This window comes from uncultured Mobiluncus sp., assembly GCF_947254095.1.
GTDB lineage: Bacteria > Actinomycetota > Actinomycetes > Actinomycetales > Actinomycetaceae > Mobiluncus.
In genome coordinates this window covers 1-57671 of sequence record NZ_CAMYBV010000012.1, presented here as the reverse complement: position 1 = coordinate 57671, position 57671 = coordinate 1, and the positions used below count along the sequence as shown (strand labels likewise).

The 57671-nt window shown below is 56.7% G+C and carries 52 protein-coding genes, 1 tRNA gene and 1 pseudogene (1 of these 54 running past the window's edge); 24 read left to right on the top strand and 30 right to left on the bottom strand.

The window, feature by feature from the left end; all coding sequences use genetic code 11:
- The 6 genes from Q0X47_RS05750 to Q0X47_RS05725 form a co-directional block, all read right to left on the bottom strand.
- Window positions 1–1646 carry the 5' portion of a hypothetical protein gene (locus tag Q0X47_RS05750; RefSeq protein WP_297723796.1) on the bottom strand. Its footprint begins 211 nt before the window's first position, so the window shows 1646 of its 1857 coding nt (coding positions 1–1646); the start codon lies at window positions 1644–1646; the stop codon falls past the left edge of the window.
- The gene (locus tag Q0X47_RS05745) at window positions 1643–1855 is read right to left on the bottom strand and encodes a hypothetical protein (protein WP_297723794.1); all 213 of its coding nucleotides are present in this window, start codon (window positions 1853–1855) and stop codon (window positions 1643–1645) included. The genes Q0X47_RS05750 and Q0X47_RS05745 overlap by 4 nt, the downstream gene beginning before the upstream one ends.
- 223 nt (window positions 1856–2078) lie before the next feature.
- A complete protein-coding gene (locus tag Q0X47_RS05740; protein WP_297723792.1) occupies window positions 2079–3728 on the bottom strand; it encodes an NAD(P)-binding protein in 1650 nt (549 codons plus the stop codon).
- Between the two features lie 42 nt (window positions 3729–3770).
- Window positions 3771–4922: a thiamine pyrophosphate-dependent enzyme gene (locus tag Q0X47_RS05735; protein WP_297723790.1), complete on the bottom strand. Its 1152-nt coding sequence runs from the start codon at window positions 4920–4922 to the stop codon at window positions 3771–3773.
- A 20-nt stretch (window positions 4923–4942) separates the two neighbouring features.
- Window positions 4943–6301, bottom strand: a complete 1359-nt coding sequence (locus Q0X47_RS05730; protein ID WP_297723788.1) for a transketolase C-terminal domain-containing protein — start codon at window positions 6299–6301, stop codon at window positions 4943–4945.
- A gap of 66 nt (window positions 6302–6367) precedes the next feature.
- Entirely contained in the window at window positions 6368–6934 is a 567-nt protein-coding gene (locus Q0X47_RS05725; RefSeq protein WP_297723786.1) for a 2-oxoacid:acceptor oxidoreductase family protein, read from the bottom strand.
- Between the two features lie 208 nt (window positions 6935–7142).
- Between Q0X47_RS05725 and Q0X47_RS05720 the strand changes: the two genes are divergently transcribed.
- Window positions 7143–8426, top strand: a complete 1284-nt coding sequence (locus Q0X47_RS05720) for a diaminopimelate dehydrogenase (RefSeq protein WP_297723784.1) — start codon at window positions 7143–7145, stop codon at window positions 8424–8426.
- Between the two features lie 153 nt (window positions 8427–8579).
- On the opposite strand, the gene Q0X47_RS05715 is transcribed toward Q0X47_RS05720, so the two are convergent.
- Window positions 8580–9218 (bottom strand): antitoxin, encoded by a 639-nt coding sequence (locus Q0X47_RS05715; protein WP_297723782.1) that lies wholly within the window; start codon window positions 9216–9218, stop codon window positions 8580–8582.
- Window positions 9219–9540: 322 nt separating this feature from the next.
- Here Q0X47_RS05715 and Q0X47_RS05710 point away from each other — a divergent pair, with 322 nt between their 5' ends.
- From Q0X47_RS05710 to Q0X47_RS05700, 3 genes are all read left to right on the top strand, one after another.
- A complete protein-coding gene (locus Q0X47_RS05710; protein ID WP_297723780.1) occupies window positions 9541–10689 on the top strand; it encodes a sensor histidine kinase in 1149 nt (382 codons plus the stop codon).
- Window positions 10686–11363, top strand: coding sequence for a response regulator transcription factor (locus Q0X47_RS05705; protein ID WP_297723778.1), 678 nt, complete (start codon window positions 10686–10688; stop codon window positions 11361–11363). The genes Q0X47_RS05710 and Q0X47_RS05705 overlap by 4 nt, the downstream gene beginning before the upstream one ends.
- Window positions 11364–11468: 105 nt before the next feature.
- Window positions 11469–12614 (top strand): DUF418 domain-containing protein, encoded by a 1146-nt coding sequence (locus tag Q0X47_RS05700; RefSeq protein ID WP_297723776.1) that lies wholly within the window; start codon window positions 11469–11471, stop codon window positions 12612–12614.
- A gap of 54 nt (window positions 12615–12668) precedes the next feature.
- On the opposite strand, the gene Q0X47_RS05695 is transcribed toward Q0X47_RS05700, so the two are convergent.
- Window positions 12669–14372 (bottom strand): DASS family sodium-coupled anion symporter, encoded by a 1704-nt coding sequence (locus tag Q0X47_RS05695; protein WP_297723774.1) that lies wholly within the window; start codon window positions 14370–14372, stop codon window positions 12669–12671.
- Window positions 14373–15049: 677 nt separating this feature from the next.
- Here Q0X47_RS05695 and dnaB point away from each other — a divergent pair.
- Window positions 15050–16426, top strand: a complete 1377-nt coding sequence (gene dnaB / locus Q0X47_RS05690; RefSeq protein ID WP_297723772.1) for a replicative DNA helicase — start codon at window positions 15050–15052, stop codon at window positions 16424–16426.
- A 54-nt stretch (window positions 16427–16480) separates the two neighbouring features.
- On the opposite strand, the gene rplI is transcribed toward dnaB, so the two are convergent.
- The 6 genes from rplI to Q0X47_RS05660 all read right to left on the bottom strand — a co-directional run bounded on the left by rplI (window position 16481) and on the right by Q0X47_RS05660 (window position 22446).
- Complete coding sequence (gene rplI, locus Q0X47_RS05685) at window positions 16481–16945, bottom strand: 50S ribosomal protein L9 (RefSeq protein WP_297723770.1); 465 nt, start codon at window positions 16943–16945, stop codon at window positions 16481–16483.
- A gap of 21 nt (window positions 16946–16966) precedes the next feature.
- A complete protein-coding gene (gene rpsR / locus Q0X47_RS05680) occupies window positions 16967–17212 on the bottom strand; it encodes a 30S ribosomal protein S18 (protein WP_296181282.1) in 246 nt (81 codons plus the stop codon).
- A gap of 78 nt (window positions 17213–17290) precedes the next feature.
- On the bottom strand, window positions 17291–17848 hold the full coding sequence (locus tag Q0X47_RS05675) for a single-stranded DNA-binding protein (protein ID WP_297723769.1): 558 nt from the start codon (window positions 17846–17848) through the stop codon (window positions 17291–17293).
- 132 nt (window positions 17849–17980) lie between these two features.
- A complete protein-coding gene (rpsF, locus tag Q0X47_RS05670; RefSeq protein ID WP_297723768.1) occupies window positions 17981–18268 on the bottom strand; it encodes a 30S ribosomal protein S6 in 288 nt (95 codons plus the stop codon).
- Window positions 18269–18628: 360 nt separating this feature from the next.
- The gene (locus Q0X47_RS05665; RefSeq protein ID WP_297723767.1) at window positions 18629–20869 is read right to left on the bottom strand and encodes a transglycosylase domain-containing protein; all 2241 of its coding nucleotides are present in this window, start codon (window positions 20867–20869) and stop codon (window positions 18629–18631) included.
- 53 nt (window positions 20870–20922) lie between these two features.
- Window positions 20923–22446, bottom strand: a complete 1524-nt coding sequence (locus Q0X47_RS05660; protein WP_297723766.1) for a CCA tRNA nucleotidyltransferase — start codon at window positions 22444–22446, stop codon at window positions 20923–20925.
- Between the two features lie 114 nt (window positions 22447–22560).
- Between Q0X47_RS05660 and Q0X47_RS05655 the strand changes: the two genes are divergently transcribed.
- From Q0X47_RS05655 to Q0X47_RS05620, 8 genes are all read left to right on the top strand, one after another.
- The gene (locus Q0X47_RS05655; RefSeq protein WP_297723765.1) at window positions 22561–23073 is read left to right on the top strand and encodes an NUDIX hydrolase; all 513 of its coding nucleotides are present in this window, start codon (window positions 22561–22563) and stop codon (window positions 23071–23073) included.
- A 2-nt stretch (window positions 23074–23075) separates the two neighbouring features.
- Window positions 23076–25604, top strand: coding sequence for a DUF6049 family protein (locus Q0X47_RS05650; RefSeq protein WP_297723816.1), 2529 nt, complete (start codon window positions 23076–23078; stop codon window positions 25602–25604).
- On the top strand, window positions 25597–27327 hold the full coding sequence (gene murJ / locus Q0X47_RS05645) for a murein biosynthesis integral membrane protein MurJ (protein ID WP_297723764.1): 1731 nt from the start codon (window positions 25597–25599) through the stop codon (window positions 27325–27327). Before Q0X47_RS05650 ends, murJ begins: the two co-directional genes overlap by 8 nt.
- A 150-nt stretch (window positions 27328–27477) precedes the next feature.
- Window positions 27478–28398, top strand: a complete 921-nt coding sequence (locus Q0X47_RS05640) for a hypothetical protein (RefSeq protein ID WP_297723763.1) — start codon at window positions 27478–27480, stop codon at window positions 28396–28398.
- Window positions 28399–28537: 139 nt separating this feature from the next.
- Window positions 28538–29473, top strand: coding sequence for a thioredoxin-disulfide reductase (trxB, locus tag Q0X47_RS05635; protein WP_297723762.1), 936 nt, complete (start codon window positions 28538–28540; stop codon window positions 29471–29473).
- A 42-nt stretch (window positions 29474–29515) separates the two neighbouring features.
- Window positions 29516–29869 carry a thioredoxin gene (gene trxA, locus Q0X47_RS05630; protein ID WP_367178285.1) on the top strand — a complete coding sequence of 118 codons (354 nt, stop codon included), beginning with the start codon at window positions 29516–29518 and terminating at the stop codon, window positions 29867–29869.
- A 260-nt stretch (window positions 29870–30129) separates the two neighbouring features.
- Window positions 30130–31404 carry a PLP-dependent aminotransferase family protein gene (locus Q0X47_RS05625; RefSeq protein ID WP_297723760.1) on the top strand — a complete coding sequence of 425 codons (1275 nt, stop codon included), beginning with the start codon at window positions 30130–30132 and terminating at the stop codon, window positions 31402–31404.
- A gap of 156 nt (window positions 31405–31560) precedes the next feature.
- Window positions 31561–31779, top strand: coding sequence for a hypothetical protein (locus Q0X47_RS05620; protein ID WP_297723759.1), 219 nt, complete (start codon window positions 31561–31563; stop codon window positions 31777–31779).
- Here the strand turns inward: Q0X47_RS05620 and Q0X47_RS05615 are convergent.
- The 8 genes from Q0X47_RS05615 to rpmH form a co-directional block, all read right to left on the bottom strand.
- Window positions 31776–32783, bottom strand: coding sequence for a ParB/RepB/Spo0J family partition protein (locus Q0X47_RS05615; protein ID WP_297723758.1), 1008 nt, complete (start codon window positions 32781–32783; stop codon window positions 31776–31778). The genes Q0X47_RS05620 and Q0X47_RS05615 overlap by 4 nt on opposite strands.
- A 3-nt stretch (window positions 32784–32786) precedes the next feature.
- A complete protein-coding gene (locus Q0X47_RS05610; RefSeq protein WP_297723757.1) occupies window positions 32787–33758 on the bottom strand; it encodes a ParA family protein in 972 nt (323 codons plus the stop codon).
- A gap of 273 nt (window positions 33759–34031) precedes the next feature.
- Window positions 34032–34712 carry a 16S rRNA (guanine(527)-N(7))-methyltransferase RsmG gene (rsmG, locus tag Q0X47_RS05605; protein WP_297723756.1) on the bottom strand — a complete coding sequence of 227 codons (681 nt, stop codon included), beginning with the start codon at window positions 34710–34712 and terminating at the stop codon, window positions 34032–34034.
- A 28-nt stretch (window positions 34713–34740) separates the two neighbouring features.
- Window positions 34741–35421: a R3H domain-containing nucleic acid-binding protein gene (locus Q0X47_RS05600; protein WP_297723814.1), complete on the bottom strand. Its 681-nt coding sequence runs from the start codon at window positions 35419–35421 to the stop codon at window positions 34741–34743.
- 75 nt (window positions 35422–35496) lie between these two features.
- Window positions 35497–36822, bottom strand: a complete 1326-nt coding sequence (gene yidC, locus Q0X47_RS05595) for a membrane protein insertase YidC (RefSeq protein ID WP_297723755.1) — start codon at window positions 36820–36822, stop codon at window positions 35497–35499.
- Window positions 36813–37211, bottom strand: a complete 399-nt coding sequence (gene yidD, locus Q0X47_RS05590) for a membrane protein insertion efficiency factor YidD (RefSeq protein ID WP_297723754.1) — start codon at window positions 37209–37211, stop codon at window positions 36813–36815. Before yidD ends, yidC begins: the two co-directional genes overlap by 10 nt.
- 25 nt (window positions 37212–37236) lie before the next feature.
- Window positions 37237–37635 (bottom strand): ribonuclease P protein component, encoded by a 399-nt coding sequence (rnpA, locus tag Q0X47_RS05585; protein WP_297723752.1) that lies wholly within the window; start codon window positions 37633–37635, stop codon window positions 37237–37239.
- A gap of 10 nt (window positions 37636–37645) precedes the next feature.
- Window positions 37646–37783, bottom strand: coding sequence for a 50S ribosomal protein L34 (gene rpmH / locus Q0X47_RS05580; RefSeq protein ID WP_004007802.1), 138 nt, complete (start codon window positions 37781–37783; stop codon window positions 37646–37648).
- A gap of 289 nt (window positions 37784–38072) precedes the next feature.
- Here rpmH and dnaA point away from each other — a divergent pair, with 289 nt between their 5' ends.
- The 8 genes from dnaA (at window position 38073) to Q0X47_RS05540 (ending at window position 50383) form a co-directional block, all read left to right on the top strand.
- Window positions 38073–39527, top strand: coding sequence for a chromosomal replication initiator protein DnaA (gene dnaA, locus Q0X47_RS05575; RefSeq protein ID WP_297723749.1), 1455 nt, complete (start codon window positions 38073–38075; stop codon window positions 39525–39527).
- Between the two features lie 824 nt (window positions 39528–40351).
- The gene (gene dnaN / locus Q0X47_RS05570; protein ID WP_297723747.1) at window positions 40352–41494 is read left to right on the top strand and encodes a DNA polymerase III subunit beta; all 1143 of its coding nucleotides are present in this window, start codon (window positions 40352–40354) and stop codon (window positions 41492–41494) included.
- A gap of 49 nt (window positions 41495–41543) precedes the next feature.
- The gene (gene recF / locus Q0X47_RS05565) at window positions 41544–42785 is read left to right on the top strand and encodes a DNA replication/repair protein RecF (protein WP_297723745.1); all 1242 of its coding nucleotides are present in this window, start codon (window positions 41544–41546) and stop codon (window positions 42783–42785) included.
- A 51-nt stretch (window positions 42786–42836) separates the two neighbouring features.
- Window positions 42837–43505 (top strand): DUF721 domain-containing protein, encoded by a 669-nt coding sequence (locus tag Q0X47_RS05560; RefSeq protein ID WP_297723743.1) that lies wholly within the window; start codon window positions 42837–42839, stop codon window positions 43503–43505.
- A gap of 200 nt (window positions 43506–43705) precedes the next feature.
- Complete coding sequence (gene gyrB / locus Q0X47_RS05555; protein WP_297723741.1) at window positions 43706–45730, top strand: DNA topoisomerase (ATP-hydrolyzing) subunit B; 2025 nt, start codon at window positions 43706–43708, stop codon at window positions 45728–45730.
- 59 nt (window positions 45731–45789) lie between these two features.
- On the top strand, window positions 45790–48342 hold the full coding sequence (gene gyrA, locus Q0X47_RS05550) for a DNA gyrase subunit A (RefSeq protein WP_297723738.1): 2553 nt from the start codon (window positions 45790–45792) through the stop codon (window positions 48340–48342).
- 134 nt (window positions 48343–48476) lie between these two features.
- On the top strand, window positions 48477–49241 hold the full coding sequence (locus Q0X47_RS05545; protein WP_297723736.1) for a DUF3566 domain-containing protein: 765 nt from the start codon (window positions 48477–48479) through the stop codon (window positions 49239–49241).
- Between the two features lie 62 nt (window positions 49242–49303).
- The gene (locus Q0X47_RS05540) at window positions 49304–50383 is read left to right on the top strand and encodes a glycosyltransferase family A protein (RefSeq protein ID WP_297723734.1); all 1080 of its coding nucleotides are present in this window, start codon (window positions 49304–49306) and stop codon (window positions 50381–50383) included.
- On the opposite strand, the gene Q0X47_RS05535 is transcribed toward Q0X47_RS05540, so the two are convergent.
- The 5 genes from Q0X47_RS05535 to Q0X47_RS05515 all read right to left on the bottom strand — a co-directional run bounded on the left by Q0X47_RS05535 (window position 50376) and on the right by Q0X47_RS05515 (window position 53867).
- Window positions 50376–51380: a DMT family transporter gene (locus tag Q0X47_RS05535; RefSeq protein ID WP_297723732.1), complete on the bottom strand. Its 1005-nt coding sequence runs from the start codon at window positions 51378–51380 to the stop codon at window positions 50376–50378. The genes Q0X47_RS05540 and Q0X47_RS05535 overlap by 8 nt on opposite strands.
- 178 nt (window positions 51381–51558) lie before the next feature.
- Window positions 51559–52779, bottom strand: a complete 1221-nt coding sequence (glf, locus tag Q0X47_RS05530) for a UDP-galactopyranose mutase (RefSeq protein WP_297723730.1) — start codon at window positions 52777–52779, stop codon at window positions 51559–51561.
- Between the two features lie 94 nt (window positions 52780–52873).
- A complete protein-coding gene (locus Q0X47_RS05525) occupies window positions 52874–53170 on the bottom strand; it encodes a type II toxin-antitoxin system YafQ family toxin (RefSeq protein ID WP_297723728.1) in 297 nt (98 codons plus the stop codon).
- A 3-nt stretch (window positions 53171–53173) separates the two neighbouring features.
- Window positions 53174–53440 (bottom strand): type II toxin-antitoxin system RelB/DinJ family antitoxin, encoded by a 267-nt coding sequence (locus tag Q0X47_RS05520; RefSeq protein ID WP_297723726.1) that lies wholly within the window; start codon window positions 53438–53440, stop codon window positions 53174–53176.
- A gap of 351 nt (window positions 53441–53791) precedes the next feature.
- Window positions 53792–53867 (bottom strand) — tRNA-Ala (locus Q0X47_RS05515).
- 136 nt (window positions 53868–54003) lie between these two features.
- On the opposite strand from Q0X47_RS05515, the gene Q0X47_RS05510 reads away from it, so the two are divergent.
- Together Q0X47_RS05510 and Q0X47_RS05505 are read left to right on the top strand one after the other, a co-directional pair.
- Window positions 54004–54657 carry a hypothetical protein gene (locus Q0X47_RS05510; protein WP_297723724.1) on the top strand — a complete coding sequence of 218 codons (654 nt, stop codon included), beginning with the start codon at window positions 54004–54006 and terminating at the stop codon, window positions 54655–54657.
- A complete protein-coding gene (locus tag Q0X47_RS05505) occupies window positions 54635–55777 on the top strand; it encodes an XRE family transcriptional regulator (RefSeq protein ID WP_297723722.1) in 1143 nt (380 codons plus the stop codon). Before Q0X47_RS05510 ends, Q0X47_RS05505 begins: the two co-directional genes overlap by 23 nt.
- Before the next feature lie 214 nt (window positions 55778–55991).
- Here the strand turns inward: Q0X47_RS05505 and Q0X47_RS05500 are convergent, their stop codons facing one another.
- The 3 genes and pseudogenes from Q0X47_RS05500 to Q0X47_RS05490 form a co-directional block, all read right to left on the bottom strand.
- Window positions 55992–56399 (bottom strand): hypothetical protein, encoded by a 408-nt coding sequence (locus Q0X47_RS05500; RefSeq protein WP_297723720.1) that lies wholly within the window; start codon window positions 56397–56399, stop codon window positions 55992–55994.
- A 289-nt stretch (window positions 56400–56688) separates the two neighbouring features.
- Window positions 56689–56874, bottom strand: coding sequence for a hypothetical protein (locus Q0X47_RS05495; protein ID WP_297723718.1), 186 nt, complete (start codon window positions 56872–56874; stop codon window positions 56689–56691).
- A 14-nt stretch (window positions 56875–56888) separates the two neighbouring features.
- Window positions 56889–57191, bottom strand: a pseudogene (locus tag Q0X47_RS05490) (DUF2815 family protein); the annotation flags it as partial.
- Between the two features lie 120 nt (window positions 57192–57311).
- Here Q0X47_RS05490 and Q0X47_RS05485 point away from each other — a divergent pair.
- Window positions 57312–57497 carry a hypothetical protein gene (locus Q0X47_RS05485; RefSeq protein WP_297723716.1) on the top strand — a complete coding sequence of 62 codons (186 nt, stop codon included), beginning with the start codon at window positions 57312–57314 and terminating at the stop codon, window positions 57495–57497.
- Window positions 57498–57671 lie beyond the last annotated feature (174 nt).

Sequence of the window (57671 nt, the reverse complement as noted above, 5' to 3'; positions counted from 1 at the left end):
TCCGCCGAACCCGGGTTCAGCTCCGCCTCCAGCTTGGGCACCAGGTCGTTGCTGTTTTCAAACGAAATCATGTGGACGCTTTCGGGAACCCGACCCATCGCTCCCGCCACCGGCGAACCGGCTGTAATCACCGAACGCACGTTATAGTGGCTGGTGAAGGACGGGTCCGCCGCCAGGTTCGCCGCCACAATCCCCGCTTGGGAATGCCCCACCAGTTCCACCGGGGTCGCGCTATCCACTCCCATACTTTCCAGAGCCACCGCGACCGCCCGCGCCGGACCGGTTTCCAGTCCCGCCACCGCTTCCGTGTTCGTCAACATATCCTGGGGCATTCCCGAACCGGCGTCCCAACTCTCGGTACCGCGCAAAATGACCCGCACCCCTTTCTGACCTGTGGCGTTGCGCCACCTTTGGATTTCAAACGCCCCGTTGTTCCCGTAAGGGTCGATTGTGTTGGAATAGCGGAACACGTCACCAGGGTTCTTTGGAAACGTTCGGGTGGCCCCGGCACGATTGCCTTGTGCCGTCCACCCCAGTCCGGCGCCCCCGCCTTGAACGCGGGGGTTGTAGTCTTGGGTCGCCAACAGTTTGCGTTCCAAGCGTTGGGTCCGGTCTGTCCCGATGAATTTGCCCGTAGGGGTTTGGGAAAAGTTCGCCCGGCGTATGTCACGAGTCTCTTGCTGGCTGGCGGCAAACTTGGCATACGCTTCCTGGTCGTAGGTCCGCAGCCACAGTGCGGGTAGCTGTTTGCCAAAAGGCATAGTTTTTCGCGGCACGACACCGGTTTTTTCCAAGATGCCCCGATAGGTAAAGAACTGTATCGGTCCAAAGAGCAATACCCCGGCCACGACGAGGGGGTCGTCCCACTCGTAGGCATGAATCACCTCCTGGGGGGTGACGTGGTCAAACCAGCCATCAAAAGCGGCGTTCAGTTCCGGAGAATCCTCAAAGCCGGGGGTGTGCAGGATGGTGTTGCTGCCGTTGCCGCTGACCTGCAGCGAGTTCGATGCCCCGTAGTACTGGGCGCCGAGCTTTTCCTGCAGCCACGACAGGAACACCGCGGCCAGTTCAGTATCGCTCATCTGTTTCGTACGGTACACCCGGCCATCGACGGTGAAACTGGCGGGGAAGTATTGTCGTAAAGCCAGATGTTGAGCCACTAGGTGCATCGTAATCGTTTCGAAATCAAAGGCTCCAAACAGGTTTCTGAGGTCGTCCTCGGTCAGTTTATACAGACCCGTGGCCCGTTCGAGCTGCTGGAACAGCGACTCGATTTTTTGGCTCAGAGCCACGGTACCGCAGCTACCTTGACACGCCAGCGTGGCCGCGTTCTCAAACCGGACCCACGCCGATTCCAGGGCCGCCAGTTGCGGGCCATACTCGGCGGCACCTTCCGGGGTTTCACACAACCTCACCAGCCGGGCGTGCACCACATAGTATCGGTGTGCCAGGCGGGATTGTTCGGCCGGTATCCAGTGACTCAACACGTCCAGGGCTTGGGCGCTGTGCTGCAGGCTCGCCCCTATGCGTTCCATCTCTTCGGTGTCCACGCACAGACCGGGCCCCCCGCCTACCAAAAAATCTTGGGGGTGGCCCACCATCGGACTGCGGTCGTCACCGATGGACACATCGTCGAGCCAGCTCACAGCAGTGCCTCCAAGCTGGCTTTCGCGTCCTCCAACTCGTTTATATAGTCGCCCAAGATTTCTAAGTCTCGTAGCCGGTCTCGCCACTGATCGTTATAGGCTTGTGCCGCCAGTCCCAGCCACGTCCGGTTTTCAGACTTGCAAAAATACGCTAACGCCTGAGCATGTTGCCGACTGAACAGTCCCCAGTAACACATCTGCGCCATCATCTTCCCCCTTTTTTCACCGTCACACGGGAGGCTCCGCACACCCAACGTAACCGGAAAAACGGCCCCACCGTACTTGTGAACGTTGTAAAAGTGGATAACCCCACCTCACCGAGCCTGTGGAAAACCCTGAACACCCGGACTTTTGAGCAAAAAACTACCTAAAAACCCGCCGGCTCGGCCAAGTTTTTACAAAACCTTGACCGAGCCGGCACCCTAACCGGGTCTAAATATTTTCGGGAACCATCGAAATCGCCCCGCACGGGCATTCTTCGGCGCAGATGCCGCAGCCCTTGCAGTAGTCGTATTTGAATACGTACTCGGTGGGTCGAATCTTGGTGATGGCGTTGTCCGGGCAGACTCCGAAACAGTTGTCGCACCCGAAACAGTTTCCGCAGCTCATGCAGCGGCGAGCCTCGAATACGGCCGATTCTTCGTCCAGGCCCTGCACGACTTCGTCAAAGGTCGAGGCGCGGCGCGGCCCCTCAATTTTGTCGCGAATCCGGCGGGGAGCGTCTGCATAATACCAGGTGTTCATGCGTTTGATGGAGGCGTCGGGGGCTTTGTCCCCCGCCCGGTATTCCTCACCGTGAAGGTAGGCGTCGATGCAGCGGGCAGCTTTCTTGCCGTGGCCAATCGCGATGGTGACGGTACGTTCGGAGGGCACCATGTCGCCCCCGGCGAACACGCCTTTCATTCCGGTCATCATGCGGGAATCGACCTTGACCACGCCTTTTTCAATCTCGATGCCGGGGGCGTTCTCGACGATACCCAAATCGGTTTCCTGACCCAGCGCCATAATGACGGAGTCGGCACCCAACTCCTCATATTCGCCGGTGCCGACCGGGAAACCGTCCTCGTTCAACACCATTTTCTCAATCTTGATGGCCCCGCCGTCCACGTGCTTAATCGTGGACAGCCACTTCATCATGACGCCTTCTTCCTCGGCCTCCATAATTTCCGAATCGTGGGCGGGGGCGCGGTCGCGGGTCCGGCGATACACAATGATGGCCTCCTCAGCGCCCAGGCGTTTCGCGGTACGGGCCGCGTCCACGGCCGTATTCCCGCCACCATAAATGACAACCCGGCGTCCCAGCATCGGTTTCTCGTCGTTTTCCATGTCCGCCAACATATCCACCGCGTCCATAACTTTCGCGGAATCTCCGGCGGGAATGTCGGCGTGACGCCCCATCTGGGCTCCGATAGCCAGGAACACGGCATCAAAATCGCCGGCGACTTCGGCCACGTTCTCTACTTTCGAGTTGAACTCAAAAGTGACCCCCATATCGGCGATACGTTTCACTTCCTGATCCAGAATGCCGCGCGGCAGCCGGTAGGAGGGAATCCCGAACCGCATCATGCCTCCCGCCATCGGACCGGCGTCGCGCACCGTGACGGTGTGGCCCATCCGACGCAGATGGTAGGCGGCCGACAGCCCGGAGGGACCCGCCCCCACCACCAGCACTTTCTTGCCACTTTCCGGGGCGAGCAAGCCGACCGTCCACCCCTCCAGCAGGGCCTTGTCCCCCACGAAACGTTCAATCGCGTTGATACCCACCGCTTCGTCCACCATGCCGCGGTTGCAGGCGGTCTGACAAGGGTGGTAGCACACGCGTCCCATCACCGCCGGTAGCGGGTTATCGGCCATCATCTGTTCCCAGGCCTGGCGATACCTGCCTTCTTCGGCGTAAAACAGCCATCGTTGGCAGTTTTCGCCGGCCGGGCAAGCCTTGTTGCATGGCGGCAAGTTGCTCACATAGACGGGCCGTTCGGTGCGCCACGAGCCGGTTTCGTTCTCAAGGGAAGAACCAACCTCGAGGGTAATCGCAAAAGGAATGGTCTCGTCTTTCTTTAGTTCAGCTTTGGCTTGTGTCATCTTCGTTTTCCTCTAACTTCTTCAATAGGTTCCGGGCGCCCGTTAGTCGTTATCGGGTTCGTTGCTCACGTCCATTGCCTGCCGTCCGGGCAGCGCCGCAGCGAAACGACCGGCCGGATCGTCGGGGGCGCTCAAGATGCGTTCCCGCACGTCCTCGTCCAGCGAATCCATCTCAATCAAGCCGTACCGTTTAATATTGCGGTCCGCGATGGCTTGAATCCGTGCCAACACTTCGCGCGAATCCGGCCCTTTGAACACGTGAGCAAAACGGCGCTGCGGCTTTAAATACGCCTCGACCGGGGCGGGACGGCGAATCTTAGTGACGGAAGTAATCTCTCCGTTCTCTGCTTCATACACCGGAAACAGCCCGGTCTGAATGGCCAGACGAGCCAAGGTGACAGTCAGGTTCGAGTTCGAACCCCACCCCAACGGACAGGGCACCAAAACATGCAGGTAGCGCGCCCCACGGTAGGTCATGGCCTTTTGCACCTTGTATTCCAGGTCACGCAAATCCGCGACGGTCGCGGTGGCGACATAAGGAATCTCGTGGGCCATCGCAATCCGCGGCATGTCTTTACCCTGGGTGAATACGTTCCCGGGATGTTCACCGACCGGCTGAGTCGTCGCGGTACGTGCCGCCGGGGGGGTCGCGCCGGAACGCTGTACCCCGGTGTTCATATAGGCTTCGTTGTCGTAACAGATAAACAGGACATCGTCATTGCGCTCAAACATCCCGGACAGGCAAGCCATGCCAATATCAACAGTACCGCCGTCCCCGCCCTGGGCGACGACGCGAATATCGTCCTTACCCATCGCTTTCAAACCCGCGGCCGCTCCGGCCGCCACCGCGGCAGCGTTGCCGAACAGGGAGTGCATCCAGGGAATCGTCCACGCGGTTTCCGGGTACGGGGTGGAAAACACTTCCAAGCACCCGGTCGCGTTGATAGCCACCATTTTGCCGTTGGCCACAGTCGTAGCGGTATCGATAGCGTAACGGGCACCCAGTGCCTCGCCGCAGCCCTGGCAGGCGCGGTGTCCCGAAGTCAGGGAGTTTTTCCGGTTCGGGTCGGATTGCAAGGAACGCCACTGCAGGTCCGCCAAACGGTTACCCACCGCGAACGAGCCGACTTGATAGAACTTGACCTGTTCGCGAGCCGGAATTTCGGTCTGTGCAGATTGAGTGATTTCAGTCATTTTTTCTCCTCTGTTCCGGATTATTCAGCCTGATCGGGCACTACCGACACGGCGTCTTGCTTGATGGAAGGGGAAGCCACGCGCGGGTTGCCGACCTTATCCGCCTTGGGTTTCGGCCCGGACTCGGCAATCTTTGCGTTGGTGCGCAGCACCCGTTCGCGTTGCACGTTGGTGGCAAAAGCGCCGGAGCGTCGGGTCGCAGCCTCCCGCTCCAGTTCCCCTCGCACCAGTTCCATATCCAGGTCCATAAAGGTCAGGGGCTCGAGGGTGTCCGCCACGGCCTGATCCAGCATGGCGTGCAGGGAATTCTTGGTGATGTTGCGCCCGCCCAGCCCGGCGATGACTTCATAACAGGTAAACGGCAGGCCGCGCATCGCCGCGCGCAGCTCGGAGGAAACAATCCCGCCAATCCCCAGCTGGAAGGCTTTTTCGAGGCAGACGACGCGCTTTGCGCCCTGCAGGACCTCGCGGATAGCGGCGAACGGGAAAGGCCGGAAGGACACGAGGGACATAATGCCGATTTTTTCGCCGTTCTCACGCCGCTGGTCCACCACGTCCTTTAGCGTGCCGACCACGGAGCCCAGCGCCACGATAATGGTTTCGGCGTCCTCGCAACGGTACGTGTGCAGCAAGCCACCGGAGTCTCGGCCAAAAATACTCTTAAATTCGGACTGCACCTGAGGGATAAGGTCGATAGCCTGCAGCATCTTGTGGTGGGCGATGTAGCGCACCTCGGTGAAGGCTTCGGGGCCGACCATCGCGCCGATAGACAGCGGGTCGTCGGGGTCCAGTACCTGACGCGGTTCGTAGGGCGGCAGGAACTGTTTGACCTGTTCGGGTTCCGGCAGGTCGACCTGTTCGACCGCGTGGGTCAAAATAAAGCCGTCCATGCACACCATCACCGGAACGCTGAGTTCCTCCGCGATGCGGAACGCTTGCACGTGCAGGTCCGCGGCCTCCTGATTGTTTTCGGCGAACAGTTGTATCCACCCGGAATCGCGCTGGCTCATCGAGTCGCTGTGGTCATTCCAAATGTTGATGGGCGCGCCGATGGCCCGGTTCGCCACGGTCATCACGATGGGAAAACCCAGACCGGCAGCGTTATACACGGCCTCAACCATATAGAGCAAACCTTGTGAAGCGGTGGCGGTGTAGGAACGCGCCCCCACTGCCGAAGAGCCGATACAGGCGCTCATGGCCGCAAACTCGCTCTCGACGTTGACGTATTCGCAATGTTCCAACTGCCCGGACTTCACCAGGGCGGACAGGGCCTCAACAATGTGGGTTTGGGGACTGATGGGGTAGGCGGCGACCACGTTGGGCTGGCAAGCCGCGACGGCTCGAGCAATCGCCTGGGAGCCTTCGATTTGTTTCAGCATTGTTTCTTCTTCCTTTTACTCTCAAGTCCGGGGCGCACCACACCGTCCCGGTACCGTTGGCGTCTCTCAGGCCATATTGTTTTTCACGTATTCATAAGCGGCTGCGGCCGCTGCTACGTTGGAATCGCCAACTTTGCCTTTGAACTTGCCGCGGATGGCGTCCTCCACCGATTCCAGTTTGATAATCCCGGTCAGCGCCGCCAACCCTCCCAGCAAAACCGCGTTCGGCAGGGGACGTCCCAGCTTTTCCAGGGCGATTTCAGAAGCGGGCATCGCCATAAAGTGACCCCGTGGCAGCCTCGCCTCCAACTCAGACACGCCCAATTCAGCGGCAGTCTTTTGGGAGTTAACCAGCGCGTATCCGTCGTCTTTCAGCCCCGAAAACGGATCCATAATGGCCAGCAAGGTCGGGTCTTGGACGATGACGATATCGGGATCCAAGATGGGTTCCCGGGAGCGAATTTCTCTATCTTCAATCCGGCAATAGCTCACGACGGGAGCGCCGGTCCGTTCCGACCCGAAAGACGGGAAGGCTTGGGCGTGGTGGCCGTCAGCAAAAGCCGCGTAAGCCATTAGATCAGAAGCGGTAACCACACCCTGACCACCGCGACCGTGTACTCGAATTTCAACCATGTTTCGAGCTTATGTTGCCAACCCGATTTTGTCCTCAGAACTGGACAAATCTGGGGGTTTTTCAATGAACACCCCGAAAAAATTCTCGAGTTAGGTTTACCTTTAAAGGCAGTATTGACTTGCTAAAAACGTGACTACTTCTCGATTTCCTCATTTTTTAGTCAATTAACGCTAAAATTATGACACGCACGAGCCAATGGGGGCAGCGATGACACAGCAAGAAGACACGCGTATTCGCGTCGGAGTGGTCGGATTCGGCAACTATGGCAAGGCAGCCGCCAAAGCGGTCAGCAAGTGTCGTGACCTGGAGCTGGTGGCGATTTTTTCCAAACGCGACCCGCAAAAACTCCAAAACGCCTACGCCAAGGTTTACCCCACCGCTACCGTAGCCCAGTTCGCCGACCGTATCGACGTCGTCATTATCTGCGACACCCTAGGGACAAAACTGCAGCAAGAAACCCCCCAGCTGGCCCAGTATTTCCACACGGTCGACGCCCACCCCTTGCGCGGCAAACCACCCACCGCCGAGGAAGTCGAAGCGAAACGTCAGTTCCGCCTGGAGGAACTCGAACGGATGGCGAAAGACATCGCCGAACGCCAGGCGGCTCGTGACGCTGCGGCGGGCGTAGAACAAGAGGCTGATGCGTCTGCGGCAACCCCAGACGCACCGCCGGACACAAACGCGGCACCCGACACGACTGAGGAGAAAAACCCTGATGAAGCCATCCACGAAGTCTCGGGCATGATGCTGCCGGCGTTCATCAAAGAACCCGTTTTCCAGCCCGTCTATCAGCCCTTCCCCGACTATTTCGCGGCGGTAGACCAGGCGGGGCAATCCACCAAACACGTGTCTTTGTGTGCGGTGGGGTGGGAACCCGGCCTGATGTCAATGTTCCGAGTCATCTCTGACTCCCTGTTCCCGAAAACGAAAACCTACACATTTTGGGGGCGCGGGATTTCCATGCAGTGGTCCAACGCGATTCGCGCTTTCGAGGGCGTGTTGGATGCGGTGGCTTACCAGGTGCCCAAAGAGGAGCCCCTCACGGCGGTACTAAACGGGGAACCAATCTATGATGATTCCCGCAAAGCCCTGCACTACATGGAATGCTATGTAGTGGCTGACCCGGCCTATGACAAGGAACAGCTGCGTGAGGAAATCATCGCCATGCCGGGCTGGTTCGCCGACTACGACACCCAGGTCACGTTCTTAAGCCCCGACGAAATGCGCGAGTTTCACTCGCGGCTGACCCACGCAGGGCTAATTTTGTCGCGTGCCTCGACCTCCCAAGGCATCAACGAACAGATTAAGTTGGAAATCGACATGGATGATAACCCCGAGTTCACCGCCTACGTCATGGTGGCAGCAGCCCGGGCGGCTTACCGTGCCGGGCAAGCTGGCTGGTCAGGGGCCCACACGATGATGGAGATTCCCCCCATCTGGCTGCACCCCGACCCGCCGGAAAAGCTCCGTTTCCAGATTTCCGGGTCATAGGTATTCCTTGGTGTCTTGGTGACACCACCCGGCAATACAACGCCGGCGTTCACAGACTAACAGTTCAAGCAGTTTCTGATGCCTCTATAATTGCTGATGAACACCAATTTGAACTGGAATCGAAGCCTAGACAGATGTGTATAAGTGTGTGACCTAATGCTTGTCTTTGCTGGCTAGAAGGTCATAAAGCTTACTGAGCATTTCCTGGGTTTCGATGAACTCGCTGCTTCCAGGTTTACCGTTTTCTTTAAACCAGTTTTTCAGCATATTAAAATCTTTCAAGCCCAGCTCGCCGCTGATGATGCCTTTTTCCTTTGACAATGCAACAGTTGTTGCTAACATCCCGATTTGACCGATGCCCATATCTGACCCCTGCGCGGCCTCAATGGTTTGAACTTCGTAACGCGTCAACTGCGCCAAACGCTGCACCGTCCTTCGGTCATCTGCCAAAGTTAAAACACCGTTAGGCAGCAAAACACCTTCCTGCATTTTGTATGCTGCATTGGCCGCCAGACCAGGCCCCTTCAAATCAGAGACCGCCTTATAAATTTGGCTGCGTTCAGTAACTTTCTGTGTCAAATAGGCTCGCTCATCCGCACTGATAAACCCGTGCTTTTCAAGCTTGTCAAACATATAGCTCAAATCGACCTTAGTTCCCCAGGCTTCCACCCCACCTTGGGAAACAGTCACTGATGAGGTCGTTTCCATCGATTTCTGAAAGCCCTGCGCGGTCGAAACGTGAGGACTGACATTAGGCATCGACGTCCCTTGGAACGAACCAACATTAATCATTGCAAAGCCCCTCTTTTCACACGAATTTATGGCCGGTTTGACCGTCACCTCCCACACTAGGGCAAAACTGCAGTCATGAAAATATCCCAAAATTGGGGTATTCCACCTCAGAGACGATTCCGATAGAGTGCGTTTAAACATCTTTACGAGGAAGCTTTGATGCGTATTATTGCTGTTCAAATTGTTTTTCTAGGCACCGTGGGTCTGACTCTCGGAGCCTGTGGGCCGCACAGCGACTTAATAGCCGAGGAACACTCTGAAATCACAATCTGCGACATCATTCCCCAGCTATGCTGAGTCTAAGCATCATGGGGAGGGAAGTTTGCACCTTACAAAACCTTGTTTACCCTGGATTTCCAGGAATAAGATTCTTTTAGCTGTGCTGCTCCTTGGTGTTGTTCTTGACTTCAGCATTATCCGAATTCGTGACAACCCCTGGAGTGTTTTAGGTGAACTAATCGGATTCGTAGTTTTCCTTGGCTACATATTTTTCCCTCGCGTAGGTGGATGGGTTTTTATTGCTGCTGTCGTTGCTATGAATGTGGTACCCACGGTTGAATTTGGTCTGGTGGTGTACTTGACGATTCCGGTGATTTTTGACTGGTCTTGGCGCGGCTGGTGGAAGCAGAGCTTGATTGCAACGCTCGTCAGTTCACTCGCGATATTGATTGGTTTTGCTGGTAAATACAATACGATTGCCAGCGTTTTTTACGCCTTGCTCCTGCTTTTTGCTTTCGGGGCAGGTTTTGTGCTGCGCCAGTACATTGAAGAAAATTTGCGACTGAACATACATTCGGTGATGGAACAACACCGTTACGAATTAGCTCAATTACAGACCAAGCAGGAATTGTCAGCAGAGTTGCACAACTATACAGCAGGAACGCTCTCCCGATTGACAACCCTGTCGGCCAAACTATTGGAAGATGCTAAGGGTTCCCCCGAAACAAGTGAGGAAACCAGACTACGCTTGGAGTTGCTGCATGGAGAGTCTGTGCGAGCCCTCAGCGAACTGCGAAGAACATTAAGTGTGCTGGGACAAAACCCTACACTGAAAGCAACCCCCACACCCCTCGCCACCTCGCTAGATACGGCTAGAGACATCGCGACGGGATTTGGCTTCAACGTAGAAATCGACACCGACCCTGAGAACCTGCGCACACTGAGTACCACCGTCACCAGCTTGTTGCGTGAATGTGTCCGTGAAGCCCTGACGAACTTGATAAAGTACGGCAACCCTGAAAAGCCGTGTCGTGTGTCTATTGAGGTTGACAATACGGAAGGAATAGTAGATTTCACGATGATGAATTCAATTAGTTCTTTCTCTGTCAATCCGGTGTTGAGCAGCGGCAGGGGTTTGAAACTTTTGGGGGAGCAAGTTCATATTTCAGGTGGTGTCCTCGAGGCGGGACGGACTGGGGAGCATTGGGTGTTACACATCACCATCCCTCTCGAGATGGAAGTGACAAAGTGAGCGGACAGGAAGTTATTAAGGTCATTTTTGCAGACGATGATGACCTTTATATGCACGAGATGAGCATCCTCCTGAACAGTTTGGATTACATAACAATCGTCGGCAAGGCAGGGAACGGTCTTGAGGTGATGAATCTCATTGAGAACACAAATCACGATGTGGTGCTATTAGATGTGGCCATGCCGGGGATGAGTGGTATTGAAACGGTTACATCCGCGCTGACACACAATCCGGACGAACGGATTATTATGCTGACCGCTTTTGAACGTCCCGATATGCTACGTGCGGCCTTAACAGCCGGAGCAAAAGGATTTCTGACCAAAGAGACTGAGTTCCGCGAGATTGGTGAGGCCATTAAACGGGTGTACAGAGGCGGGAACGCCCTGGATAACAAGCCGTTATCTATGGTTATGGATTATTTCGTGTCAACCAATCCTCAACCTGCTAACCTGCAGCTGCAATCCCAAATCGATGCTTTACCCCAGCATTTACGCCAAGTCGTTCAACTCATAGGCAAGGCTTACTCCAACAAAGAAATCGCGGCCGAAACCGGACTGTCCATAAATACCGTGAGTACGTACGTGAAATGTGCCCTCGCAAAACTTGGTATGCGCCGCGGAGAATTGACCATGCAGATAATCCGTCTGGGTCTGGACCAGGCACCACCGGTTTAACCAAACGTGTTACAATTTCCCACCATACTTTGACAAAATTGTTTTGAATGAAACGTGATTTCCGGCAATATCAGTTCCACTCCCCAAGTCAGCTAGACTGCCTCTGTGACGGATTTTGCGCAGCGGCTGCTGGGGCGCCCGGCTCTGACCGGTCGGGTCGTCGGCTTGGATATGGCTCGCGGCCTGGCCATTTTGGGGATGTTCACCGCGCATATGTGGGTTTCGGTGCAAGGTCCCGTCTCTAGCGTGATGGCCTTGTCTCACGGACGTTCCGCCCCGCTCTTCGCACTTCTCGCGGGGGTTTCGATGGGCATCATGCAAGACCGGATGGCGCGGCGTTTTGCCGACTCCCCCGCACTGTCGCGTCGCTATTACAGTGAAAAAATCCTGGTGCGTGCCGCTGTCTTAATCCTCATCGCTGCCCTGCTCAGCCTTTTCAACACCCGTATCCTGCTGATTCTCGATAACTACGGGGTGTGGATGATTTGCGCCCTGTTCCTTTCTGGCCTCTCCGTTCGGAGCCTGCTGTGGGTCATCGGACTGTTGCTGGTGGTGGGTATTCCGCTGTGGCACTACCTCAATCTGCTGTTTTTACCGTCCGAAATCGGGGTCGTCCTGGGACTCAATGACTATCAGATGCCCACGTTCCTCATCTATGTATTGACCGGACTGATTCTGTGGCGTTTTGGTTGGGCGGGGACGAGCCCGCGGTCGCGTCGACTGCAGAAGGTCGGGGCGGGCCTCGGGCTGGGTGTGGCTTTCGTGGTTTTCGGGGTCGGCACCGCCATTGATTCGCTACGTCTGGGACGCATTTCCGGGGTCATTCTCAATCAAGACACCCTGTCTATCGCCAACCCCACCCCGGCCCAGTTTTGGTATCAAACCCTGGTCTATATCGCTCCACATACGGATTCCGTAGCGGAAACCGTGGCCAATACCGCTTGGTGCATCGGACTGACTTCCCTGTTGCTGCTGGCAGGGCCGACCTTCAACCGGTTTTTGTCCCCGGTGGCAGCGTTGGGTTCGATGGCGCTGACCACCTATACCCTCCACGTCATCTGGCACGCGATTACGTTCCGTCTGTTCGGGTATCCCGGGCTCATCCCCTCCCTCATCATTATGATTGCGGTTTTCCTGCTGGCCGCGAGCCTGTGGCGGTTACGGTTTGGCAAGGGTCCGCTGGAGGCTCTCCTGGCTCGCCTCAGCGATCCTCCCCCACGCCCCCGCACTGCACCGGGCTTGCACGATTAAAAACCTGTCGGCCGGCGAAACCCGCCGACCGACACGTTTGTAACTAGCCATCGTTTATGGCAGAGCCAAACCGAAGATGGGGATAGCCAAGGCAAATACGGTGATGGTAATCAACACCAAGCCCACCAGGGCGATGATGAAACCGCCCTTGATCATATCCGCAATCTTGAGGTACCCAGAACCGTAAGCGATAGCGTTTGGCGGGGTCGCGACCGGTAGCATAAACGCGCAGGTCGCAGCCAGAGCGGCCGGAATCGTCATAATCATCACGTTCGGGCCTTGCAGACCGATACCCATAGCCACGCCACCGATAATCGGCAGGAACGCGGCCGCGGTAGCGGTGTTCGAGGTCAACTCGGTCAGCGCCAGCACCAGGGCAGCCACGGCCAGGACGATAATCACAATGGGCGCACCCGCCAGTCCCTTCACCATCTCACCGATGTAGTTGGACAAGCCGGTGTGCTGGAACTGCTTGGACAGTGACAGACCGCCACCGAACAGCAGCAAGATGTCCCACGGAATCGTCTTGGCTTCGTTCCACGTCACCAGACGTTCCCCGTTGGTCTTGCCGGGAATAATGAACAGCAGCACCGCTACGCTCATCGCCACGATAGCGTCGAGCTTCTTCGGGCCTTCGATACCGGTGGCCTTCAAAATCAGCGGCACGAAAATCCAGCAGAACACGGCCAAGAGGAACAGCAACATAACCAGCAGTTCGCCGCCGCGTAGTTTCCCGAGCTTGGCGTATTCCTCGTTGATGAGTTCCTTGCCACCGGGGATTTCCTCGATTTCCGGCTTGAACATGACGAAGGTCAAAATCCACCAGGCGAACAGCGTAAAGACAATAACCATCGGCAGACCCATCAGGAACCACTTGCCGAAGTTGATGTCGTAGTGCAGGGTATCGCTCATGTATGCCTTCAAAAGGGTGTTCGGCGGAGTCCCGATGGGGGTCGCCAGCGAGCCGATAGAGGCCGAGTAGGCGATGGCCAACATCAAACCGACAGCGAAGTTGGACCGCTTGATACCGTGCTTTTCCGCCGTGGTTGAGGCCACGTCGTCGCCTTCGTTCAACAGACCGGACATGACACCACCGTGGATAGCTCCGCCGTAGGCGGCTTCCACATCCAGACCTTTACTAACGGCGGCGTTTTTGTCCTGAGCGGATTCAAACAGCTGAATCACGGACAGGCCGATGGGCAGCATCATCACAGCGGTTGCGGTGTTGGACACCCACATCGAGATGAACCCGGTAGCAATCATAAAGCCCAGCACCAGGCGGCGGGGTTTGACCCCGACGATGCGGACGATACCCAGCGCCACACGCCGGTCAAAGTGCCAGCGCTGCATGGCGATAGCCAGGATGAACCCGCCCATGAACAGGTAAATCGTGTCCGAAGCATAGGATCCGGCGGTGCCCGCATAGTCGTTAACTCCCAGCAGCGGGAATAACACCAGCGGAACCATTGCCGTAGCCGCCAGGGAGATAGCTTCGGTCATCCACCAGATAGCCATCATGACCGCGATACCGGCGACCAGGTACACCGCGCCCACATTCATTTCTTCTTCTTCGATGACGTCGGCGCCAACGGACTGCGTAATAATGTCCACCGCGTCACGAGGAATTAAAAAGTAAACGATGGCACCCAGGATGACGCCACCGAAAAGCCCAATCAAACGGACCTTTGAGATTTTCTTTTCGCCCTCAGATTGCTCCACATCGTGTTTGTCGACCGGAGGGACTTCCTTCACACTCATACTTTCGCGTGCCTTTCGTGTTTAATCGGCTCAGCTTTGAGCTGACTTTGCACATTCTACATGAGAATTAGAAGGGCAAATACCAGGTCGAGGGCTTTTCTTGGGGTTTTCTTGGTAAACGTCCAGGTTATCCCTGTGTCACAGATTGGGATTTTATTTTTTCAAACCTTGGTTATTCACGAGTTCGGCGCCACGGTTTTTCGGGTTTTCCCGCGATTTTTCGGGGGTGTGGATAACCTGTGGATAAAATTGCGTTTTTTTGAAACACATTTCCTCCTCGTTTCTTGCATAAACGCCCTCAAGTGTGCTAAAGAGGCATTTTGCTATGCCAAATACCCAGCTCATGCCCTGTTTGAGCGGTGGAACCTTATTTCTGTAGTGAAAGGTTTGGAGAATTTTATGTGGCGATTTTTAATTCACAGCGACTGTGGATAACATGTGGGTTCCCAACCCACAACATCTCACATAACTTTGACAGACGAGCCTAGGTGATAAAAAACTTAAAAAAACAATTCACCGCCTTACCCACCGGTTATCCACAGACTTGTTCGGGGTTATCCACCTATTTTCCACCAAAATGGTTTGCTAAGTCAGAACCGAAAGCGTAGGTTTGAGCCCGGATATCTATCTTTCAACCCCTTTCAGGCGGGGGTGAAGTGTCGGTGAAAGGAGGCCGCGTGGAGGAACAAAATAATCTGGCTGTCGACCGGATTCCCCCCCACAACATCTTGGCTGAGCAATGTGTGCTCGGCGCCATGATTCTGTCCAAGAACGCCATCGCCGACACCTATAAGCTGCTGCTGCCCAGCGATTTCTATGACTCACGTCACGAGATTATTTTCAACACGATCCTGGACCTCTACGCGGCGGGAGCGGCTTCCGATCCGGTGACGGTTCCTGCCGAACTGGAAAAACGGGGTCAGCTCTCCCGCGTCGGTGGCTTGGATTACATTCACACCGTTATCCACTCGGTACCTACGGCCGCTAACGCCGCCTACTATGCTCAGATTGTGCGCGACCAGGCGACCTTGCGCGGCTTGGTCGAAGCAGGCACCCGCATCACCCAACTCGGTTATGCCATCGACACTACTGACGCGGACGAACTCATCAACACCGCCCACGCCGAACTGGACCGGGTCAGCGAGAAACGCACTTCTGAAGACTATCGACCACTGTCCGAACTGCTGACCCCGGTCTTGGACGAAATCCAACAGACCGACGACGACCCGCACACGGTTCACACGGGGTTCCTCGATTTTGACCGGGTAACCAACGGCCTGCACGCCGGTCAGCTCATCATTGTGGCGGCGCGTCCGGCGATGGGTAAATCGACTTTTGCCCTGGATATTTTGCGTCACGTGACTTTGAAAGAGAAACGGGCGGCGGCGATTTTTTCTCTTGAGATGTCAGCCGCGGATATTATCAAGAGGATGCTGTCAGCGGAGGCTAGCGTGCCGCTGTCCCTCCTGTTTGCGGGGATGCCCAACGACGGCCCTCAGAACCAAGCTAACTGGGACAATATCGCTTCGGCATATAACCGAATGAAGTCCGCGCCTTTCTTCATTGACGATTCCCCGAACCTGACCATGCCCGATATTCGAGCCAAGTGCCGGCGTCTGAAGCATTCCACAGATTTGTCCCTCGTTGTCGTGGACTACATTCAGTTGATGAGTTCACATAAACGCATCGAGTCGCGTCAACAGGAAGTTTCCGAGATTTCGCGGTCCTTGAAACTCTTGGCCAAAGAGCTGGAAGTGCCGGTCATTGGGGTCGCTCAGCTAAACCGTGGGCCGGAGTCCCGTACCGATAAGAAACCGATGATGAGTGACTTGCGCGAATCGGGTTCGTTGGAGCAGGACGCTGACCTGGTGCTGTTGCTGCACCGCCCCGAATATTACAACTCGGACGACCGTCCCGGCGAAGCTGACCTCAATATCGCCAAACACCGCAATGGACGCACCGATATTATAAACCTGCAGTTCCAAGGCAAGTTTTCGCGTTTCGTTTCGGGGATTCACCGCAATCAAGAGGAACCCCCGCCCCCGGATTACTAAAAACGCCCGGTGCCGGAAACCCGCAGGTTCCCGGCACCGTTCTCTATTTAGGTTCTACTTTTCGGCTCGCACCGTGACTTCCAGCGGTGAGGTCAGTTCTTCGAACAGACGCACCGTCAGCTGGTAGGTACCGACTGCCTTGATGGGCTTCTCGATGACAATTTTGCGCTTGTCGATTTCAGCGCCCTTTTGCTCCTTAACCGCCGCGGCGATCTGAGCGGTGGTGATAGCCCCAAACAGACGCCCGTTCGCGCCGGCCTTGGCATCAATCAACACCGGGTCGCCCTCGGCAAGCTTGGCTTGCACCGCCTGAGCGATTTCCATCGAGGCAATCTGTTTCTTTGCCAAGGCGGCCTTCATCCGGTCGATTTCCACCTGGGATCCCTTGGTCCACGGCATCGCCAAACGGCGCGGCAACAGATAGTTGCGAGCGTAACCGGGGCGTACTTCCACCACGTCGCCAGCGTTACCGAGCTTGGCGACTTCGTGGGTCAAAACAACTTTCGTATTCTGAGTCATTGTTTACTTCCTCCCTCAAATTTAGCGGCCGGAACCGGAGTAGGGCAGCAAAGCCATTTCGCGGGCGTTCTTAACCGCTTTCGCAATCTGACGCTGTTCCTGGACGGTTACACCGGTGACGCGCCGGGCGCGAATCTTGCCGCGGTCCGAAATGAACTTGCGCAGCAAAGCGGTGTCTTTGTAGTCAATGTTGCCAACCTTTTGAGCCTTTAGGGGGTTGGTCTTTTTCTTAATGGGTTTGTTGTTATTGCGCATCTGCTTACCCATATCGATCTCCTTAAATAACGTGTTGAAAAACTTATCTGTGTTGTGCCGGAATGCCGCGGGAAAAAGGCGGCAAACCGGTTAGAACGGTGGATTATCGCGGAAACTGGAATCAGCCGGAGCCCCCGGGGCGCCGAAGCCGGGCGCGGGCGAACCCCACGCGTCCCCGTCGGAGCCTCCGGCGGGAGCACCGTAAGTGGGCTGCGGCTGAGCTGTGCCAGGAACGCTGTTGTAGCCGCCGCCACTCGCGTTGGCACCAAAGCCTCCCTCACCGCGCTGAGTCCGGTTCACCGAGGCGGTAGCAAACCGCAAAGACGGACCAATCTCGTCAACCGTCATCTCTACTGAGGTGCGCCGAGAGCCATCTTGGGCTTCCCAAGAACGCTGCTGCAAACGGCCTTGCGCGATGACGCGCGACCCCTTGTGCAGGGATTCCGCAACGTTTTCCGCCAGTTCCCGCCAAGCGGTACACCGCAAGAACAGGGCTTCGCCGTCTTTCCAGCTGTTGGAGGCCCGGTCAAACGAACGCGGAGTTGACGCAATCGTGAAAGACGCCAACGCCGTGCCAGACTGGCCCCAGCGAAGTTCCGGATCCGCCGTCAAGTTGCCTATTACCGTGATAATCGTGTCGCCTGCCATTGTTTCTCCTTAGTTGTCATCAATTCGGGGGCGTGGTGCCAAAATCCGCTCGTTGCATGGTGCCGTCACCGGCTCTACTCAACATATCAGGGACCCTGGAGACCAAAATTCGCCTCCGTTTGAGTGGAAAAATTAGGCATCCTTGCGCATCAGTTTGGTGCGCAGAATCGACTCGTTTAGGCCCAGCTGACGATCCAATTCCTTGGCGATTTCCGGGGTGGTTTCCATGTCGACAACCACGTAAATCCCGTCAGTCTTTTTCAAGATGGGGTAGGCGAGCTTGCGCTTGCCCCACACATCAAGTTTCTCAATTTTGCCCCCCAGGTCTTCTACCTGGCCAAACAGGGCGCTCATCGAGGGTTCGACAGTGCGTTCATCGACCTCGGGGTCGACAATCACCATCATTTCGTATTTCCGCATATAACTCTCCTTTGGTCTTAACGGCCCCGGTCCCTCCGGAGCAGGAGTCGCTGTCCTGGCGCGGTGCCAAAACAGCCTTACGATTCTAACGTTTTCCGCTCCCTTTAGCCAATTCGCGGGTTGGGTAATGCCAAGCTGGAGGACTTACCCCCCTGTGGAGTCGGAAAAACGTCTCAACCCGCCCGCAATATGCTACTGTAACACCTACTCTAACATTTTAGGGTTAGACTCCTGCCACCCCTCAAAGCGCCAACCACCAGCATATATATCAACTGCCGACCCGCCCTCGTGCCAGCTACTGTAACGTACTGTAACAATGTTAGAGTAGCTGGCCCACCGGACTCGTGAAATCAATACCAGTTAGGTGACGGGCCCGCCCGATTCGGTCGCGCCGCCTTCCCCACCCGGTGCCGGATTGGGGGGAACTGGCGTATTACTAGGGTTGGGAACGAAACCGGAAGTGCCCGGAATAGTGGGACTGGGCTCGGTTCCACCCGAACCATTCCCCGGCTCGTTCGAGGGCAGGTTCCCCGGACTGCGCGGCGTCGCGGGAGAAGGCGACAGGGACGGACTGGGGGACAGCGACTCATCGGGGCTGGGACGCAGTGAAGGTTCAGTCTCGGTGGGGCTTGGTTCCTCCGACCGGGTCACTTCCACTTTCTTGAGTTTTTGGGCTTTCGCGAACTGCTCGACTTCCAGGCCTTTCACGGCCCCAGACATATATTGTTTCCACAGCCACGCCGGCCAGGTAGAGCCGGTAACTTCGCGAATGCCGCCAAACGGTGAGATGGATTGTTCCTCCCCGTTAGGTCCGGACTGATACAGACCGACAATGGTCACCACTTGGGGGATGAATCCGGCGAAAACCGCAGACTTGTTATCGGTGGACGATCCGGTCTTACCGGCGGAGGGCCTGCCGATTTGGGCTTTCACCGCGGAGCCTCCCGCCTGGAACGGTCCCGTCAAGGCTTGGGTGGCGGTAAGGGCGACATTGCGTTCAATGACCTGGTCCGCCGAGAAAGACGGCATATAAACAATGTCCCCAGAAGTGTCCGTGACCTGGCGAATCATGTGGACAGTCTCACGTTTGCCCTCGTTGGCAATAGTTCCGTAAGCTTCGGCGATATTTGCCGCCGTCGGAGAAGCCGAACCAAGCACGTTCGTCAGAGCATCGTCCAGGCCCGGGGTGTTTTCGGGATAGCCCAAACGAATCGCCACTTCCTTGGTCAAGGACGGTCCGACCTTCGCGTTCAAAGCGACATAGGCCGTGTTGATAGATTTCGCGGTAGCTTGTGCCAAGTTGACCGTTCCATATGAGACTCCGGCGAAGTTCCTGATTGGCACGCCTTGAATGGTCTGCGGGGAGTTCCCCGGGTAGGTGTCGTTCAACGACCCGCCCTGTTCCAGGGAGGCAATCATCCCGAAAGGCTTAAACGTCGACCCAGCCTGGAAGTGTTCCTGGGTGGCGGCATTGATTTGGACTTTCAGATAGTCCTCACCAGGATATTCCGCAATAATTTCCCCCGTCTTCGGATCAGTGGAAATCATCGCGACGTGCAAGTTCTCCGAATGACCCGACGGCAGCTTCGCCACCGTCTGTTCCATCAATTTGACTTTATCTTTGTCTAAAGTCGTGATGATTTTCAGCCCCATCGTGTCGATTTGTTCCTCGCTCAAGCCAGCCAAATCTTTCAGCTCTTGACGCGCCTGGAACATGAAATAGCCGTTCAGCCCCCCGAAATCCTGCACGCTCTGGGTGGGGGGAATCGTGGCCGGAAACTGCGCCGATGCCTGCTGTTCCGGGGTAATATACCCATCAGCGGCCATATTCTTAATGACCCGTTTCCACCGTTTTTCCGCCAGTTCCTGGCTCACGGCCGGATCGTATGCGGAAGGCGCCGGGATAATGCCGGACAGTAGGGCCGCCTCGGAATAATCGATGTCCTTGGCGTTCTTACCGAAATAAGCCTTCGCGGCAGCCTGAATCCCATAGGATCCGCGGCCGAAATAAATCGTGTTCAAATAGTTGCCCAGGATTTCGTCTTTTTCCTGCTGGCGGTTGATTTTCAACGCCATAATGGCTTCTCTGGCTTTCGCCCAGTAGCGTTGCACCACGTTTCCCTGGTTCGTGTTTTCCGCCATGTAGTAGCGTTCCACGTACTGTTGGCTCAGCGTGGAAGCGCCCTGCGTCGCCCCGCCGCGCGCGTTATTGAGGAAAGCCCGGGCGATGCCGCGCAAGTCAACCCCAGAGTTGGTCCAGAAGGTGCGATCCTCCGAGGCCACGACCGCGTTGCCAATCTGTTTGGGCAGGTCTTTCGTTTCGATAATTTCCCGGTTTACCTCGGCGAACTTGCCGATTTCGGTGGTTCCATCGGAATAGTACACGGAGGTGACTTGGGCGCGTGCGAACTCGGCGGGTTTCGGTATTTCGGTCGTGGCATAGACGACCAAGAACGTCGCCAAGGCACCCACAATGCCCAGAATGATAAGGAACAGCAAGGTCAGGAAAAAGTTGCGAACATAGTGGTGTTTGCGCCGTTTGGGACGCACCTGTCGCACTGTTTGCCCAGTTACTGTGCGTGGTCGCGCTGCCTTTGCCATGTTACCTGTCCTCGCCACAGTTTTCCCGATTCACCCTAAGCGGTGAAGCGGGGTTACCGCGCTTTGTCCTGCTCTTTCGTACCATTGTGCCATTTATCCCACCAGTCACGCAGAACGGCAATGGCATTATCGTGTCCGACCGGGCCGTGTTCCATCCGATAGGCCAGCAGATACCGATAAGCTTTGCCGACGTCCGGGCCGGCGGGAATCCCCAGGATTTCCATGATTTCGTCCCCGTTGAGTTCGGGGCGGACCGCGTCTAGTTCCTCCTGGGCTTTCAGCTCCCGAATCCGGGTTTCCAGGTCGTCGTAGGCGGCCGCTAGGCGGTGGGCTTTTTTCACGTTACGGGTCGTGCAGTCGGCACGAGTCAGGCGGTGCAGGCGTTCCAGCAGGGGACCGGCATCGGTGACGTAGCGGCGCACGGCGGAATCGGTCCACACTTGTTCCCCGTAGCCGTGAAACCGCTGGTGCAGGGCGACCAGGCGGGACACATCACGAATCGTCGCCTTGTCATATTTCAAGGCTTTCAGGCGGGCACGGGTAATCCGGGCGCCGACCACGTCGTGCTGGTGAAAAGTCACGACCCCGCCGGCCTCGAAACGCCGGGTCGCGGGCTTGCCAATATCGTGCAAAATCGCCGCTAGGCGCAGCACCAAATCCGGTGCAGGCACCGGCCCGTCCGGCCCGGTCTCCTGAGCAATCGCCTGGTCGAGCACGGTCAAGGAATGTTCCCACACGTCCTTGTGACGTTTGTGTTCATCTTGCATGTCCAGCAAATCCATTAGTTCGGGCAAGACCTGGTCAGCCAGTTGGGTATAAACCATCAGCTCCAGCCCACGGCGCGGCGCTTTGCCGGTCATCAGGCGGGACAGTTCGGCCTGGACGCGCTCAGGAGAAACAATGCTCAGCCTCTCGCGCATCGTTTCCATCGCCTGCATCGTTTCGTAATCCACGTCAAACTCAAGTTGGGCAGCGAATCGGGCCGCACGCATAATCCGCAGGGGGTCATCAGAAAATGATTCTTCCGGGTCGATAGGGGTGCGCAAAATCCCGGCCGCTAAATCGTTGAGCCCCCCGGTAGGGTCCACCAGCTCCAGGGTAGGCAGGCGCAATGCGATGGCATTAACCGTGAAATCGCGGCGGAACAGGTCTCCCTCCAGGGTGTCGCCGAACTTGACGGTGGGTTTGCGCGAATCCCGCTGGTAGTCGTCACTGCGATAGGTCGTGATTTCGAACACGTCATCGCCTTTGCGGGCTCCCAAGGTGCCGTAGTTGCGTCCCACGTCCCACACCGCGTCCGCCCACGAGCGCAGTACCGCCTCGGTTTCATCGGGACGCGCCGAAGTGGTCAGGTCCAAGTCGTGGGGGGTGATTCCCAGCAAGGCATCGCGAACCGGCCCTCCAACCAGCGCAATCTCAAAGCCCGCGGCGGCGAACACCTCTCCGAGAGGCACCACTTTCGCCTCCAGCGCACGGCGCACCGCGTCCTGCCGGCTCGCCTTCGTACCGGACTGTTCCCCTGCCGCGGCCGGGCAAGTTTGGGTCGGGAGTGCGTTTTTCGCGGTCGTTTCGATCATGGCCCTCCTTTCTGGGTCTGTTTTCCTCACAATGATTGGCCTATTACCTAGACTTTTTACCGGGTTTTCAACCGGTTAGAAAAACCTCGGCACTATTTTATATAAAATCGACGTATGTCAGCCGCGCCGGAATCGAATCAGCCCGTCCCCGAGGGCTTTTACCGGTCGCGTTCGGGGCGCCTGCTGCCGATAGTGGAAGAGGTCAGCGCGGGAGGGCTGGCGGTGAAACTCATTGAGGGAAAGGTGTGCGCCGCGTTGATTTTGCGTCAAGGTCGCGCCGGTCGTCTGGAATGGCTGCTGCCCAAAGGGCACGTGGAACCGGAGGAAACCATCCCCCAAGCCGCCGCTCGTGAAGTCCAGGAGGAAACCGGCATCGAGTGCCGTCCGGTGCGTTACCTTTCCTCGATGGATTACTGGTTTTCCGGCCCTGACCGGCGGGTTCACAAGGTCGTTCACCACTTTTTACTGGAGGCGACCGGTGGTGAGATTACGGCTGAGCATGACCCGGACCACGAGGCTTGCACCGCCCAGTGGGTGCCGCTGTCCCTGCTGGACAAACGTTTGGCTTTCCCAGCCGAACGCCGCATCGGAGCGTTGGCTCGAAAAATGTTGGGGGTGCACAGTTGAAGGTGCACCGGTCGATTCCGTTCATTTCCCGCGTCTTTCTCGGGTTAGCGGCGTTGTCTGTCGTGTCGCTGGCTGGCGGCACGCCCGGCCTGGCACAGGCCCAAACGGAAAAACCTTCCCCCACCCCTTCTGCCAGCCCCTGTAGGTCCGCGGCCGGCTCACGCTCCGCCCCTGCCTTTTGCGGTCCGGGCTTTAACCATCAGGGCGTTCACCTGGAAATCACCGCGATGACCCCCATAGTGACGCCGGACACCACGGAATTGACGGTAAACGCCCTGTTGGAGGTCAACTCTGATTACCACCAAGCCTCCCAGGGCACGCTCAGTCTCGAAGTTTCGACCCAAACCCCCATCACGCGCGAAGAACTGAACCAGTGGATGGACGCCCGGGACAATGACGCGCGTTTGCAGAGAAACCTCCAAACCGTCTCGACCCAGCAAATTACCCACCTCACCGCGGACAAACCCCAGCAGGTGACGCTGCGGGTGCCAGTGACTGATTTGCCCTTGGGGGGCTCGGATCGGTGGGGACCTCGGCCGTTGACCTTGACTTTTACCCCGGATTCGGCCACTGCCGGGACGAACAAAGCGTCTGACGCTGATGTGTCCCACAGCGCCCAGGACCGGTCCTTCTTGCTCTGGGATTCCGGGGCGGCCTTTGAGCCCAGCGAGCTGCTGGCTTTCGTGCCACTCACCACCACCAAAGCTGACATTTTGGCCTCGACCTGGCCGCTGCCGAACCTGGCTGAGGTGAGCAGTACCCGGATGCAAACAGTCTGCGAACTGGCCACCGCCACCGGACTGACCCCCGTTTTTGACCCGCTCCTTTTGGAACCGGAACTGAACGGCATCAACGACGCGGCGAACCTATTGAACCTTGAAAACGGGCCGACCCAACCAGCTGCCGAAACCCCGCACCCAACCCCGACCCAGCCCAGTGTGGCCAACAGTCTGGCGGGCGGATTGTGTGGAAAACAACCCATTGCTTATCTTCCTCCGGGTGACTTTGCGGCCGCGAACACGTCTTGGTTGGATGATTCCTCCCGTTCACGCCTTGACAAAGCCGCCGCAGACTTGGCCGAAAAAGTCAGCGAAAAACTTCCCGATTACCGGGCAAACCTTCTGTTGTGGCCCGATTTCAGCCAAAAATACAAGCCGTCAGGGGACGTGGCGGGTGAAAACCTGCTGTGGGGTGCGGACCGCCCTATGATTTTGTCCCCCGATTCGGGATTCAGTGATGACCTGCGTCATCTGTCCTATGACCCGGATTCACGCCGTCTTATCAACTTCGTCGGCCGACATGAGGAAATGGCGATTCAAAGCCTCGGATGGACTTTGGATGCTCAGCTTTCGCGCCTTTTAAACGGGCTTCCTGCCTCTGATCCGGCCGACCAAACCGGCACTGCCAGCACGAACAAAATCGCTGCCAATGCTTCGGGCATAACACCAGCCGGTGGCGCGGATTCGCCCACCGAACTTTCCCCGGTGGCTGCCCGTCAGTGGGCTTTGGCGCAAACCGCTGTTTTGACCCGGCAGCGTCCTTTCGCCCCGCGCCTGTTTGCGGCGGGTGCTAAGCGCGATTACAGTGCCAACGCCGCTCAAAAGGCCGTCATGGAGGGGCTGACACAGGCCCGCTGGTTGACGTTCCCCGCCTGGAACACGGTTCGCCCCGACAGCCCCAAAGTTGCGGGTAAAACCCCAGCTAACCCGGTAACTGTGACTGTGCCTGACCCTTACCCGGCACCGACTGACCCAAGCATTTTTACCTCTGGCTCAACTAATCCCGACCCGAAACGTAACCTTTCCAGCGTGATTTGGTATTCCAACCCGTCCATAGCTGCGGCCAATAATCTGAAAGCCGCCGAGGCTCTCAGTGCTACCATGGCTGACCCGCAACGTTTCCAACTCATGTTTGACGCACTTCAAGTCGCTAGCAACTGTGCATCTTGTGCGGGTTCCGCCCCTGACGGGCTGATTTGGGCGACAGGCACCACGGCGGAAAAACAGACCGCCATTGAGCACGCGCGCCATCCGCAAAACCCAGCTGATCTCGACATTGTCCCGAATACGCTTGATCCTGATGTGTCCACTGCTCTGCTTGGCCTGGTTCAAGCCCAACCGGCTTCGGTCATCAACCTCATCGATAAGAGCGCCCAACTGCCGATTTCCGTTTCCAACGGCTGGGACCAAGCCGTAAGCGTGCGCCTGAAACTGACCCCAACGGATACGCGCCTGCAGTTCGGTCAGGTCGAGACTCTCACGATTGCGCCTCATTCCATCGGCCAGTTCCGCATTCCCGTGAAAGCGGTCGGTTCGGGAGACGTGCAGGTCACCGTGCAGCTGACCAACCCGGCGGGGCAAAGCATCGGAGCGGCGGAAACTATCCAGGTGCGGGTCAGGGCTGAATGGGAGTCCACCGGAACCTACATTGTGGCTGGCTTGCTGGCTGCCGTGTTGGTTTTTGGGATAGTCCGGCGTATCGTGAAAGGCCCAAAGAACCGTAAGCTCAAAACGGGAGACAGGCGTGAGTGAAAACCCGATGAATGAACCGGTGCCGGATTCCAGCCCGAACCCGAAAGACTCCCCGCAGCTGCGCAAAGTCGCTGACGGGGTGGCAAATACGAAAACGGGCAAATCCAGCGCCATTATGGCGGCGGGAACCCTGGTGTCCCGCGCGCTGGGCTTCGTGCGCCAATGGCTGCTGGTGGTGGCCATTGGCGGGTTCGGTATCGCCGACTCTTTCAACACCGCCAACATCCTGCCCAACACGCTGTATAACCTGCTGGCGGGCGGGATTTTGAACGCGATTCTGGTGCCTACCATCGTGCGCGCACTGGCGAACAACAGCGGTAAAGAGGGCGTTGATCGGGTAAACGCCCTGCTCACCCTCGCTTCTATCGCTTTGTTGGGTTTGACTGTACTGTCGGTGGCTCTGGCTTGGCCCCTGGTGATGCTGTTCGCGGGGGGTATGCAGCCGAAACTGTTTAACCTCACCGTCATTTTTGCGCTGTGGTGTCTGCCCCAAATTTTCTTTTACGGCACTTACGCCCTGCTGGGACAAGTGTTGAACTCCCTGTCCAGTTTCGGTCCCTACATGTGGTCTCCGGTGGTGAATAACCTGGTGGGGATTGCCGGGCTCGGGGTGTTCATCAACTTTTACGGCACTGCTCCGGCTCATGACTTTGATGTGTCGAAGTGGGATGCGGCCCGGATTGCCCTTTTGGCCGGTTCCATGACTTTGGGTATCGTCCTGCAAGCAATTATCCTGGTGTTTCCCCTGATGCACCTCGGTTTCCGGCTGCGCGCCAATTTTCACTGGCACGGTTTAGGTTTTCGTCACACCGGGCGAGTTGCGGCCTGGGCGTTCGCGGGCCTAATAGCCAATACGTTCATGAATTTGATAGTGGCGCGTATCGCTTCAGCGGCCAACGGCGCCGGTCAGCTGGACGGTAATTTCTATCCCGGTTTCGCTATCTACCAATACGCCAACACGCTGTATATGCTGCCCCAATCCCTGGTGACGATTTCCGTGACGACCGCGGTCTTCACTTCCATGGCTCTGCACGCCACCAGGGACGACATCCCAGCTTTGGCTGAGGACTACCTGCATGCCGCCCGGTTGTCCAGCCTGTTCAACTTCCTCTTGGCGGGTATGTTGATTGTGGGAGCGCTGCCCTTGGCCAATGTCACCGCCACTGCCCTTCCTCCCCAGCAGGCCCAAGCTTTGGCCGTCATCCTCATCATTTTGAGTTTGGGCATTCCGGGGCAAGTCATTTTTTCCACCACCTCCCGCGCCCTGTATTCGCTGGAGGACACTCGCACCCAGTTTTTCCTGATGCTGCCTTTCCCCTTCCTGACTGCCATTCTCGGTTTCATTGCGTACATCCTGCTCAGTCCCTCTTTCTGGGTTCCGGTTACGGCCGCGGCCGAGCCGCTATCCCTGACCACCTCGGCGCTGTTGGGTCTGGTTATGCTGCGCCGCCGGGGTTTTTCAAAAGCCGTGTTTACCCAGGTTCTCGGTCATTACCTGCGTTTGTTTGTGGCGGTAGTCGTGGCGGGGATTCCAGCTTGGGTGCTGTTGACTTTCGTTATTCCTGCTCCCGGCGCGAACTGGACTTACGGTGCTACTTTTGTTTTCGGGGCGTGGCGTTGCCTGGTGGTGGCGCTGGTGATGGCTCCCCTATACTTCGCAGTGCTGTGGTTTTTCCGGGTGCGCGAAGTGCGGGGATTCGCTGCGAAGCTCCGCCGGCACTAGCCCGTGACAAACTTCTCGGCTTTCGTGAGATATCACGCAAATGTGTGAATTTATCCCAGTTTTACCGGATTAGAGGAAATTCTCTATGTTTTGCCGCGGTTTTCAATCACAGGCTAAAATACATAAGTCGGCTGAGATTAAGGGGGCGGCGTGGATAACACCAAGTCAAATGGCGCACCGGTGTTCCGTTCTGTCTCTGCCGGCGTTCCTCCCCAGCCCACTCCACTATTCAACGATTCGCCCCAAGCGGCTGAATCTGAGGAACACGTCATTGACGTGCCTGACGAAGATACCTTGACCGGTGAGGACGTCATTGACGAGGTTACCGGCAAATCCTGGGGCGCTGACCGCAAACGCTTGCGCAAAGACTGGTCCACCTGGAAAGCGGGAACCACCGAAGTTTTGAACACCAGCCTCACCAATGCACGCCAGGCTGCCACCGATTACACCCCTAACCATGAGGAAGTCCCCGCTGCCGAATCGGCTTTGACCATAAAAATAGCGGTGTTGGGGGTGGTAGTGGCGACCGTGTTGGCGCTGTTTGCCTGGTTCTGGCCGCATTCTTCATCACTGAAAGCCGATACTTCCCTGGATCTGTCTCCAGTCCCTGACTTGCAGGTGCTTCCCGAAGCCGAACCGACCCCGCTGCCCATAACCGGTGTGGCTTCGGTTTCGGGTCTGCCCGACGGTTACGACCATCCCGAACTGGCGGGCTTAGCGATTGACGGTAAGGCTGAGACGTCCTGGCGTAGTGCGGCGTTGCGATCCGCAGTGTTGGCTGGCGGACGCGGCTACGGTCTGGTGATAAACCTCGGAGACTCCCCGGTAAAGGTTAAGAAGGTTGTGGTCAACTCCGCCTCGACGGGAGGAAATCTGGAGCTGCGCCAAGGCAATGCCGAGAATTTCCGGCAGGCTACTGTCCTAGGGGCCCAGCCTTTATCTTCCACAATCACCTACCATCTGGCTCAGCCGGTGGAAACGAACAGCCTGGTTTTGTGGTGTACCGAGATGCCTACCGCTGCCGGCGGCGAGTATCGTTTGAATATTTCCGAGATTCAAGTCCTCGGTTAGGTTTTCTTCGTGGGGTTTTCCCAAGTCAGGTGGCTTTCGTCACAGTTTTCGCTTGGCTCTCAGCGAATTCTATCCCCTTGGTAAGGATTCACAGCTACAATAAATCTCATCTACTGTTTTCTTACCATAGGGAGTCCTTTTGTACGACGTCATTATTATCGGTTCTGGTCCGGCCGGTTACACCGCGGGGATTTACGCGGGACGAGCCGCCTTGAAAACACTGCTAGTGGCGGGGTCCATGAACATCGGTGGGATGCTGATGAACACGACCTTGGTAGAAAACTATCCCGGTTTCAAGGACGGGATCCAGGGCCCCGACCTGATGCAGGAAATGCTGGAACAAACTGAGCGTTTCGGTGTTGAGGTTATTTATGAGGACGCCCTGAAGCTGGATTTGCGCGGCGATATTAAGACTGTCGTGACTGATGAGGGTACGCACCAGGGTCGCACGGTCATTATCGCGACCGGGTCGGGTTACCGCACTTTGGACGTTCCGGGCGAAGAGGAGCATGCCGGCCACGGAGTGTCCTACTGCGCTACTTGTGATGGGTTCTTTTTCCGCGATCAACCCATCATGGTCGTAGGTGGCGGGGATTCCGCGATGGAGGAGGCCGTGTTCCTGACTCACTACGGTTCCTCGGTCACGGTGGTGCACCGCCGCGATGAACTGCGGGCCAGCGCGGCTATGCAGGCCAAGGCGTTTAACGAAGAAAAGATTTCGTTTGAATTCGACACGGTCGTGGAGTCCATCAACGGCACGGACAAGGTGGAGTCCGTCACGTTACGCAACGTGAAAACCGGGGAAACTAAGACTGTGCCGGTCGGCGGCATCTTTATTGCCGCCGGTCACCTGCCGCGCACCGAACTGGTCAAGGATCAGCTGCAGTTGGATGCACAAGGCAACATTTGGGTCGATTCACCCTCCACGCACACTTCCATGCCGGGCGTGTTCGCCGCGGGGGACGTCACGGACGCGATTTATCGCCAAGCGGTGACTTCGGCGGCTTCCGGCTGTCGCGCGGCCATAGACGCGGACCGCTACATTAAAGACCAAGACGCTCAGATTAAGCTTTGAACCCGATGAACAGTACCTTCCGGACGGCGACAGACCGGAGAGATTACACATGAGAGAAAGGTAAACATTATGTCCAATGCGATTGAAGTGAGCGAAAGCAATTTCACGGCCGAGGTTTTGGAATCTGACGTGCCGGTGCTGGTGGATTTCTGGGCGGTCTGGTGCGGTCCGTGTCGTCAGATGGCGCCGATTGTGGATCAGATAGCCGCTGACTTTGGCGATCGCCTGAAAGTCGCCAAGTGTGACGTTGATAACAACCCGTCAATCCAGGCTCAGTACGGCGTTTCCGCCATTCCAACTTTCAACATTTTCAAGGGTGGCAAGGTCGTTCACCAGATTATCGGGGGCCGGCCGCGTTCTCAGTTCAAGGCAGAAATCGAAGCCGCTCTCGCCTAATCGCAGCCAACCTGCGCTTATCGCACCTGCCGTGACGCCTTTGCGTCTTTGGCGCTGAATTCGCCTCCGCGTTTGCGTTTTAACCTTTACAATGGAGAGACAAACACTACTCCGCGGTCCTTCGCTGGGGTTTCCGGCTTTACTCCTTTCTCCCGGGCCCAGCGCGGGACCGCATTCGTATCTCGGTGTGTTGCCCCGAAATTTTGGCTCAGTTTCGCGCCAGCGTAAACTTGCAGGTAACTCTCTCTAAGGAACGTGTCATGACTTCTGCTTCTGTAATGAGCCAAAACGACTGGTCGGATCGATTTTCGGTGCGCGCCAGCAACCTGCAAATCAGCGAAACGCGAGCCTTATTTGCCGTCGCCTCCCGCCCGGAGGTGGTCTCTTTGGCAGGAGGGATGCCAAACCTGAAAGACCTGCCCCTGCGTGAGATTGCGCGCTCCTTCCAGCAGATGTTTGAAAAGGACGGGGCCACCGCCATGCAGTACGGCGGCGGTCAGGGTTTGGAAGTGCTGCGCGAGCAAATCACCGACATTATGAGCCTGGAAGGTATCCACGCCTCCGCCGCCAACGTCACCATCACCGCCGGTTCTCAGCACGCATTAGACCTGGTCACGCAGCTTTTCGTGGACCCCGGCGACCCGATTTTGGTCGAAGCGCCCTCCTATGTCGGCGCTCTCTCGGTGTTCCACTCCTATCAATGTGACGTACATCACGTTTTAATGGATGAAGAGGGACTCATTCCCGAAGCCCTGGAAGAAGCCGCAACTGAGCTGGAAAAGGCCGGCCGACCAGCAAAGTTCCTCTATACCGTACCGAACTTCCACAACCCCGGCGGCATGACGCTCACCGAGCAACGCCGTCCGCAAATCGTGGACATTTGCCAACGCCACCACCTGCTGATTTTGGAAGATAACCCCTACGGTTTGCTCGGTTTTGATGGACACCTCTATCCCGCTTTGCAGCCTTTGAACCCCGAGGGCATTATCTACCTGGGTTCTTTTTCAAAGATGTTTGCTCCCGGGTTCCGTATCGGCTGGGCGCTGGCACCCGACCAGATTACGCAAAAGCTCGTCGTGGCTAACGAAACCGCTATCTTGACCCCTTCGATGGCCGCCGAAATGTCCATTTCGAAATACCTCCACGACTTTGATTGGTACGCCCAAGTCGACAAATTCCGGGTCATGTATCGAGGCCGGGCTCGCGCCACCTTGGAAGCCCTTAAGAAATACCTCCCCGACTGCACATGGACGCATCCGGTTGGCGGTTTCTACACCTGGGTTCATTTCCCCGACGGCATTAACACGAATGCCATGCTGCCCCGCGCCGTGCAAAACCTGGTCGCCTACGTTTCGGGCACGGCATTCTATGCGGACGGGCGCGGTTCTGACTACCTGCGCATCGCCTACTGCTATCCTCCCGAGGAGCAAATCCGCGAGGGTATCCGCCGCCTGGCCGTGACCGTGGAACAGGAAAATGCTCTCGTAGCTAACGGCGAGGCAGCCTCCGCGGTTTCCACCGCCAAGTCCGCCTAAACTATTTCCCCGGGCCTCTCGGCCAGCCGTTCATCTATCCCGACAGTCTTTCACAAGCCCGGTCGCCTGGTTACTCGCCTAATCCGCTGACCGTTTTCACAAGGGCGGACGGGGACGCCCCGTGTTATCCCAACCTACCGCCCAGGATTGTTTCACGTGAAACAATTGCACTGTGCTCTACGTCATGCCTTGGTGTTTATGTCCCCAGCTCTGTCTCTCTCTGCCCCCGGCTTGGTCATGCAGACTCTCATCTCTGGGTTGGCCGAACACGCGAGTAGCTTGCCGTGGCTGACACTGTCTGTGCGACTGAAGTCGTTCGCGTGGCTGACGCACCGCCTACCTGAAACTCTGAACCAGGCACATCCGGCGCTTTAGCGACTGGCAATAATTTTGGTAATCCGCGCTAAATCATCGCCGTCGGCGAACTCAATAGTGACTTTGCCTTTGCTCTTTCCGACTTGCAGGTTGACTCGGGTCTGCAAGACGTCTTCTAACTGGGCTTTCATTTCCATCAAGTCTGGGCTCAGCGGGGTTGCTTGCCGTTTTTTCGGCGCCGCTTTCTGGGGTTGATCGCCTACCGCCACGATTTCCTCGGTGGCGCGTACCGACAAGCCCTCGGCCACAATGCGCTGCGCCAGCTGTGTCATGGCGTTGGCGTCCTCCAACGCCAGCAGGGCGCGGGCGTGACCAGCGGACAGCACCCCGGCCGCAACTTGCACCTGTACCGCCGCGGGCAGCTTCAGCAGCCGCAAGGTGTTCGCAATTTGGGGGCGGGAACGAGACAGCCGTTTCGCCAAGGTTTCTTGAGTGACCCCCAGTTCCTCAATCATCTGTTGGTAGGCGGCCGCTTCTTCTAACGGATTAAGATTCACGCGTTGGATATTTTCCAGCAGGGCGTTGACCCGCATCTCATCATCAGCAGTTTCCCGAATGATGGCTGGAATCGTGGTACGTCCCGCGAGCTTTGCTGCCCGCAGCCGCCGCTCCCCCATGACCAGTTCGTATTTCGGTTTCTTTCCAGTGCTGATTTGCCGCACGGTAACGGGCTGCAAAATGCCGACACTGCGAATCGAGTTCGCTAGTTCCGCTAAAGCATCCTCATCGAACACTTCGCGTGGCTGTGCCCGGTTGGCGCTGATTGACGCGATAGGTAGTTCTTGCACCGTCATGCCAGGAACCGGCACCAGGGCCGTGTCCGGTGCCTTCGCTGTCTTGCGCTGCATCGCATCGGGACTCAATAGCTCGTGTACCTTGTCGTTGCCTTTGGTCGCGTTCGCTCCCGGTTTGGGTGGGACCAGCACGTCCACGCCGCGCGGCTGAGACTGCGCACCCGGAATCAAAGCGCCCAAACCGCTGCCTAAAGCCCGTTTTTTCGCCATGTGTCAGTTTTCCTTTTTCGCTAATTTACCTAAAAGTTCCAATGCCGCCATTTGATAGGCCAAAGAACCCGGCGAATTCTTTTCGTAAGTAATGACAGTCTGCCCCCAAGAGGGTGCTTCAGAGATGGCGACCTGTCGAGGTATGTTGGTGCGCAGAGTCTGTTCAGGATAGTGTGCGCGCACATCGCTCTCTACTTGGGCAGCCAAGTTGGTGCGCTTATCAAACATGGTAATGAGGAACGCCAACAGTTCCAGCTGGGGGTTCAAAGCGTCACGAATCTTGCTCATGGTATCAGTCAAGAGGGATATTCCCTCCAGAGCGTAGTACTCCGCTTGAACCGGAATTACGACCCAACGAGCGGCGCAAAAAGCGTTCACGGTCAGCAACCCCAGAGAAGGGGGACAATCGATGAGAACCAAATAACCGGACTTGTCCGCCAAGTAAGTATTGACCGCTTCGCGCAGGTAAAAGCTGCGGTCCACCTGGTCGGCGAGTTCCATTTCCACGCCGGCCAGGTCCACGGTGGCGGGTACCACTAAAAGCGATTCCTGTTGCGGGCAAGGCTGGGCGACTTCCGCGAAGGTGGATTGACCGGTGTACACGTCATAAAGCGAAGGGGTGCCCACGTGGTGGGAAATGCCCAGGGCGGTCGATGCGTTGCCTTGTGGATCGGTGTCAATGACCAACACCGGCACGCCGCGCTGGGCCAGGGTCATAGCGATGTTGACTAAGGTGGTCGTCTTACCGACCCCGCCCTTTTGATTCGCGACTGCGACTACTTGATTGTGGCGCAGCTGGGGAGTTTCCTCGGAGGCAATGGCCTGGCGCATCTCCATAGATTTACGCAGTTCACGAGCGATGGGGGTTTCATTCTCGGAGGTCGGCACGCGCGGACGCAGGGTCCGGTGAATAGAATCCGGACGCTCGATGTGATGGGGGACTACGACCTTCGGCCGTTCGTTTTTTGCCACCATAAACTCCCTTCTTTTCTACCAGTCTACTTCATGGGTGAGCACGAAAAAATTTCATCTTCACGAAACACTTATCCACACGTTGTCCACAGGATATTCCGCGTGGTTGCGCCGGTTGGCAATTGTTTTCACAAGTCAACCACAAAACAAAATAGTCTTATCCTGGGGAAAATTTAGCAAACCACGAGTGGCAAAAAAACTCTCGTCCCTCCGCAACACTCACCGTTGACCCGCCGCCGCGTACAAACGGCAAAATGTTTCACGTGAAACAATTGCTTATTTCTTAATCAGGCGTACCACTCGGGTCGGTTCGCCGGTCAAGGGGGTTGCGACGGTTAACACCTCGGGCAGGGACACCTTTTGTTTGGCGAAAACATAGTTGGCTTTCGCTTTTTCAATCTCCGCATCGACCGAGGCGCCCTTTAGAAACAGCATCGTGCCGTGTTTTTTCACCAATGGCGCGGTCCATCCCAGCAGGGTTGAAAGGTTACCCACCGCCCGCGCTGTCAGGTGAGAAAACGCTGGTTTACCTCGAAAATCCTCAGCTCGAGCGTTACGAATCTGCACATTATCTAAGCCGAGTTCTTCAACACAAAACTGCAACCATTCACAACGCCGAGCCATAGACTCTATCAACGTGAGACTCAAATCCGGCCGGGCAATAGCCAGCACTAGGCCGGGCAGTCCCGCTCCGGAACCAACATCAGCGACCTGGACGCCCTCGGGCAGGAACTCGCTAAGCACCCAGCAGTTTAAAATGTGGCGGCTCCAGATACGTCCCGCTTCTCGCGGACCGAGCAAACCCTGTTCTAAACCCTCATGGCTGAGTAGGTCTGCAAAGTAGCGCATCTGGTCAGCACTGGTATCGAAAACTTCTGCTAGATCAGCGGGTTCCGGTTCAACCGATACCTCCGCGGGCACGTCCTCGGCCAGCTCGTCCTCAACTGAATCTGTCACGTTCAGTCCCTCTGCAAGCCTCTACCGGTTAGGCTTCGTCAGCCGAGGTGTCCGTATCCTCGTCCAAGGCTACCTCATCTGAGTCCAGCGCGTCGTCTGCATTGTCGTCGGCCACCTCATCAGCATTGTCGAAGTCATCCAAAGGTTCGTCCCCGAAGTCCTCCTCGTCGTCGCCCTCATCTAGGGACAACACCACGTACCGGTTGGGGGCCATGCCCTCGGATTCGGAATACAGCCCCATCTCGGCGGCCTTGTCGTGGCACACCTTGCGTTCAAAAGGATTCATGGGATTGAGCTGGACCGGCTCACCGGTTTCCTGGACTTGCGCGCCCAGTCGTTCCACCAGTTCCTGCAGCTCAAGACGCCGGTTGGAGCGGTAGCCTGCAATATCAAGCATGAGTCGGGAGCGTTCCCCAGTTTGGGACTGCACCGCCAGGCGGGTCAATTCCTGCAAGGCTTCCAACACTTCACCGTGCCGGCCAATGAGCCGCTTCAAACGGCGGTCCGGCTCGGCATCGCCAGTAACGATTTCGACCAGGGCGCGCCCGTTCTCGACGTCAATCTCGATGTCGCCGTCCAAATCGACAATGTCCAGCAGCTCCTCTAAGTAATCGGCAGCTAAATCGCCCTCGTTTTCCAGCCGCTCCATCTTGGAGCCGCGATTGGCAACGACTTCGGTGCCTTCTTCGATAATGTCCAAATCTTCCATTGTTTCACTCATGTTTTATGTTCCCTCGTTTCCCTCGGCGGCCCGCTGCGTCGTGCCGTCTCAAAAATTTCGTGTCTATCTGTTCCCTTGCCTCTTCTTTGATTTCTTTTGCTTAGCTTTGCGTTCTGCTGCACGTCTTTCAGCCTGTTTAGCAGCTCTTTGGCTGGCGGTCAGACCATCCTTGCCGACCTCGTCCGGATCAGGTTCCGTCTCGGCGCTGGCCTCGGCCTTGTCCTGATCGAACTGGGCGCGATATTCCTCCCAGCCTTTCTGGCCGGGTTGCATTCGCTGTTGTCTGCCACCTTTGCCTTGAGCGTCAACCGAACCGAAGTTGATCTCCTCCAACCCCAGCTCCATCCGACGCTTCTCTAACTTGTGAATATGGGCTAACCGGGCTTCCCGCTTAGCCACCTGAACGCCCTTCTGATTGAGCCCCACTTCGTTGAGTTCAATCCTTTCCAGCTCGGCATTCAGTTGTTTTTCCTGCTCAGAGCGGTATTTCTCAAACTTCTGTTCGTGCGCGTCCGCGCGCCACCGAGCGGCAGCCGAACCACGAGTGGGGTAGGCCCGAATCATAAAGTACTGCTGCACCAAGCTCCACGTGTTGGAAGTCACCCAATAGATGAGCAGTCCCACCTGCACGACCGGGCCGGTGAACAGGTAGACCAGAGGCATAAAGTACATCATGGACTTTGTGGACTTCACCATCGGGTTATCCGAATGCAACTGTTCGTCACTCATGTTCTTCATCGAGAGGAACGCCGTCTGGACAAACATGGTCACGACCAGGTAAGCCACCATAATGCCGATGACAATCTTGGTCTGCAGAGTGGAAGTCGGACCGAACATGGTCTGACCCAGGGATTCGCCAAAGAAAGTGGAATCCCACAGCGCCTTGGCTTGCTCCTGACCCATCCCGCCGATGGAATCATGTTCGGGCATGGTTCCTTGCGCGACCGCCGACATATAGAAAAGCAGGCGATACAGCGCAAACAGTACCGGCATCTGCACCAATAGTGGCAGGCACGAGGCCGACATGGAAGCGCCGTATTTCTTTTGCACGGCTTTCATTTCTTCTTGCTGGCGCATCATGGATTGCTGGTCGCGTTTGCCCTTATATTTCTTGGTGATAGCGGTCAGTTCGGGCTGAGCCAGGCTCATAGCTCGCGAAGCCTTAATCTGTTTGATAAACAGCGGCACGATAATCAGTCGTACCACGATAGTCATCCCCACAATGGCCAGCACCCAACCAATACCGGCACCGGATTTTATCCCGAACAGTCTCAGCATCTCGTGGACACCGCGCAGAATCCAGCCCACCACCCACATGAAGGGGTACAAAATCTGATCATAGAGGGACAATTTGGCTTCCCCAGCAGCCGCGACCAAGCTCAGCAGCATGACACCACTCCTTCTTTCGTTTCCATAGTTTTCCCTCTCGCCCCGGCACTCCACAGTGAGTTCTGACCGGGGAAAAAGCCATAAGTTTCGGCGCTGACGCTTCCGGGTTCAGTCCACGGATTGGTCCAAGAGCCTTTGACCGGAGGATAGTCCACGCCTCCGTCAGAGTAGGGGTTGCACCGTAGCAGCCGCCACACGGTCAGCGCTGAGCCTTTCCAAAATCCATGTACTTGTAAAGCCAGGTCCGCATAATGCGAACAGCTGGGATAATACTTACAAACCGGCCCGAACGCCTTTGACAAAGTATGTTGATAAATGTGTATCAGCAAGCGCGCCAGATTGGCCGGCAGGTTCCATCCCCACCGCCATACTGCCTTGCCTGTTAACACCGCACCTATCCTAACTTTTACCGGTCTACCCGCGCGGGGCACTCGAGGAACCGGGCTGAGGGGAATGTAAAAGCGCCTGGTGGCGTTTGCGGCCCATCTTTTGCAACACCACCCCAACTTGGTTTTCCAGTTGAGAATAATTCACCTCAGCAATGCCAGCTTTGGCATAAAACACGTTTACAGAACCCCCGGGAAACTCCTGAATGCGACCGCGCACCAAGCTACGCAACCGACGTTTAATAAGGTTGCGTCTGGTGGCGTGTTTCACAAACCGCTTGGCCACGACGAAACCGATGCGAGCCGGTTCATCTCCCGTTCCAACATATTGGTGTAACACCAGGTTAGGGCCGTGAGCGTGGCAACCCTCGCGCATCGCTAGGCGAAAGTCCTGAGCGCGAGTCAGCCGGTTAGCTTTGGCCAGCATCAGTGTGGGTTTAGACGGCCAAACGCTTCCGGCCGCGACGACGCCGTGCGCTGATAACCGCCCGTCCCCCACGGGTGGCCATACGATTCCTGAAGCCGTGCTTGTGGGCGCGGCGACGATTATGGGGCTGATAAGTCCGCTTAGTCACTTTGTTCTCCTGAAAAATAATCCCGGGCAAACCCGGGCCGCAGTCAAGTCATAAGACGAAGCTCTAATTTAGCCCAAATGTCAGGTTCCTTGCAAATTAGCGCAAAAGTCCCGCCGCACGCACTGGCCGGAAAAAAATGGAAAACTTGCATGTAACTGCACCTCATACCAAAGTTACACCATTGTAACTTTGTCCACAGGTTGTGGATAACTTTGTGGATTTCACTAAAGAGTGGCAAGATTTATTCAGTTTTATCTGAGTGGATTGAGACCCAAGGAGAGTACTTACCGTGGACAATGCGGCCTGGGAAATCGGCACCAACGCCGACCTTGGATCAACCGATTTCTGGGTTAGAGCCCTGCAAAACCTCAGTGCTTCGGGCAAAATCGGGGACTTCGACTTGGCACTCATACGCCAATCGAAAGGTTTGGGGGAATCCGGAGACGCGGCAGTTTTGGCGGTGTCCAGCAACGACGTCAAGACCATGATTGAGTCAAAGTACTACGAGCTGTTTAAAACCACGTTTGGTGAGGTCCTGAACCGTCCCATCAATAACTTGATTGTGACGGTGGACGAAAATCTGGGTAACACGGCTCCCACACCCCAAACTTTTGAACCCGCTCCGCCCCAGCCCGCCCAACCGAGCGCCCCCACCGGCCCCGTGTGGGAACCTGGGGAAAGCCACCAAATGCTCCACATTGACCAAAACACGGGACTGAACCCGACCTACACTTTTGACTCTTTCGTCATCGGTTCTTCGAACTCGTTTACCGCCGCGGCCGCTGAATCCGTCGTGGCTTCACCGGCAAAGGCCTACAACCCGCTGTTTATCTATGGTGGTCCGGGTCTGGGCAAAACCCACCTGTTGCACGCCATCGGTAACTATGCCCTGGAACTGTACCCAGACTCGAAGGTGAAATACATTTCCTCCGAGGAGTTCACCAATGAGTTCATCAACGCCATCGCCTCCCAGACTTTCGCCGATTTCCAAGCCCGTTACCGGGAGGTCGACTTCCTGCTCATCGACGACATCCAGTTCCTCGCCGGTAAAGAACAAACCCTCGAGGAATTTTTCCACACCTTTAATACTCTGCACACCGCTCAAAAACAGGTCGTCATCACGTCTGACGTGGCTCCCAAAGATTTGAAAGGGTTTGAAGAACGGGTTCGTTCGCGCCTGGAGTGGGGTTTGATGGCGGATATTCAGCCTCCCAGCCTAGAGACACGTATCGCGATTCTGCGCCGAAAAGCCCAGGCCGGAAGCCTGCAGATGCCCGACGATGTGGCGGAGTTCATCGCCTCTAACGTCGATTCGGACATTCGGGCTTTGGAGGGCGCGTTGATTCGGGTCACGGCGTACTGGTCGCTCAACCACGTGCCTGCCACTATTGAAACCGCGAAACTGGCGATTCGCGACCTGATGACGGGCAAGGGCGCCAAAGAGATCACTCCCGAAATGATCATTGACTGCACCGCCCAATATTTTGCGTTGAAGTCCGAAGACTTGCTCTCCGCCAACCGTTCGCGCACCGTGGTGGGGCCGCGCCAAATCGCCATGTACCTGTGCCGCGAGCTGACCGACTTATCACTTCCCCAGGTCGGAGCCGCTTTCGGGGGTCGCGATCACACGACGGTCATGCACGCCAACAAAAAGGTCGCAGCCTCTATGAAGGAAGATACCCAAACGTTCAAGTCGGTTTCCGACATTTCCGACGCGGTACGCCGCGCCACCCGCGAATCCTAGTTCCACTGCTTTCTCAGCAGTTTTTCCATCTCTTTTTCTTTCTGCCTCTGCCTGTGTTGTTCTGTTCACAAGGTCGGTGCGGACAGTATTTCTCGAGGTCACAAGGTGTGTGGGGGAGTTCGCGGTGTACCGGTTTAAGGTCGCGGGGAGGTATGGCGTGGAGTTGCGGTGTACCGGTTTTAGCTCGCGGGGGGAGGACCCTAGCGACATCGAGGGAGCACCCTCCCCCATCGCGTCTCCGCTACGCTCTCGCCGCGATAGGGCCCCCTCCCCAGCGTCGTACGGGTTCCTCCCCCCGCTCCCATTCCGGTTACCGCAATATTTGGTGACGGGCAATCATCGGCTTCTTTAAAAACCCCGCGACCCCGACCCGAAACCGCGTACAACCACTCTCGCGACCCCGAACGGAAAACCGCGCAAAACCCAACGTCATACCTATCCCGCACCTAAAATCCAAGCAAAAATAGCGAATGTGGACAAAGCTGGGGAAGAAAGCGGGATTTTTCGGGGATTAGCTGTGGAAGAAATTGTGGACAGCATTTAATTCACAAGCCCGCCGATTTTGTCCCGAAAGTTATCAACTGAACTACAGATTTGTGATTCTGAACCGTCGCTTAGGAAAATCGGGTTTTACACAGAATTCACAATGGTGATGAAGGTAATTAATCTTAAAAATTTTGCGACCTCCAACCATCATCAAAGCCTCGGCTCGGCCCGTGAACACAGCTAGCTTGGCGGCAAAATCTGCAACCTGCGGGAGTACTCAAGAATGCCGTTTTAGGCTAGAGTTTGTATAACAACATTTAGCATTCGGGAGGAATTTCATGGAACTCGTGTTGAGACGCGACACTTTGGCAGAAGCTGTGGCATGGAGTTCCCGGTCGATTTCGCCTCGTCCGGCGGTGGCGGTGCTCTCCGGGGTGCGCATCGAAGCGCGAGAGGACGGGGTCGAGTTTTCCTCCTATGATTACGAAGTTTCTTCCCGCGTGACGGTCGGGGCCGAAGACATCGTAGAGCCCGGTGTGGCGGTAGTGGACGGCAAACTGCTCAGCGAAACGGCACGAGCCTTGCCGACCAGCGCCGAGACGGTGACGTTCGCTACGGAAGAAAACTACCTGCACATCACTTGTGGTTCCTTCAAACAGAACCTCATCATGATGCATTCCGAGGAATATCCGCCGTTGCCGCAGTTGCCCCCCAGTGCCGGGAAGGTCGATGCCGCCGCTTTTGCTCATTCGGTTTCACAAGTTGCGGTGGCCGCCTCTCGTGACGAAACGTTGCCGCTGTTGACGGGCATTTCCTTGGAGGCGCGACCGGACAAGCTCTACCTCTTGGCGACTGACCGTTACAGGATGGCGTTGAAGGAGATGCCGTGGGTTGGTGGCCAGGGCGGGAACCAAGACCTGGTGGTGAAGGCCAAGAACTTGAGTGATGCGACAAAGAACATCGCCACCGCCGGTGATGTCGAAATTGCGGCAGGTTCAGCCAACAGTCCCGCCTCCCTGATTGGTTTGAGTGCGAACGGGCGGGTGTTTACCTCCCAGATTAACGACGGAAACTATCCTGACGTGCGCCGTCTGTTCCCCGAACCGATTAATGTTACGGCCGTGGTAAAGGTCGATCAGTTCATCGAAACAGCCAAACGGGTGGCGATTGTGTCCTCGAACCTTTCCAATCAACAAATTTCCCTACGTTTCACCTCCGGTCAGCTGGAATTCCTGGCGGGTAACGGCGGGGAAAACAGCGCCACTGAAACGATTCCAGCCCTGCTGAACGGCCCGGACATCGCGGTGTCTTTCAACTCGCGAATGCTGCTGGAAGGCTTGGGCGCTATCGATGAACCCTATGCGCGCCTGTCGTTCAAAGATGAGGCTAAACCCGTGGTCATCACCGGTCAAAAGGACGAAACTGGGGACGACAACCTGACGTTCCGCTACCTGATTATGCCCATCCGCACCAGCATCTAAAAGTTTTCTTCACAAGGGGTAGGTCAAGAGAGGTTTTTTTGGGGGGCGCGTGTTTGTTTCCGACCTGGCTCTGGACTGGTTTCGTTCCTACCGTCAGGTGATTGTGCACTTTCCTACGGGAGCCAACGTCTTTGTCGGCGCCAACGGGCAAGGAAAAACGAACTTGTTAGAGGCGTTAAACTACCTGGCGGTGTTGGCTTCGCACCGGATTGGTACTGATGCGGGCCTGATTTTTCGCGAAACCGGAGACACGGCCGACCCCACCGCGCCCCCGAGTGCGGGCGTGATTAGGGCCCGGATTCACCCCGGTAGCGATGCGGCAGATCCCGAGGCTAGAGGGGAACTGTTAGAGATTGAACTGTTGGCCGGTCGGGCCAATCGCGCCATGATAAACCGGCACAACGTGCGCCCGCGCTCCCTGCTGGGACACCTCTCGACCGTGCTGTTTGCTCCCGAAGATTTACAGCTGGTGCAAGGCGACCCCGCCGCGCGCCGCACATTCTTGGACCGTATCGCCATCCAGCTGCGCCCGACCCTAGCCGGGACGTTGAGCGAATACACGAAAGTCGCCCGTCAACGCGGAGCTTACCTGAAAGACCTGGCGAAACGCCGCGCCCCCATCGATGAAATTCAGCTGTCTATCTGGGATGATGCCCTGGTTCCGGCAGCGGTGGAAATCATGAGCGCGCGGGCGTGGGTCATCGACCAATTGGGCACGCACCTGCCCCAGGTGTATGCCCGAATCGCCGGACACCCTGCCCCGGTGGGGCTAACCTACGCGGACAGTGTCACGAAAACCCTCGACCTGCCCGCCAGCGAGCAGCAACAACTGTGGTCAAACCCGGATTCATTGACTGCGGCGTTTCACCAAGCCCTGCAGCGGCGCCGTGCCGACGAGGCTCGGCGCGGGGTCAACCTGGTCGGTCCGCACCGCGACGAACTGGAACTAACCTTGAACGGCTTGCCGGTCAAGGGGTTTGCCTCCCACGGCGAGTCCTGGTCCTACGCTTTGAGCCTGCGTCTGGCGGAGTTTTCCCTGCTGCGCGACAACTTTGCTGACGCCCCGGTACTGCTGTTAGATGACGTGTTTGCTGAACTCGATGAACAGCGCCGCGCCGCCCTGTTGTGGGCTATCGACCAGGCTGACCAGGTGTTTTTGACCTCCGCCACCGGAACCGAAATCCCCGACGCCCTGCACGCCGCGTTCTACCGCGTCACCCTGGACCCGGAAACTCGCGAGAGCAGCGTAGAGACCCTCGGTCAGGGAGCGGCACCGGATTTTTTGCAATAATGGCAGGATAATGGCAGGACAGTTTTACCGTCAGCAGGGGAGGGCTCGCTCGTGGCTAAAGGCATCGACTATTCCGGGCTGTACCCCACCATGCATTCCCCCTTGCCGCGCCGCGCCGTGAAACGTTACCGGGAACTCATGTTTAGCCAGGGCTTTTACCCCCTCAGCGGGAAAGTGCGGGGGTTTTCCACCGCTGCGCCAGAGGCCGAGAGTTTGAGTGAACGGGAATGGCTGGACCGCGAAATCGCAAAAAAATATTACGCTGACCTGGCCAAAAACCTCGGTTCCACACCTCACCGGATAGAGCAGTTGGCCGCCCCGGGACCGGCCACCGCCAGTTTTACGGACCTGTCGCGTCCCTCCCGTAACGACCCGCAGCAGGCCGGGTTCCTGCTGGGACACCTGGCTCGGCGTCTGGGGTGGCAGACTCCGCTAGAGATAGCGGACGTAAAAAAACGTTGGGACGAATATGTCGGTGCCCAGGTCGCGGCCCATTCCACGGTAGAGAGTTTTGAGGGGGGCAAACTCATCGTCCGTACCGACTCCACTGCTTGGGCCACCCAGCTGAAATATTTGCTTCCCGAACTGCTCAAACAACTGAATCGGCGGCTCGGGGCGGGAGTGGTAAAAAAAATTATTATTCGCGGGCCCCAGGTGCCGTCTTGGAACCACGGACCGCGCAGCGTTCCGGGGCGGGGACCGCGCGACACCTACGGCTAAAACCGGGCCAACCGGCCTAGTGCCAAAACTTGCCGAAACTATAAAGTCGGGATTTACGGCTCGTAGAACCCGCACAACTGGTTGCTCACGAATTACACATAAAACGTGTTAAATCCCTGTTTACGCGTCTCTAAAGGGCAATCGCCAAAAAATTCGATAGGATTATAGTGGCGAAAAGGCCGAAAAAAGGAGACACAAACGTGAGCGATTTTGAAACGCCCGAGGAGCACTATGACGCTTCTGATATTAAGGTCCTCGAGGGCCTGGAAGCAGTGCGAGTCCGGCCCGGTATGTACATCGGATCCACCGGAGAGCGGGGCTTACACCACTTAGTTTATGAGGTGGTAGACAACTCGGTCGATGAGTCTTTGGCTGGGTACTGTGACCATATTGAGGTGACTTTACAAGCTGACGGCGGGGTGCGGGTGGCTGATAACGGCCGCGGTATTCCGGTGGCAGAACACCCTAGTGAACACCGCCCCACAGTGGAAGTCGTCATGACGATTCTGCACGCGGGAGGCAAGTTCGGAGGCTCGTCCTACGCGGTGTCCGGGGGCTTGCACGGGGTCGGCATTTCGGTCGTAAACGCCCTGTCCACCAAGATTTTGACCACAGTGAAACGTGACGGTTACGAATGGCATATTGAGTTTGGCGACGGGGGCAAAGTCATCCAGCCGCTGCGCCGCGGCGAACCCACCGAAGAAACCGGGACTGTTCAGGTCTTTTACCCGGACCCGGACATTTTTGAAACTGTCGAGTTTGACTATGAAACCCTGCGGACCCGTTTCCAACAGATGGCTTTCCTGAACAAGGGACTGCGCATCACCCTCACTGATGAACGCCCCAACGTGACTGCGGAAGGCGATTTCGTGACCGGAGACCAGGAAGGGGAGGCGGATTCTCCCAAGGTCGGACGCCGCTCGGTGTCTTACTGTTACGAAAACGGGTTGCACGACTACGTGCATTTCATCAACACCACCAAGAAATCCGAGGTTATCCACGAGGAAATCATCGACTTTGAGTCCAGCGTGGAGGACACCGATAACGCGATGGCGCTGGAAATCGCCCTGCAGTGGACCAGCGCGTACTCCGAATCCATCTACACTTACGCCAACACCATCAACACCACCGAAGGCGGCACCCACGAGGAAGGGTTCCGCGCGGCGCTGACTTCGCTGATGAACAAGATCGGTCGGGAAAAAGGCTTCATCAAGGACAAAGACGAGAATCTCTCTGGCGACGACTGCCGCGAGGGCTTAACCGCCGTGATTTCCGTGAAAATCCGCAACCCTCAGTTCGAGGGCCAGACGAAAACGAAACTCGGCAACACCGAGGCCCGCACTTTCGTACAGCAAACCGTATATTCCCAGCTGGGGGACTGGTTCGATGCCCATCCGGCGGAATGTAAGGCGATTATTTCCAAAGCCCAGTCCGCCCAGCAGGCCCGTAACGCGGCGCGGAAAGCCCGGGACGCGACCCGACGCAAGACCGCCCTGGACTCCTTCTCAATGCCCGGCAAGCTGCGGGATTGCTCCAGCCGGGACGCTTCCGAATGCGAAATTTTCCTGGTCGAGGGCGATTCGGCAGGCGGTTCAGCGGTGGCGGGACGCGACCCGGCTCACCAGGCTATCCTGCCGTTGCGCGGCAAAATCCTCAACGTTGAAAAAGCCCGGTTGGACCGCGCTTTGGACAACAAGGAAATCCAGTCCCTCATCACCGCTTTCGGCACCGGTATCGGCGAAGATTTCGACCTATCGAAACTGCGCTACTACAAGATTGTGCTGATGGCCGACGCGGACGTGGACGGCCAACACATCACCACCCTGCTGCTGACTCTGCTGTTCCGCTATATGCGTCCGCTCATCGAAAACGGTCACGTGTTCCTGGCCACCCCGCCGCTCTACCGCCTGAAGTGGTCCAACAAACCTCACCAGTTCGTCTATTCCGACAAGGAAAAGGACAAGCTGGTCAGCTTGGGCCTGGACTCCGGGGCGCGAATGCCCAAGGAAGGCGGGATTCAACGCTACAAAGGCCTGGGCGAGATGAGCGCCCAGGAACTGTGGGAAACCACGATGGATCCCAGCGTGCGACTGTTGAAACAGGTCACGATGGACGAGGCCGCCTCCGCTGACGAAGTATTTTCGCTGCTCATGGGCGAGGACGTGAGTTCGCGGCGCGCCTTTATCCAACGCAACGCCCAAGACGTGCGGTTCTTGGATATCTAAGCGAACGACAACCACAAGCCACGGTGAAACTCTCACCAAGATATTGAAAGACAAGGGAAATGGCTGATAACCAAGACAACAACGATTCCGAAGTCGAGGACATCCTTCATCCTGATGCCCCCGTGATTACCGAGGCGGAATCCCCCCGCGTCATGCAGGTGGATTTGGAAAAAGAGATGAAAAAGTCCTACATGGACTACGCCATGAGCGTCATCGTGGGCCGCGCCCTGCCCGATGTGCGCGATGGGCTGAAACCGGTACACCGCCGCGTCATCTACACCATGTATGACGGCGGCTACCGCCCGAACGGCGGGTATTCCAAGTGTATGCGCGTGGTGGGCGACGTTTTGGGCCACTTCCACCCCCATGGGGATTCTTCGGTCTATGACGCACTAGCCCGGTTGGTGCAGCCCTGGTCGTTGCGTTACCCCTTGGTGGCTGGTCAAGGCAACTTTGGTTCCCCCGGTAACTTGGGGCCGGCCGCGCCTCGGTACACGGAATGCAAGATGGCCGCCCTCGCCATGGAAATGGTGCGTGACATCGACGAGGACACCGTCGATTTCATGGACAACTATGACGGGCGCTCCCAAGAACCGACCGTGCTGCCCAGCCGAATCCCGAACCTGCTGATTAACGGGTCGGAAGGTATCGCGGTGGGCATGGCGACCCGGATTCCGCCCCACAACCTGCGGGAAGTCGCGGACGCCGCCCAATGGTATCTGCAAAATCCCGAGGCGACCCGCGAAGAACTGCTCCAGGCCTGCCTGCAGCGTATCAAAGGCCCGGATTTCCCCACTGGCGCCACGATTCTGGGACGACGCGGAATTGAGGAAACCTACCGGACCGGCCGCGGTTCCATCACCCAACGCGCGGTGGTCAACGTGGAGGAACTCAACGGACGCACCTGCCTGGTGGCGACCGAACTGCCCTACCAGGTCAACCCCGATAACCTGCAGGTTAAGATTGCTCAGCTGGTCAAAGACGGCCAGCTGCAGGGCATTGCGGATATTCGTGACGAAACGTCGGACCGCGCCGGAACCCGGATTGTGGTGGTGCTGAAACGCGACGCGGTTCCGAAAGTCGTGCTGAATAACCTGTACAAACGCACCCAGTTGCAAGATTCCTTCCCCGCCAACATGTTGGCGCTGGTTGACGGGGTGCCGCGAACCCTGTCTATTGACGGTTTTGTCCACTATTGGACGGCCCACCAGGTCGATGTCATCAAACGCCGCACCGCTTTCCGGTTGGCAAAAGCCCAGGAACGGCTGCATATCTTGCAAGGCTACCTGGCCGCTTTGGACGCGCTCGATGAGGTTATCGCGTTGATTCGTCGTTCTCCGACCGCAGAAGATGCTCGGGTCGGGTTGATGGATTTCCTGAAGGTTGACGAGGTTCAGGCTGACGCGATTCTGGCTTTGCAGCTGCGCCGGTTGGCCGCCTTGGAGCGTCAAAAGATTTTGGACGAACATGCCGAATTAGAGGCGAAAGTCGCCGACTATGAAGACATTTTGGCTCGCCCCGAACGCCAGCGCGCCATTGTGTCCGAGGAACTGGGCGAAATTACCGAAAAGTGGGGCGACGAACGCAAAACCACCATCGTGCCTTTTGACGGGGAAATGTCGATGGAGGACCTCATTCCCGAAGAAGACGTGGTGGTCACCATCACTCGTGGCGGGTATGCGAAACGGACCCGGGTCGACGCTTACCGATCCCAGCATCGCGGCGGCAAAGGTATTAAAGGCGCGACGCTGCGCGAAGAGGACCAGGTTGAGCATTTCTTTACGACTTCCTCGCACGACTGGCTGTTGTTCTTTACGAACTTCGGGCGGGTGTATCGCGCGAAAGCCTACGAGATTCCCGAAGGCGGGCGTGACTCGAAAGGTCAGCACGTGGCGAACCTGCTGGCTTTCCAGCCCGAGGAACGTATCGCCCAGGTCCTCCAGGTTTCCTCGTTTGCGGACAAAGACTACCTGGTGTTGGCGACGCGGCTCGGGTTCGTGAAAAAGACTCGACTGACCGATTACGACACGAACCGAACGGGCGGGCTGATTGCGATTAAGCTGCGCGAAGACAGTGACGGTGAGGCGGATCAGTTGGTTTCGGCGTGTCTGGTGGACGCGACCGACGACCTGATTTTGGTCTCTCGCCACGGCCAATCCCTGCGGTTTACCGCCTCCGACGAGCAGCTGCGCCCGATGGGTCGGGCCACATCCGGCGTCACGGGAATGCGGTTTAGGACCAAGGATGAATTGTTGACGATGGACGTGGTGCGCCCCGATGCGGACCTGTTCGTGGTGACCGTGGGCGGGTTTGCGAAACGCACGGCGCTGTCGGAATACCGAGTCCAGGGTCGCGGTGGCCTGGGGATTAAGGTCGCGAACCTAGTTGAGGCGCGCGGCGACCTGGTTGGCGCGCTGGTCACCGAGGAAGATTCAGAAGTGCTGGTCATCATGGCGGGGGGCAAAATCGTGCGTTCCCGGGTCGATGAAGTCAGCCGAACCGGGCGCAACACTCAGGGCGTGATTTTCTCACGGGCTGATGAGGGCGACGGGGTTATCGCTATCACCCTCAACGTGGACAACGACTCACAGCTGGAGGATAGCGAGGAATAATGTTGTGGGATTGCTCACTGTGTGTGATTTATTGGGAAAGTCCTCTGAATCGTCATCGTGAGAACCCAGGACTATGAATTGAGCCGCCGGTGGCTAGGCTCTAAAATCGAGGAAGTATCTGAAGGGAATGGAATATGCGGATAAAAGGAACACCTGACGGGAATAATCCCGACCCCAATCCCGATACGGCTGATGAGGGCGAGGATCCCAGCGTATCGTGGGCCAGGCTGGGCCATGCTGACCCCTATTCAGGTGCTTTGCAGGCTGGTGAGACTCCGGTGAAAAGACCGGTTCCGCCCCCACCGCCGGGAACCGGCTCAGAGGCTGGCGCGCGGCAGGATTTAGCCGAGTCCGAAAATGAACCTGCTGCGGACCAGGAACCCGCAGTCGAGCCGACCCCCACCCCTCGGGAAATGAACGCCGCCGAGCGGGCGGCGGCTAAGGCCGCCAAGAAAGCCGAGCGGGAAGCCGCTCGGGAGGCCCGGCGCTTGGAGGCGGCTAAACGCATGCAGGAACGCGAAGAAGCCATGGATTTACCCGATGTGCGTCGCGTGAAGCTGACTTTGTCCAGGGTCAATCCGCTCTCAGCGATGAAGATTGGGTTCCTGGTGGCGGTCGCGCTGTCCATAGTGATGTTGGTCGCGTCCATAGTGTTGTGGCTGGTGTTGGATATGTTGCACGTGTTTTCCTCGATGCAAGGGTTTTTACAGGCGCTTTCCGCCACAGCATTGGTGAACCTGGTTGACGCGCTGACGTTTAGTCGGGCGATTGCTCTGGTCGCGATTTTTGGCGTACTCCAGATTATTATTTTGACGGTACTGAGCTGGCTGGCTGCCGTGATTTACAACTTGATTGCCCGCATGGTGGGCGGGCTGCACGTGGTGATGACCGACGAATGAGCCCACCCCGACTGAAGGGGCAAAACTACAGAAATAACAACGAAATCTAGTGAGAGAACCTGATGGCAGAAACGAATAACACCGCGGAAACCGCAAACCCTGAACACAACGCGGCAGATCGCGACATAACCCTGACCTTTGTCATTCCATGCTACAACTCCGAGGATTACATGGACGCCTGTATTTCCTCGATGATCGGGGCGGGCGAGGACACCGAAATCATCGTTGTTAATGATGGTTCAAAGGATCATACGGGAGCAAAAGCCGACAAGTGGGCGCAGGCCATGCCCGACAAGATTAGGGTCATTCACCAGGAAAATGCCGGTCACGGCGGCGCAGTGATGGCAGGTCTGCGGGCGGCTCGTGGCCAGTATTTTAAGGTGGTCGACTCTGACGACTGGCTGGATCGGGTCGGGTTAAACTTGCTGATGTCCAAGCTGAGAACGTTCCTAGCACACAATGAGCAGGTTGACCTGGTTGTCTGTAATTATGTGTACGAGCACGTGTTGACCGGTTCGCGCAAAGTTATCCGCTACAACCGCGCCCTGCCGCTGAACCGGGTTATCACCTGGAACCAGGTCGGAAACTTTGGGGTGGGGCAAAATATCTTGATGCACTCCACGGTTTATCGCACCCAGGTGCTGCGGGAATCCGGTATGGTCATGCCCAAACACACGTTCTATGTTGACAACATTTTTGTCTACGTCCCCCTCCCTTATGTAAAGAAACTGTACTATTTACCGGTTGACCTGTATCACTACTTTATCGGGCGTGACGACCAGTCCGTGAACGAGACTGTCATGCTGGGTCGCCTCGATCAACAGATGCGCGTGACTCGGGCGCTGGTCGATGCCTACACTTTGCCCGACGACGTTCCCAACCCGCGCTTGGCAAAGTATATGGAAGGTTTCCTGGCGCTGATTGTCACGGCTTCCTCGGCGTTTTCGCTGTTGCGCGGCGATCATGAAGCGATGCGAATGCGCGATGAGATGTGGAAACACATTTACGCCAAGAGCCCGCGCATGGCCCGCAATCTCAAGCGCCACCCCCTGGTTCTGGGTTCGAGCGTTAAAAAACCGCCACTGAAGTGGGCCGCGGTTAAGACCTACCGCCTGGCCCAGCACCTCTATCGGTTCAACTAACTTCGGTGGGCGTGTCCGGCCCCGGCGTGCCGGGCCCGTCCGAACGGTTCGTGGGGTCGGCCTGTTCCTCGTGAGCCGAGGGTGAATCGATAGCGATTCCGGCGGTGTGTTCCAAAACGATGGGCTGATGGGCTTTCAAGTGGGTCAGCCCGACGATTCCGGCGATGGCGACCAGTCCGCAGGCGATGATTCCTAACGCAACTCCCCAGGTGAAGTTCTTGCCCTCTCCCAGTACGGCGATGCCGAAACACACCGCGATGATGGGCGACGTGATGGTCATCGACGCGACGACCAGCTCGGCTTGTCCGGTGGCGTAACCCTGCTGCACCATCCAGCCGGCGGTCATCGAACCAATGACCAAAACCACCAGGACTATCCAGAACATCGGGTTGTCCACCCAGTTATGCTGGCGGACAAAGATGATGAGAGTACGCACCAACGAGGCTTCCAGACCGTAGAACATAGCCCCACCGCTGCCCCAAAAAAACGAACGCCACACGCGCGGCCCTTTTGCGCCCAACGCCCCGAAAGACCCGGCCAGAATATAAATCGTGATGGCGCCGATAAAGACTTTGATGGCCGTGAGGGGCTGATCGGGTGCGGAATAGTAGGACACCAGGAAAGTGAAAACGCCGGTGGCCAGCACCGTCATCGCTACCAAAGCCCCCTCGCGCTTGCGAATCCGCTGGTGAGCGACGCGTGCCTGCAAAATCATGGACCAGGGGAAAGCCAGCAATCCCACGGGCTGCACCACCGTGACTGGGGCAAAAAACAGGGCGGTAATCTGGCACCCCAAAGACACTCCCATCAGCAATAACCCATGCCACCACCGGCGGTTTTTCAGGCTCGCCAGGAGTTGGGCGGACTTCAGGCGCCGCCGGCTTTGATTGTGTTTGACCTCGTGGCGAATAGCGCTGTTTTGATACCGGGCAGCCAGGGCGAAACAGAACGACCCAATCACCTGCAAAGCGATGGCGAGGGGTAGGTTGTGTTCCAAGACTGTCCTCTCGATAGAGGCTGACCTGCACGGTTGGCGGGTTTGCCGGGGTCGGTGGGCGGAGATTCCGCAGGGTCCCCGACCCGGTTAGCGGGTGCCTGACCGGAGATTCGGGTTTGCCTGAGTTAATGGTAGCGAAATATCCGGTTTTTCACCGGTTATAGGACACCCGTCTGGGCTATTCGTCCTGTCCGGCCACAAAGGAGAGGGAGGCACGCTCCCCGCGCAGATGCGGCAGCACCACCGCTTGGGCACGCGACAGGGCGGAACCGATGGCCATATGCATATCCAAATATTTGTAGGTGCCCAAGCGTCCGCCGAACAGCACGTTTGGTTCGGCGGCGGCCAGTTCGCGATACTTCACAAGGCGTTGGCGGTCGGTTTCTTTGTTGATGGGGTAGTACGGTTCGTCGCCGCGCTGGGCAAAGCGAGAGTATTCCCGAGCGATGACGGTCTGGTCCGCGGGGTAGCGCTCGGCGCGTTCGGGGTGGAAGTGGCGGAACTCGTGAATACGCGTGTAGGGCACGGAGGGGTCGCCGTAGTTCATGACCGGGCAGCCTTGGAAGTCCCCAGTCGGTTTCACTTCCAGTTCCAGGTCGATGGTGCGCCACCCCAGCTCGCCCTCGCTGTAGGCAAAGTATTCGTCAATCGGCCCGGTGTAGACGACGGGCAGACGGCCGACCGTAGCGGCTTTTGACCAGGGATTTTCGGGGCTTTCGTCGAAAAAGTCCACGCCCAGGTGGACGGTGATGTTTTCGTGGGTGGCCATGTTCGTCAGCCAGGCGCCGTATCCGTCAACCGGTAAACCCTCGTAAGTATCGTTGAAATAGCGGTTGTCGTAGTTGTAGCGAACCGGCAGGCGGGACACGATGGAGGCCGGCAGCTCGGTGGGGTCGGTTTGCCACTGTTTCGCGGTGTAGCCCTCGAAAAAGGCTTCGAACAGGGGCTTTCCGACCAGGGAGATGCCTTTGGTGCGGAAGTTTTCGTTGGCGTCCTCACCTTGGATTTCCTCGGCTTGCCGGGCGATGAGTTCGCGAGCCTGGTCGGGAGTGTAGGCGGCGTGGAAGAATTGATTGATGGTGCCGAGGTTCACGGGCATGGGGAAAACCTCTCCGTGAACCGTCGTGTAAACCTTATGGATATAAGGCGTGAACTTGGTAAAGCGGTTGACGTAGTCCCACACGCGCTGGTTGGAGGTGTGGAAGAGGTGAGCGCCGTACTTGTGAACTTCGATGCCGGTCTGGGCCTCGGGTTCGGACCAGGCGTTACCACCCAAGTGGGGGCGGCGATCAATCATGACGACTTTATAGCCAGCTTCGGCGGCTTCGCGGGCGATGGTGAGGCCAAATAAGCCGGTACCAACCACCAACAGGTCCGGCGTTTCAGGGGTTTTACTCATGTCTCGAACCTATCAAAAAACCACGCCGCACGGAACTCCCGCGCAGTGGCGGGGATGTACTTAGGATAACGTCCGCCGACCAGTGACAAATTATTCACCGAAAGATGTCGTCGTGGCTGCCTGTGCGTTGAAACACGGCGATGCCGTTGCCCGTGCGCCACACCAAGAGCCAATCACCAACATTGGCCACATGGCATTCGTTGCTTCCTGCCCAACTACCCTTCAACGTATGCGCGTTGTGGCGTCGACGCAGCTCATCCTGAGATGCCGGGGTATTTTCGAGAATGAGCCTGATGACTTCATGCAACACAGTCGTGTCTCGATGCTTACGTTTAAGAGATTTAATATCGCGTTGAAAGCTGGGGGTGTAATCGGGAATCAGTGGTGCCATAAATTAAATTCCCAGGTCGTCAAACATTTCTTGGGCATTTTTGAAACGCCCCGTGCCGCCTTGGGCGATGATTTCCTCGGCTTCGTGAATCGATTTTTTCGACTCCTCGTTGGGCTCTGGGTAGGACAGGCTCAGTGGAATGCGCCGTTCCCGCACCATCTGACGGTAAAAAGCGCGGGTGACAGAAGATAAATCAAAGCCGAAATCCTCTGCGATGGAGGCAGCAGCCTCTTTCGTAGCAGTATCAACGCGGATTGTAACTGAACTCATTTGACACCTTCCAGCGATCAACGTCTTACATTATTATGATAATGTCTTACATACCTCTGGTCAATATCTGATTTGCTACAGCCTGACTGAGCGTTTTCAACCCGTTCATGTTCCGATTCCGCAGTAGGTGCCGACTGCTCGTCTTACTAAAGCAAAAAATGAGCTGCGGGGGTTCGGTTATGTATTAAATCGGTGATTAAATCGGGGTTCGTGGCTATATAGACCAGCAACCCCGATTTAATCGCCAATTTCTCACACGCATCCTCGACACCAACGCTGTTTCCAAAATGTGGGTGGGGTTTACTCGATTTAGCGACTCTCAAATCGCCCTGACCTGCGGACCTGTTCGTCTGGTGGAGCTAGGGGGACTCGAACCCCCGACCCTCTGCTTGCAAAGCAGATGCGCTACCAGCTGCGCTATAGCCCCGTTTGTTATGAAAAAACCCCACCCAGAGGCAGATCCTTCACCCTTTAACGCGCAACATCCATCAGCACAGCGAGGGAGTCAGAACCGTGGAAAAAAACGGGTAATATGATTACTAAAATCAGGAGGTTGTAATAATATGACACAAAATGAAACACTCCGGGTTCGTGTTCAAAAGGTTTTTCAACTCAGCCAGTATCTTTGGGAAGCGCAGGCTGGGGCGTTGGCTGATTCTGAAGCCCGCGCTAGGGGGCTTGATCATCGTGTTTATCCTTCAACCAGACCCATGTTGATGCGTCCTTGTTTTAGAGAATCATTGTTGGACTTGGGACTGCCTCAAGGGTGGACTTTAGGTGGTGACACGACAAAGATGGTTCAAATTTATCTTTGCGATGATGAGTCGGGGATAAGGCTGAGGTATTTGAAAGAACGGCGGGCTACGTATCCTGGTGGAGTTCCTGCCGCCGGGCGTAACCAGGCACGTCGCTGTTATTGGCAGCCTTCATTGTTTGACTGGTCAGAGTCGAGCGACTGTCCTCCTCAAACGAATTTGCTGCTTCTTTGGGACTTTCTGGATTCCACACAGCGAGAGGATGGATTCAGTTTGCGAATCGTTCACCCTGTCGCTCCTGGACGTTGGGGCGAGAAAACACCTATCGATTTGAGTCTTGATATTCCTAACTCTGATTACATTGAGTCTGGACTTGAGTTTAAGAGTTATCCCGAAGATACAGACTTCTTCGCTGACTTATCAGAGGAAACTGGTGTCGATGGAACAGCTGTCAGAGGCTAGATTCGGTGTTTTGCACGGTGAGCGTCTCCTTGACCTTGCCGAAATCGAGGCTTTGACAATAACGGAGTTAGCGTGCGAGTTGGACAAGTCACAGGCTTGGCTTTCGCGGGTGATACAGGGTGAATTGAGTCTTTCTCTATCGGTCGCGTCACGAGCGGCAGATATTTTTGGTGTGCCGATAGAGTTTTTCTCTGTCAATCGTTTGCCTCAGGAAAATGCGGTTGTAACCTGGAGAAAACTGGCTTCTTCTACTAAACGTATGGATAAGCAGATTGCGGGGATTTTTAGAGAGGCAGCCAGATTATGGCGTGTCACGTCTGAAAAATCGGGCTATAAAACTGCCTGTTTACCGATCCCGGCTGATTTTGATGATGACACGGAACGTGTCGCTAGAGCAGTTCGTGTCCTCGGGGGTGTGGGAGAAGTTGAACCTATACGTAACATGGTGCGGTTTGTTGAGCGTCTCGGGGTGGGGGTGATTTCGCCTTTAAACCATTTAGATGTTTGTGATGGGAAACATTCGGGGATTTCAAGGCCTTCGCGTTATGAGACCAGACCTCTTGTTTGTTGTGTAGGTCAATTGGATGGTGCGGTTCAGCGGCTTACAATCGCTCACGAGCTTGGGCATCTCATTTATGACCTGGATTTGTGTACGCAGCCTAAGCCCAGAGGTTTAGAGGAATCTCGGGCTTTCGATTTCGCTGGTGCCCTGCTTGTTCCCGCCGATGTTATGTGTTCTTCAATCACAGAAACTACCCCCCTAACCAGTTTTTTACGGCTGAAAGCACGTTACGGGATTAGTGCGGCGGCTTTGGTGAAACGAGCGAACCGTTTAGGGATTATTAGTTCACAGCGTCAGCGAGCACTCTTCATCCAAATATCGAGTCGGGGTTGGCGAAATCAGGAACCGGTAAACGTCCCTGTTGAAACCCCTCAGCTCCTCGCCCAAGCCTTAAAAAAGGCTTGGCCAAACCGCACTATTGACATGGCTAGTCGGGCTACTGGTGTAAAAGCCACCCATATATCTTCCTGGGCTAATCTTCCTTACCATCAACCAGGTTCGAATAATGTGGTCGAGTTTCCTAAACTGTCTACACCAACACCAACAGGCGTGTTATGACCTGTTTCCTGAAAAGCCTCCTCCGCTGTTTTTGCCAGCGCGGTTTTAAGTCAGGTAGGGACACGGAAAATCTGTGACTTAGAATGCCATCTAAAGCTGGGATTTCATTGTCGACAAAACAGATGCGTGCCAGTTCCGCCCTGTATCCGTCTGGTCACTTAGACGTTCATTTTGATACAAACGGCATCTTGGTTTCAGAACGGGTGCCAGGGTTTCAAACGAGGTGCGAGGGTTTCAAATCGAGGGTGAGGGTTTCAACGCCAAATTGTGTGTCGACAGTGGGAGCGTCTGAGAACGAAGCTGTCTCAAGGGTGCAGGGTGAGATTCGCTCTTTTGCCGAGTTTTTGATGTGCAGGTCGATCCTGCCGTCGGTGTTGATGGTGGCATGGTCGATGAGGATGTTCCACGCATGGTCGGAGTATTCGAGTGGCGGCTGGCTGGCGAGGTAGTCGCGTGCGGTGGCGGCTTGGGCTCGGCGCTGCCGTAGGTTTTCGATTTGCTGGCTGATGCGCGTGTGCTCGAGGTCGAGTTGGTGGTGGCGGTCTTCGAGGTGGGCGTATTTGCGGTCGTACTCGTCGGGGTTGTGGGCGGTGGTGGCGTTGTTGGCGATGAGCTGTGTCATGAGGACAACGGTCTCGTCGATTGCCTGGGCAATGTCAGCCTGGCGGGCAGCTTGTCTCCGCGTGCGAGGTCAACGACCTGAACGTCACCGCCGTCGACGGCGTATCCGAACAGGAGGAGGTCAAAGCCTGGGTCGGCGGCATACGGGTACACGCCAGATGTTTTCAGGTTCGTGGTGCTGAAGGTTTCAAGGTCAATGGCAAGGCTTCGCATGAGCAGTTTCTCCAGGTGAATTGACAATGGAGGCACCCCTCCCACAGGTGCAGAAAGGGTGCCTCCACGCTCAGGGCTTAGACGATGATGTGGTCATTGAGGGCGTGGAACCGGTCGTTGTTCGCCTTGAGCTTCTTCGTGATCTCGTCGAGGTTGCGAGCGTGGTTGCGCTCATGGATCACCATGGCAACAAAGCCGATGGCGATTGGGATAGACAGAGGCACCCACACGGCCACGACAAGAGTCGCGATGCTTTCCCACATGATGTCCCTCCCTTCTAGTTGAGGAAATCGTCAGCCGAGGTCATCGGCCCGAAGTCGGACTGGGCGGACACGTGGCCACCACCCAGAGGCTCCCCGTCGCGGGTCTTCTGAATGTTTCCAAGACCGCAGGCGATGCCCTTGTTGCCGTTGGTGTTGAACGCGTAGAACGTCAAGGACACACGCGCGAAGCACCCGGAGTACACCTGGGCGCGGTCCAGGATCGGGGCGACGTTCTCGTCGACAATCTGGGGTGGGGTGAGGCTGTTCGCGTTGACGAAGTACGCGTCGTGGTATGCCTCGTCGTCTCGTTCCACATCGTCGTCATCGATACGCCAACACTCGGCTTCGAACACCAAGCCGATGGCAACAATCTCATCACTAGCCGAGACGAATCAGGCAGACCCAAGACTGGGCTCCTACGGAACCTATTCGACTACATGGTTGACAGCGGCGACTACGGGCAACTGATCGTTCTCAACAACACCGACGTCACACCAACCACGCACTTCGACCGTGACGATGCGACCGAACTTGTATTCGGCACTAATGATGAAGCAGACAGACCTGGACTCTTGGTCGACCTACGTGAGGATGAAGGAGAACAGGATCTCGAGTTCAAATAGCCAAGTCTTGAATGTGAGAACGCTGCCCTGCAAGCGTAGACAACGCAGAACATCTATCTGGCTTGTTTTCGGAGTCCAGTTGAAAGAAGTGATAATGGATGCGATCGGGAAGAGCTCTGCACAGATCCCAGCACTCACTAAGAACTACTCGATTCAATTGTGCTGAGAGGGTGG

Excerpts from the sequence above, each read along its gene's own strand:
- Q0X47_RS05495 (WP_297723718.1), bottom strand. The coding sequence starts at position 56,874 with ATGTGGGAAAGCATCGCGACTCTTGTCGTGGCCGTGTGGGTGCCTCTG.
- Q0X47_RS05520 (WP_297723726.1), bottom strand. The coding sequence starts at position 53,440 with ATGAGTTCAGTTACAATCCGCGTTGATACTGCTACGAAAGAGGCTGCT.
- Q0X47_RS05730 (WP_297723788.1), bottom strand. The coding sequence starts at position 6,301 with ATGCTGAAACAAATCGAAGGCTCCCAGGCGATTGCTCGAGCCGTCGCG.
- Q0X47_RS05735 (WP_297723790.1), bottom strand. The coding sequence starts at position 4,922 with ATGACTGAAATCACTCAATCTGCACAGACCGAAATTCCGGCTCGCGAA.
- Q0X47_RS05500 (WP_297723720.1), bottom strand. The coding sequence starts at position 56,399 with ATGACACAGCTCATCGCCAACAACGCCACCACCGCCCACAACCCCGAC.
- Q0X47_RS05505 (WP_297723722.1), top strand. The coding sequence starts at position 54,635 with ATGGAACAGCTGTCAGAGGCTAGATTCGGTGTTTTGCACGGTGAGCGT.
- Q0X47_RS05715 (WP_297723782.1), bottom strand. The coding sequence starts at position 9,218 with ATGATTAATGTTGGTTCGTTCCAAGGGACGTCGATGCCTAATGTCAGT.
- Q0X47_RS05660 (WP_297723766.1), bottom strand. The coding sequence starts at position 22,446 with ATGATCGAAACGACCGCGAAAAACGCACTCCCGACCCAAACTTGCCCG.
- glf (WP_297723730.1), bottom strand. The coding sequence starts at position 52,779 with ATGAGTAAAACCCCTGAAACGCCGGACCTGTTGGTGGTTGGTACCGGC.
- rpsR (WP_296181282.1), bottom strand. The coding sequence starts at position 17,212 with ATGGGTAAGCAGATGCGCAATAACAACAAACCCATTAAGAAAAAGACC.
- rplI (WP_297723770.1), bottom strand. The coding sequence starts at position 16,945 with ATGACTCAGAATACGAAAGTTGTTTTGACCCACGAAGTCGCCAAGCTC.
- Q0X47_RS05610 (WP_297723757.1), bottom strand. The coding sequence starts at position 33,758 with ATGGTGGCAAAAAACGAACGGCCGAAGGTCGTAGTCCCCCATCACATC.
- Q0X47_RS05510 (WP_297723724.1), top strand. The coding sequence starts at position 54,004 with ATGACACAAAATGAAACACTCCGGGTTCGTGTTCAAAAGGTTTTTCAA.
- yidC (WP_297723755.1), bottom strand. The coding sequence starts at position 36,822 with ATGCTGCTGAGCTTGGTCGCGGCTGCTGGGGAAGCCAAATTGTCCCTC.
- Q0X47_RS05665 (WP_297723767.1), bottom strand. The coding sequence starts at position 20,869 with ATGGCAAAGGCAGCGCGACCACGCACAGTAACTGGGCAAACAGTGCGA.
- Q0X47_RS05740 (WP_297723792.1), bottom strand. The coding sequence starts at position 3,728 with ATGACACAAGCCAAAGCTGAACTAAAGAAAGACGAGACCATTCCTTTT.
- Q0X47_RS05600 (WP_297723814.1), bottom strand. The coding sequence starts at position 35,421 with ATGGAAGATTTGGACATTATCGAAGAAGGCACCGAAGTCGTTGCCAAT.
- Q0X47_RS05545 (WP_297723736.1), top strand. The coding sequence starts at position 48,477 with ATGCGGATAAAAGGAACACCTGACGGGAATAATCCCGACCCCAATCCC.
- Q0X47_RS05625 (WP_297723760.1), top strand. The coding sequence starts at position 30,130 with ATGACTTCTGCTTCTGTAATGAGCCAAAACGACTGGTCGGATCGATTT.
- Q0X47_RS05525 (WP_297723728.1), bottom strand. The coding sequence starts at position 53,170 with ATGGCACCACTGATTCCCGATTACACCCCCAGCTTTCAACGCGATATT.
- Q0X47_RS05655 (WP_297723765.1), top strand. The coding sequence starts at position 22,561 with ATGTCAGCCGCGCCGGAATCGAATCAGCCCGTCCCCGAGGGCTTTTAC.
- Q0X47_RS05540 (WP_297723734.1), top strand. The coding sequence starts at position 49,304 with ATGGCAGAAACGAATAACACCGCGGAAACCGCAAACCCTGAACACAAC.
- rpsF (WP_297723768.1), bottom strand. The coding sequence starts at position 18,268 with ATGCGGAAATACGAAATGATGGTGATTGTCGACCCCGAGGTCGATGAA.
- Q0X47_RS05695 (WP_297723774.1), bottom strand. The coding sequence starts at position 14,372 with ATGAGTGTGAAGGAAGTCCCTCCGGTCGACAAACACGATGTGGAGCAA.
- Q0X47_RS05725 (WP_297723786.1), bottom strand. The coding sequence starts at position 6,934 with ATGGTTGAAATTCGAGTACACGGTCGCGGTGGTCAGGGTGTGGTTACC.
- dnaN (WP_297723747.1), top strand. The coding sequence starts at position 40,352 with ATGGAACTCGTGTTGAGACGCGACACTTTGGCAGAAGCTGTGGCATGG.
- Q0X47_RS05745 (WP_297723794.1), bottom strand. The coding sequence starts at position 1,855 with ATGATGGCGCAGATGTGTTACTGGGGACTGTTCAGTCGGCAACATGCT.
- Q0X47_RS05720 (WP_297723784.1), top strand. The coding sequence starts at position 7,143 with ATGACACAGCAAGAAGACACGCGTATTCGCGTCGGAGTGGTCGGATTC.
- rnpA (WP_297723752.1), bottom strand. The coding sequence starts at position 37,635 with ATGCTGGCCAAAGCTAACCGGCTGACTCGCGCTCAGGACTTTCGCCTA.
- Q0X47_RS05615 (WP_297723758.1), bottom strand. The coding sequence starts at position 32,783 with ATGGCGAAAAAACGGGCTTTAGGCAGCGGTTTGGGCGCTTTGATTCCG.
- Q0X47_RS05675 (WP_297723769.1), bottom strand. The coding sequence starts at position 17,848 with ATGGCAGGCGACACGATTATCACGGTAATAGGCAACTTGACGGCGGAT.
- gyrA (WP_297723738.1), top strand. The coding sequence starts at position 45,790 with ATGGCTGATAACCAAGACAACAACGATTCCGAAGTCGAGGACATCCTT.
- Q0X47_RS05485 (WP_297723716.1), top strand. The coding sequence starts at position 57,312 with ATGGTTGACAGCGGCGACTACGGGCAACTGATCGTTCTCAACAACACC.